Consider the following 42,829-nt stretch of genomic DNA (forward strand, 5'->3'; position numbering starts at 1 on the left):
CAGCGCCCGCAGGTTGTGGGTAATGGCGCCAGAGGCGAGGATGCCAATCCCCTGACTGCGCAGTGCCCCCAACACCTCGCCCAGTTGCCACAATTGGGCCGGAGTGAAGCTCGCGGGAATGGAGATCTGCACCAGCGGGAGCTCGCTGTTTGGGTCGATCAGGGAGAGCGGTGACCAGACCCCGTGATCCAGCTCGCGCCGCACCGGGGTAGCGGTCAGTCCGGCCAGTGCCAGCTGGTCGCTCACCCCCTGCAGCAACCACTCGGGGCTGCTGGCAGGCCAGCGCATCCGGTAGAGGGGCTCGGGAAAGCCGTAAAAGTCGTACATCAAGGCCGGTTTGGGCTCGACGTTGATCTGCAGCTCGCGGCTGAACCAGTGGGCGGAGATGACCACCAGCCCCTTGAGCTCACCCAGACGCAGGGTTCGCAGAAAGCGGGTGGCGGGTTGCTCACGCAGCACCAGATCCGGTGCGCCGTGAGAGATAAACCAGACGGGGGCGAGGGACATAAAGCAGACTCCAACAAAGTATCAGGGGGGCGATACCGGAGGGGATATCGCTGTTGGAATCGATTATCCCCCTGCCATTAAAAGTGAACAATCCAGCAAAATAGATAAGAACTATCAACCAATGGTTGATAATTTCACGCCTTCACGACCGGTAAGCAGCAATAGATATCAAGGCTGAGGAGCATCCGGCAGCGGTCGGGCTGCACGAAGCGCCATCCGGGTCGCGGCACTGTGATCCTGCCACTCTCGCCACGCCAATCCCTCGGCGGCCGCCTCCCCTTTCACCGGATGGGAGAAGATCGCCAGCAGACCGGCATTGTCAGGCCAGTAGCGAGCTGGCAGCGTCTGAACCAGCAGCAGGGCTGCGCCCAGCAAGAGCAGAGCCCATCCGGTTTCATGGCTGTTTTTCATCCCTGCCTCCTTCACCCGTGCGCCAATGAACTAACATTTTTGCGCAAGCCGGTGACAAGACGGTGACAGCGGACGGGTGGTCATTTTACAACATCTGAACCTCAACCCGGCCAAACAACCACAGATGGCAACATTTGTATCCCTTCAGCCCGAACCTGTGGCCGTATGCTCTAAAATGTGACTCACAGGAAAACGTTATCCCTGAAAAGAAAACGTTATCTGGTCAAAACGTTGTTTCTGGATCATAAAAAGATTCCAAAAACTGGTGTATATTGCTCGGCGGAAATTCCTTAACCATGAAGATTGACATGAAAAAGACCAAAATTGTCTGCACCATCGGTCCGAAGACCGAATCCAAAGAAATGCTGGCCAAAATGCTGGACGCCGGCATGAACGTCATGCGCCTGAACTTCTCCCACGGTGACTACGCCGAGCACGGCAGCCGCATCAGCAACCTGCGCGCTGTAATGGCCGAGACCGGCAAGCACGCAGCTATCCTGCTGGACACCAAGGGTCCGGAAATCCGTACCATGAAGCTGGAAGGCGGCAACGACGTCGCGCTGGTCGCAGGCCAGACTTTCACCTTCACCACCGACCAGACCGTGGTTGGCAACAAAGACAAAGTGGCCGTGACCTATGCAGGTTTCGCCAACGATCTGCGCGTCGGCAACCGCATCCTGGTTGATGACGGCCTGATCGGTCTGGACGTTATCGAAATCACCGAGCGCGAAGTTATCTGTAAAGTGCTGAACAACGGTGACTTGGGCGAGAACAAAGGCGTTAACCTGCCGGGCGTCTCCATCAAGCTGCCGGCCCTGGCCGAGAAAGACAAGCGCGACCTGATCTTCGGTTGCGAGCAAGGCGTTGATTTCGTTGCTGCTTCTTTCATCCGTAAGAAAGAAGACGTTCTGGAAATCCGTGAGCACCTGAAAGCCCACGGTGGCGAGAACATCCAGATCATCTCCAAGATCGAAAACCAGGAAGGTCTGGACAACTTCGACGAGATCCTGGCTGTTTCCGACGGCATCATGGTTGCTCGTGGCGACATGGGTGTAGAGATCCCGGTTGAAGAAGTTATCTTCGCCCAGAAGATGATCATCGCCAAGTGCAACAAAGCCCGCAAAGTGGTTATCACTGCCACCCAGATGCTGGACTCCATGATCAAGAACCCGCGTCCGACCCGCGCCGAAGCTGGTGACGTGGCCAACGCCATCCTGGACGGTACCGACGCAGTCATGCTGTCCGGTGAATCCGCCAAGGGTAAGTACCCGCTGGAAGCCGTGACCATCATGGCCACCATCTGCGAGCGTACCGATGCCGTGATGCCGTCCAACCTGTCTGCTGCCAACGACAGCAACAAGCTGCGCATCACCGAAGCCGTATGTAAAGGCGCCGTAGAGACCTCCGAGAAGCTGGACGCCCCGCTGATCGTGGTCGCGACCGAAGGCGGCAAGTCTGCCAAGGCCATTCGCAAGTACTTCCCGAAAGCCTGGATCCTGGCTATCACCACCAACAAGAAAACTGCTGCCCAGCTGGTTCTGACCAAGGGTGTGGTTGCTCACGTGGTTGACAGCATCGCCTCTACCGACGATTTCTATCGCATCGGTAAAGAAGCCGCGCTGGAAATCGGCATGGGTCTGAAAGGTGACGTGGTTGTGATGGTCTCCGGTGCTCTGGTACCGAGCGGCACCACCAACACCGCTTCTGTTCACGTTCTTTAATCAGAGCTGAACGAGTTGAAAACGGCGCCTGCGGGCGCCGTTTTTTTTGTCCCTCCCCCCTGCTTACCTGACAAGCCCGGTGTTAGAATCCACGCGAATTTAATCTATGCGGGAAATCTCCCGAATATCGCGTAATAACCCGGAAGTTATATGCCCTCAATACGTTTTAAAAGAGTCTCGGCGACCTTGTTGCCGCTGCTCTGTCTCCTCGCCAGCCTCTGCGTCCCGCAAGCCATGGCGCAAGATGTCCCCTCTCGCAACGCCGTTCAGCGAGCGCTGGATGGTCTGGGTAAATCAGAAACCCTGACCGTCAGTCAGCAAGCGGATCAGAAGTTGCTGACCGAAACCCTCGGCCTGCTCGACAGCATCGACAAGGAAGAGGCGAAGGCCAAGACCCAGGCCCAGCGGATCCGCAACCTGCCCACCGAACTCAGAGAGATCAGCGCCAAACTCGATGCCCTGACCAAGGGCAAGAGTGCCGAGCAGATCAAGAGCGAATACGCCAGCATGAGTCTGGCAGAGCTCGACAGCCGTCAGCCGGAAGTGCTGGCCAACATGCAGGCGGCCCAAGAGGCTCTCGGCGCCATCGGCAGCCAGCTCACCAGCTTGCAGACCCTGCCGGAGCGAGCCCAGGCCAGCATGAGCCGTGCCTACCAGCGCAGTCAGGAGATCCGTACCCGTCTCAACGCCGGTGAAAGCGTCTCCAGCGCCGAGAAGATGAAGCTCGGTGCCGAGCTGGCCCTGCTCGACCTGCAGCTGGCCCACCTGCAAAAGGAGCTGGATAACCGTACCAGCATGCAGGATCTGGCGATCAAGCAGCGCGACTACCAGAGTGCCCGTCTCGCCAGCGAAGAGCAGAAACTGCAGCTGTTGCAGGATCAGAGCAGCGCCAAGCGCCTCGGCGACACAGAAAAAACCGCCGAGCAGACCGGTGAACTGGTGGCGACCGAAGACAGCCCGCTGGTGCAAAAAGAGCAGGAGCTCAACCACCAGCTCAGCCAGCAGCTGATCGGTGCCACCACCAGCCTCAACTCGCTGGTACAAAAAAACCTGCAAGCCAAGAGCTGGCTGGAGCGCGGCATCCAGACCGAGCGCAACCTCAATGAACAGGTGCAGATGCTCAAGGGCAATCTGCTGCTGTCGCGCATCCTCTATCAGCTCTACCAGCAGCTGGAGGCGGCCCCCACCATCGCCGTCAAAAACCTGGAAGAGCAGATCGCCGATCTCCATCTGGCCCAGTTTGAACTGAGCCAGCAGCGTGACCAGCTGTTCCAGAAGAACCTCTATCTGGACAATCTGATCGCCGGCAGCAAGGAGCCGGTCAGCGAGGAGGACAAGGAGAGCCTTGCCAAGCTGCTCGATACCCGTATCAATCTGCTCGATCAGCTCAACCGCCAACTCGACAGCCAGCTCACCAACGCTATCAGCCTGCAGCTGACCCAGCAGCAGCTGGCGCGGGTCTATGCCTCTATCGAATTTACCCTGCAGCAACACATCTTCTGGGTAAGCAGCAACAAGCCCATCGACAGCAAGTGGTTTATCAGCTGGCCCGCCCAGGCCTACAAACAGGCCTCCGACTGGGTATTGAAACCAGACTGGAAACGCTGGCGCGAAGAGCTGCTGGGGATCTCCCTGCTCGCCTTCCCGCTGCTGCTGATCGGCGGCCTGCTGGTCTGGAAACGTCCGGCGCTGGTTGAGCGCGAGAAGAAGATCACCAAGGACCTTGGCCGTTTCCGTCAGGACAGCCAGTGGCACACCCCGCGCGCCCTGCTCTATACCGTGCTGCAACGCCTGCCGGGCAGCATGTTCATTCTGGCTGGCGGCCTGCTGCTCACCTACTGCGGTCTGCTCAGTCCCAAGCTGATGTTCCAGATCACCCTGAACCTCGCCCTCGGTTATCTGGTGTTCAGCGTCTATCTGGCGGTGATGCGCCCGGGCGGCATCGCCGAAACCCACTTCCGGATCCCGAAAGCGGAGCTGCAGGCCAAGCGCAACAGCATGCGCTACATCTGGTTGCCACTGCTGCCGCTCATCATGCTCGCGACCAAGGCGGTAGTTGAACCCTCCACCCTGGGCAACGACGTGATCGGCCAGGCCATGACCCTGACCCTGCTGGGGCTGGCCGCCTATCTGGTGTTCCCCATCTCCCGCGCCCGTATCAAGGGCGAGGCAAGCATGCAGAAGTCGCTGATCGCCATCGCTCTGGCGCTGGCGCCGGTGGCGCTGATCGTGCTGGCGGTGCTCGGTTACTACTACACCGCGCTGAAGCTGACCGGTCGCCTGATCGAATCCTTCTACCTCATCATCATCTGGAGCCTGGTCTACCGCACCGCCCTGCGTGGTCTGGAGCTGGCGGCCCGTCGTCTGGCCTACCGCCGTGCGGTGGCCAAGCGTGAGCACAAATCTTCGGAAGATGCGGAAGGTGGCGAGTCCATCGAAGAGCAGCCCATGGATCTGGAGGATGTCAGCCAGCAGTCCCTGCGTCTGACCCGTACCGTGCTGATGCTGATCTTCGGCGTCGCCTTCTACTGGCTCTGGTCCGATCTGGTCGCGGTCTTCTCCTACCTCGACAGCATGGTGCTGTGGCACCGCAGTGAAGGCACCGGCGCCAACGCCGTGCTGTTCCCCATCAGCCTGAGTGACGTGCTGATCGGCTTCCTGCTGCTCGGCGGTGCCTGGTCACTGGCGCGCAACCTGCCGGGCTTGCTGGAGGTGCTGGTGCTCTCCAAGCTCAACCTGGCTCAGGGTACCGCCTACGCCATCACCACCATGCTCAACTACGTGCTGATCGGCTTTGGCTCCCTCACCGCTCTCTCGATGATGGGTGTTCAGTGGGACAAGCTGCAGTGGGTAGCGGGTGGTCTGTCAGTCGGTATCGGTTTCGGCATGAAGGAGATCCTCTCCAACTTCGTCTCCGGCATCATCATCCTGTTCGAGCGTCCGGTGCGGATCGGTGACACCGTCACCATCGGCTCCTTCTCCGGTACCGTCTCGCGGATCCGCATTCGCGCCACCACCCTGACCGACTTCGACCGCAAAGAGGTGATCATCCCCAACCAGCAGCTGATGACAGAACGGCTCATCAACTGGTCGCTGAGTGACACCGTCACCCGGGTGATCGTGCGGGTGGGCGTGGCGTATGGCTCGGATCTCGAGCTGACCCGCACCCTGCTCAAACAGGCCGCCGACGAAAACAGCCGCGTGCTGAAAGATCCGGCCCCCATCGTCTACTTCCTCACCTTTGGCGCCAGCACGCTGGATCACGAGCTGCGCTTCTTCGTGAGCGAACTGGGAGACCGCAACCCGGCGGTGGACGAGTTGAACCGCAAAATCGACCAGCTGTTCCGCGAGAACGGCATCGAGATCGCCTTCAACCAGATGGATGTCTACATCAAAAACATGCAGGGCGAAGAGCAGAAGGTGGAGTCCAACTCCGCCGCCCTGCCGCCGCCCGCAGAAGATGGCAAGCAGCCAGCTTGATAGCGAACTGCATTGATCTGATGACAACAGCCGCTCACCCAGGTGAGCGGCTTTTTTATGCCAGTTTATGGCGATAGAGACAGTTATCCATTGCCAACATGGCTGGCCGCCGCACAACAGGCAGCCACCACCCTTGATAAAATATAAAGAGAAATAAAAGTCTAAAAACAAACACTTGCCCTACACCACTACTTACCGCATGGATGAACCCTGCCCCCTTCTCCCCTCACCGCGCCCCCCATACCGCGTTCGCTCCGGCTCCCGGATTTTTATAACTTTTTTTAATTTTATTTGAGTGTCCTCTTCATCCTGACCATTGCAAAGTGGCGCCATTCCAGCGCCGGGCACAGTGACCACCGTCCGGCTGACACCGACTTGCTCATTTGATAATTGAAAGGATCCGAGAGATGAAACACTCCTTGATGGTAATGGGGTTGGCCACCTGTCTGGCATTGAGCGGCTGCCAGAATATGGATACCAAGAAAGTCCTGATAGGTGCAGCTGCGCTGGGGGCCATCGGCGCCGCTGGCTATTACGCCGGGAAAAAGCACAGCGATAACAAACACGAGCATGATGGCCAGCATGACGATAGCGATGACCAGCATATGGCCACCAGCAAGATGCCCCGTTACTGCTCTGGGGAAGCAGCCAGCAAATTCCATGTCTCCCCGCGCGATATCACCACCGAGTCGGCAGAAGAGAGCGGCCACAGATACAAGGTCTATGGCCAGTACGAGACCGATGATGATCTGGTCGACTTTACCTGCACCTTCAATCACGACGGTCGCTTCCTCTCGGTCGTTCGCAGCTGATTGACCATCGGGTATAGCCAATTCACTACTGGCACCCCATACAGGACACACAAGATGAAACAGCAACGCAGCATGATCGCCAGCCTCATTGCGCTGGCCTTGCTTGGCCTCGCGCCATGCGCCGGTGCCACCAGCGGCCACTCCGGGGTGGATCTGGCCAGCATGGATAACAGCGTGCGCGCGGCGGACGATCTGTTTCGCCACGTCAACGGCAACTGGCTGGCCCAGACCCAAATACCGGATGACATGCCGGGGCAGACCATCGGCAATCTGCTGGCGGACAAGTCGCTGGAGGATCGCAAGGTGTTGCTGGAGGAGCTGCTCAAGCGCCCGCAACAGGCCGGAACCCCTCGCCAGCAGATCGCCGATCTCTACGCCAGCTATCTGGATCAGGCCGGGCGGGATGCCAAAGGGCTGACGCCCATTCAGCCACTGCGCGATGAGATCATGGCCATCCATGATGGCGCCTCGCTAGCCACCTACTTTGCCCGGGTTAACAAGTTGGGGGGCGGCGCTCCCTTTGGTATCGGGTTCATGGCCGACAAGAAGCAGCCTGACAGCTACGGGATCTACCTGCAGCAATCCGGCCTCGGTCTGCCGGATCGGGACTACTACCTGAAAGCAGATGCCGCCAGCAAGGCTCTGCGGGCCAGCTACGAGCAGTTCATTACCGCCCTGCTCAACCATGCCGGCGTCGAGGGGGCAAGCGAACAGGCCCATCGCATTCTGGCGCTGGAGACCCGCCTCGCCAGCCTGCAGTGGGACAGAGTCAAGCGGCGGGATGACAACCTCACCTACAACAAACTGCCCATCGCCCGCCTCAGTCAGTTGCTGCCCACCCTGGATTGGCAACGCTACCTGGCAGAGGCCGGTATCGCCGGGGAAACCGAGATCATCGTCAGTGAGCCGGACTATCTGGAGAAGCTGGCCGCCGTGATGCAGGAGACCAGCATCGCGCAGTGGCAATCCTACTGCCTGTTCCATCTGCTACGTACTTATGCGCCCTATCTCGACAGCCAGAGCAATGCCCTGCACTTCGCTTTCTACGGCACGACCCTGAGCGGCATCCCCCGGCAGCGGGAGCCCTGGAAGCAGGCTATGGAGGTGCTGGACGACTATCTGGGTCAGGCGGTGGGCAAACTCTACGTGGAGCGCTACTTCCCGGCCGAAGCCAAGGCACAGATGGCGAGCATGGTGCGCAATCTGATCGCCGCCTATCGCCAGGAGATCGGTGGGCTCGACTGGATGTCTGCTCCGACCAAACAGCAGGCGCTGGCGAAACTGGAGCAGGTACGGGTCAAGATCGGCTATCCCGACCAGTGGCAGGATTACAGCGCAATCGAGATCCGTCCCGATGATCTGGTCGGCAATGCCCAGCGCGCGGCCACGGTGCGTTACAACGAGCACCTTGCCCGCCTCCATCAACCGGTGGATCGGGAGGAGTGGTTCGACAATCCGCAGACGGTGAATGCCTACTACAACCCGAACAACAACGAGATCGTCTTTCCGGCCGCCATCCTGCAACCGCCCTACTTCGATCTGAAGGCGGATGATGCGGTCAACTATGGCGCTATCGGCGCGGTCATCGGTCACGAGCTGAGCCATGGTTTCGATGATCAGGGGGCCAAATTCGATGGCAACGGTGCCTTGCACAACTGGTGGGCTCCGGCCGATCTCAAGGAGTTCACCGCCAGAGCGCAAAAACTGGCGAAACAGTACGACCGTTTCGAGCCCATCAAGGGGGAGCATGTCAACGGCCAGCTGACCCTTGGCGAGAACATCGGCGATCTCGGTGGCCTGACCATCGCCCACAAGGCGTACCAGCTCGCCCTGGGCAACCGCCTGCCAGCGGTGCTCGATGGCTTCACCGCCGAGCAGCGATTCTTTATCGGCTGGGCGCAGGTGTGGAAAGGGAAGTACCGGCCCGAGCTCGCTGCCGTTCTGCTCAAGACAGATCCCCACTCGCCGCTGGAGTACCGGGTCAATGGCGTCGTCGCCAATATGCCGGCCTTCTATCGCGCCTTTGCCATCAAGCCGGGAGACAAGCTCTATCTGCCACCTTCCGAGCGCGTGAAGATTTGGTGACCACCAGCAGGGGCCCTGGCCCGAAAAGCTCCAGCAGATGGACCACCTCCACCTGAGCTGAAGATGACCGACACAGGGAGTGTCTGTTTTACCCTGCCTGGTTTTTCCCGACCCACATGTGCCTGACCATGTGGGTTTTTTTGACCCTTTTGCTCTGCCCCTTCTCCTCAGCCTGCCCAGCTTTCACCCGATACGGCCACGGCAAACAACTCCACCGTTTTTTCGCCTTTGCCATTGGCTGAAAAACCGGCGGCGGAACCGCTATAAATCGGTTTACCACCAAACAGGTCTGACCTATGGTAAAGCATGTAAAAGATGCATCGTGGAGCCGCTTTTCCTATGAATGACCGAGAACTGCAACAGATCCTGTTTCGCTCCTTCGATGTGATCCCGCTGCCTATTCTGGTGTCCGAATCCATTGCCCGTCACGATGGCTGCTCACCCGACATGATCCCGCAGCGGCGCCACCGCTTCCTGAATAAAGCCTTTATTGAGCAGCTGGGCTACAACCTTGATGATCTGCCGGACATGGCCTCCTGGTTTCAGGTCGCCTACCCGGATGAAGGGTATCGCCGCACCATCATCGACTCCTGGCACTCCCAGGTGGAACAGAGCTTGTCGCAAGGGCTGGAGGTCGCCGAAATGCCTGCGCTGATCCGCTGCAAGAGCGGTCAGTCGCGCTGGTTTATCGTCACTGCCCAGCTGGGTGCCGATGCCATCCCGGATGGCCATATCGTCACCTTTCGCGATATCCACGACCTGCAGTGCATGGTGGAAGAGGTGAGCCGCCTCTCCTGCACCGATCCGCTCACCGAACTGACCAACCGGCGTGGCGCCCAGCAACAGTTGCAAGCCCTTTGGTTGCAGGGTGAGCCCCTCTCGGTGGTGTTGGGAGATATCGACCATTTCAAGCAGGTCAATGACCGCTACGGCCACCCTGCTGGCGATGCCGCGCTCTGCGCTGTCGCCCACGCCATGGCTGGCCAGCTGTTGCCGGGGGAGAGTCTGGCCCGTTGGGGCGGAGAGGAGTTCCTGCTGATCCTGCCTGGTTGCGATATTGAACAGGCAGCACGGCGCGCCGAACAGCTGCGCCAGCATGTCAGTATCACCCGCTTGCCATGGCAGGGGACGCAGCTATCGCTCACCATCAGTCTGGGGTGTGCCAGCATGAAGGGGCAGGAGAGCATCGACTATCTGCTGATGATGGCCGACCGGGCCCTTTATCAGGCCAAGGATCAGGGCCGTAACCGGGTTGTCATCTCGACGGAATAGAGTGATCACCAGAAAGGGAAGCCGACTCGCGGCCATAAAAAAACCGAAGCACAAGGCTTCGGTTTTTTACTACGCAACTGGCGTGAGCCAGCCGGGCATTACTTCTTGATACGGATAACCGGGGTCTCGCCCACAGTCACGGCACCAGTCATTTTGATCAGCTCTTTGATCTCGTCCATGTTGGAGATGACAACCGGAGTCAGGGTAGACTTGGCTTTCGCTTCCAGAACGGCCAGATCGAACTCGATGATGGTGTCGCCACGCTTGACCTGCTGGCCTTCCTGAGCGATACGCTTGAAGCCTTCGCCTTTCAGTTCAACGGTGTCGATACCGAAGTGAACGAACAGCTCGATACCGGAGTCGGATTCCAGAGAGAACGCATGGTTGGTCTCGAAAATCTTGCCGATGGTACCATCGCACGGAGCAACCATCTTGTTGCCAGCCGGCTTGATGGCGATACCGTCACCAACGATCTTCTCGGCGAAGACAACGTCAGGCACATCTTCGATCGGCACGATTTCGCCAGACAGCGGAGCAAAGATTTCGATGCCACCGGTGTCAGAGCTATCGTCGGAAACCAGTTTCTTCAGTTTGTCGAACAGACCCATATAAAGCTCCTAGAGATGATTTGTCGCTGTTTGCAGCCGATCTTAGCAGACTGCCTTCTGCTTAATAAAGTTATCTACGCATGCTTCGATTTCAGCGGCGGTGGCAAAGCTCAGTGCTTGATCAGCCATTGCCTTCACATCTTCGAAGTTGGTGTTGCGGATAAGCTTCTTGATACGCGGTACAGAGATGGCGCTCATGGAGAACTCATCCAGACCCATACCCAGCAGCAGCAGGGTAGCGCGCTCGTCACCAGCCAGTTCACCACACATACCGGTCCACTTGCCTTCGGCGTGGGACGCATCGATAACCATCTTGATCAGGGTCAGGACGGAGGGTGACAGCGGGTTGTACATGGCGGAGATCATCTCGTTACCACGATCGACAGCCAGGGTGTACTGGGTCAGGTCGTTGGTACCGATACTGAAGAAATCCACTTCCTTGGCCAGATGATGAGCCATCACGGCAGCGGCCGGGGTCTCGATCATGATACCCACTTCGATGGATTCATCAAAGGCTTTGCCTTCGGCACGCAATTCGGCTTTCAGCGTCTCTACGGTAGCTTTCAGGCTACGGAACTCTTCGACAGAGATGATCATCGGGAACATGATGCGCAATTTGCCGAAGGCAGAGGCGCGCAGAATGGCCCGCAGCTGAGCGTGCATGATGTCTTCGCGGTCGAAGAAAATACGCACAGCACGCCAGCCCAGGAAGGGGTTCATCTCTTTCGGGAAATTCATGTAGGGCAGCTCTTTGTCGCCGCCAATGTCCATGGTGCGCACGATGATCGGCTGATCCGGCATCGCTTCGGCCACTTCTTTGTAGGCTTTGAACTGCTCTTCTTCGGTCGGCAGCGCGTCACGGTCCATGAACAGGAACTCGGTACGGTACAGACCCACGCCTTCGGCGCCATTGCGGATGGCACCTTCGGTATCCTTGACGGTACCGATGTTGGCGCACACTTCGACCTGGTGACCATCCAGCGTGATGGCAGGCAGATCTTTCAGCTTGGCCAGCTCATCTTTCTCGGCCTGGAACTGAGCCTGGAACTTCTTGGCTTCGGTCAGCTGTTCAGCGGTCGGATTGATGATGATCTGGTTGTTGATCGCATCCAGCACCAGCATGTCACCGTTCTTGACGCGCTCGGTGATGTCGTTGGTGCCTACCACGGCCGGCAGCTCCAGGGAGCGGGCCATGATGGAGGTGTGAGAGGTACGGCCACCGATGTCGGTGACGAAACCCAGCACATATTTCAGGTTGATCTGAGCAGTTTCAGACGGGGTCAGGTCTTTGGCGACCAGGATCACCTCTTCGTCGATGGTGCTCAGGTTGACAACGGCGATGCCCAGTACGTTCTTGACCAGACGGGTACCGATGTCACGGAAGTCGGTAGCGCGTTCGCGCAGATAAGGGTCATCCAGCTCGGCCATCATCTTGGCGTACTGTTCGATCACCTCATAGATGGCTTTGTCAGCGGAAGCCTTGTTCTCTTTGATGAAGGATTTGATATCCCCTTCCAGCTCCTCATCTTCGAGCAGCATGATGTGGCCTTCGAAGATGGCCTCTTTTTCCTCACCGAAGGTGCGACCGGCCATCTCTTTGATGGCTTCCAGCTGGGTAGCTGACTTGGTACGAGCTTCGAGGAAACGGTTGATCTCGGCATCAATCTGGTCAGCAGAGATTTTGCCCTGATTGATAACGATTTCATCTTCTTTCAGAAGAAGCGCCTTACCGAATGCGATACCGGGGGACGCAAGAATGCCAGATATCATAATCCTTCCTATTAAAACGACTGTGGGGGAGGAATCTAAAGCTGGATTACTCCAGCTCGTCCATCAGGGCAACCAGCTTCTCAACAGCTTGCTGAGCATCCGGGCCATCAGCCTGGATAGTTACGTTGGTACCCTTGGTCAGGCCCAGGGTCTGCAGCTTGAACAGGCTCTTGGCGCTAGCGGACTTGCCACCGGAGACCACAGTGATCTCGCTTTGGAATTCTTTGGCTTCTTTCACGAACTGAGCTGCCGGACGGGTGTGCAGGCCGTTTTCAGCAGTAATAACAACAGACTTCTCGTACATGGTTTCACCCCATATTATTGATATTTTTTGGTGGATTGGTCGTTTTTGAAGCAACCTGACCCACCGTGTCAGTATGGATATGTTGTAAAGTAACGAAAGCAGACCCGCAATGGTTTAATCCAGGTCAAGTTTCTGTGCAGTAATCGGCGCGCTGGTTGGCAATTTTCCGTTATTGGGCTACAAGCCGCATCAGGACTGGCTTGAAATTATTTTATAACGAAAAATAACACTTTGTTACTTTGTGATACCGAGCCAGCAAACACCGCGTGACGCCGCACAGAATATGAGATTTAGAGCGGAATGTCTGCTTTTTTTCTCACTCCGGAACTTGTTATTTTACCCCAAAAAATAAGGATCAAGTGACACTAACAGGGGTTGAGTCTAGCCCATAAAGAAGCGGCGCTCCTGGGAGCGCCGCTGTTTTGAAAGATTCCGATCAGTTACTGCTGCAGCTCCTGCTCGCTGAACACCCCGGCAAACAGGGCGCTGGAGAGGTAGCGCTCCGCCGCGCTCGGCAGGATGACGACAATCGTTTTTCCTTCGAACTCCGGCAGCTCGGCCAGACGGCTGGCAGCTACCACTGCAGCCCCGGAGCTGATACCGGCCAGGATCCCCTCCTCCTCCATCAGGCGGCGGGCCATCTCGATGGCCTCATCGCTGGTCACCTGCTCAACCCGGTCAATCAGGGAGAGGTCGAGGTTGCCCGGAATGAAACCGGCGCCGATACCCTGGATCTTGTGGGGGCCCGGTTTAATCTCTTCACCGGCCAGCTTCTGGCTGATGACCGGCGACTCGGCCGGTTCGACCGCGACAGAGACCACCGCCTTGCCCTGAGTCTGCTTCAGATAACGGGAAACACCGGTAATGGTGCCGCCGGTACCGACCCCGGCCACGAACACATCCACCTCGCCGTCAGTGGCATCCCAAATCTCGGGGCCGGTGGTCTTTTCGTGGATCTCCGGGTTGGCCGGGTTTTCAAACTGTTGCAACAGCACATACTTGCCCGGCTCGGATGCGAGGATCTCGTTGGCCTTGGCAATGGCCCCTTTCATGCCGAGCGGCCCTTCGGTCAACACCAGATTGGCGCCGAGCGCCTTGAGCAGCTTGCGGCGCTCCAGGCTCATGGTGGCCGGCATGGTCAGGGTAATGGGATAGCCGCGAGCAGCGGCGACAAAGGCCAGAGCAATACCCGTGTTGCCGCTGGTGGGCTCGATGATCTCCTTACCCTTGGTCAGGATGCCGCGCTTCTCGGCATCCCAGATCAGGTTGGCACCGATACGGCACTTGACGCTGAAGCTGGGGTTGCGGCTCTCGATCTTGGCCAGCACGCGGCCTTTGGTAACACGGTTGAGACGAACCAGCGGGGTGTGACCGATAGTCTGGCTGTTGTCCTCATAAATTTTGCTCATGGTGCTATCCCTGTGTTTGTTACGACGATGAAACAAGATTACCCTGTGGTTTCTGAATGAGAAGTGACTATTCGTTATAACCATATGGTATTACAACATATAGAGCTTATTCTCTCTGGCCCCTGACTACGGGCGCCAATCGTCAAAGGAACCGACGTTATGGGATTTTCAGGAAGCAGCCAGTATCTCGCCTCCGATGCATTGAAGATGGCGGTCAATGCCGCCATCACCCTCGAAAAACCGCTGCTGATCAAAGGGGAGCCGGGCACCGGCAAGACTGTGCTGGCAGAAGCGGTCGCCGACCATCTCGGCACCGATCTCATTGCCTGGCATATCAAGTCCACCACCAAAGCCCAGCAGGGGCTCTACGAATATGATGCGGTGGCCCGGCTGCGCGACTCTCAGCTAGGCGACCCTAAAGTGGCCGATATCAGCCACTACATTCGCCAGGGCAAGCTGTGGCAGGCTTTCAGCGCCGAGCAGCGACCCGTGCTGCTGATCGACGAGATCGACAAGGCCGACATCGAATTCCCCAACGATCTGCTGCTGGAGCTGGATCGGATGGAGTTCGACGTCTACGAGACCGGCGAACGAGTCAAGGCGCGCCAGCGGCCGGTGGTTATCATTACCTCCAACAACGAAAAAGAGCTGCCGGACGCCTTCCTGCGCCGCTGCTTCTTCCACTACATCCGCTTCCCCGACAAGGCCGAGATGCAGGCCATCGTCAAACTCCACTACCCCGACCTCAAGGAGAGCCTGCTTGGCGAGGCGATGGATCTCTTCTTCGAGCTGCGCGAGGTAGAGGGGCTGCGCAAGAAGCCCTCCACCTCGGAACTGCTGGACTGGATCCGCCTGCTACTGGCCGACGATATCGCCCCCGAGGCGATGCGTGCCCGCGAGCCCGGCAAGCTGGTGCCTGCACTATATGGCGCCCTGCTCAAGACCGAGCAGGATCTGCATCTATTCGAGAAGCTCGCCTTTCTGGCCCGGCGCGGCAGCTGACCCATGCTGATCGACTTTTTTACCCACCTGCGCCGCCACAAGCTCCCCTGCAGCCTGCGCGAGCTGCTGGACTTGCACGCCGCGCTGGCAGCCCGGCTGGTCGCTATCGATATGGACGAGTTCTACCAACTCTCCCGCTGCCTGCTGGTAAAAGACGAGGCCCACTACGATCGCTTCGATCGCGCCTTCGCCGAATACTACGAGGGGCTGGAAGCCATCCCCCTGCTGCCGGAGAGCCTGCCCGAGGAGTGGCTGCGCAAGGAGTTCGAGCGACTGCTGAGCCAAGAGGAGAAGGCGCTGCTCAAATCCCTCGGCGGACTAGACAAGCTGCTGGAGACCCTTAACCAGCGATTAAGCGAGCAGAAAGAGCGCCATGCCGGTGGCAACAAGTGGGTAGGCACCGGTGGCAGCAGCCCGTTTGGCCACGGCGGTTTTCACCCCGAGGGCATTCGTATGGGCGGAGAGGGTCAGCATGGCAAGGCGGTCAAGGTGTGGGAGGCCCGACACTATCGCAACTTCAGCGACGACTCGCCGCTCGGCCAGCGCGCCATCCAGTTGGCGCTGCGCAAGCTCAGGCGTTGGGTGCGCAAAGGCAATCCCGACGAGCTGGATCTCGACGACACAATAAAAAGCTCTGCCCGCCAGGGTTGGCTCGATGTGAAGCTGCGGCCCGAGCGCCACAACGGGGTGAAACTGTTGGTTTTCTTCGATGTGGGAGGCTCCATGGATGCCCACGTGGCCGAGGTGCAGCGCCTCTTCTCCGCCCTGCGCCACGAGTTCAAGCATCTGGAGTACTTCTATTTTCACAACTGCCTCTACGACTTCGTCTGGAAGGATAACGAGCGCCGCTTTGAGGAGCGGTTCGATACCCTGCGGCTGCTGCGCACCTACGGCAGCGACTATCGGGTGATCCTGGTGGGGGATGCCACCATGGGCCCCTACGAGATCACCTGGCCGGGCGGCAGTGTCGAGCAGTGGAACGAGGAGTCGGGTCAGGTGTGGCTCACCCGCTTGCAGCAACACTTTCCCAAACTGGTGTGGATCAACCCCACCCCGCGGCGGGAGTGGCTCTGGCACCCCTCGATAAAATTGATGAATGACGTGGTTGGCGGGCGGATGCATCCGCTGACCCTGGCGGGTCTCGCTGCGGCGATCGACCAGCTTTAACCCTCTCTACCCTATAAACCGACAAGCCGGGAACGCACCCGGCGAGGAGCAAAGATGACCTCTATCGTGATCAGTGGCTCAGGCCTCTATAACCCACCCTTTGCCGTCAGCAATGAAGAGCTGGTGGCCGCCTTCAACCAGTATGTGGATCTCTACAACGAGGAGAACGCCTCCGCCATCGACGCCGGCCAGCTTCCCGCCAAGCAGCACTCCAGCTGCGAGTTCATCGAGAAGGCATCCGGCATCAAGAGCCGTTATCTGGTGAGCCGCGAGGGGGTGCTCAACCCAGACATCATGCAACCGCTGCTGGCGGAGCGGCCCGATGAGATGCCCTCCATCATGGTGGAGATGGCAGTAGCCGCCGCCGAGCAGGCGCTGATCGCCGCCGGCCGCGAGCCGAGCGAGATCGATCTGGTCATCGTGGCCGCCTCCAACATGCCACGCCCCTATCCGGCACTGGCCATCGAGCTGCAGCACTATCTGGGGGCGAGCGGCATGGCCTTTGATATGAACGTGGCCTGCTCGTCTGCCACCTTCGGCATCAAGACAGCCGCCGACATGCTGGCGGCAGGCAGCGCCAAACTGGCGCTGGTAGTCAATCCGGAGATCTGCTCGGGGCACCTCAATTTTCGCGATCGGGATAGCCACTTTATCTTCGGCGATGCCTGCACCGCGGTGCTGCTGGAGCGGGAGGCCGATTGCAAGGTGGCCAATCCGTGGCAACTGGTGGCCAGCAAGCTGGTGACCCAATACTCCAACAACATCCGCAACAACTTCGGCTTTCTGAACCGGCTGAGCCCGCGCACCCGCTACGGCGACGACAAGCTGTTCCGCCAGCAGGGGCGCAAGGTGTTCAAGGAGGTGTTGCCGCTGGTGTGCGACCAGATTGCCAACCAGCTCGATGAGCAGGGCTGGCCCGCCGAGAGCCTGAACCGGCTCTGGCTCCATCAGGCCAACCTCACCATGAACCAGTTCATCGGTCGCAAGCTGCTGGGCCACGATGCCAGCCAGCAGGAGGCGCCGGTCATTCTTGATAGCTATGGTAATACCAGCTCGGCGGGTTCCATCATCGCGTTTCATCTGTACAATCGCGACCTTCCTGCGGGGGCTCGCGGCGTACTGTGCTCCTTTGGCGCTGGCTACTCCATCGGTAGCCTGCTGCTGCGGCGCCTGTAATGGCGGGCCTCCCGCCGACATAACAATAACCAGCAACATGGGTGGGAATATGCAGAGGATCACGGGGCGCTGCGCCCTGCACTACGGGGTAACCCTGTCACTATTTTGTCTCTATGGCTGGCAGGTTTGCCCGTTTCTCGAGAGTCTCACCCTGCCCCAACTGCTGGGGCCAACCCTGGTGACGTTCGCCATCATGTTCGCCGTGCGCAATTGGCTGCTCTCAAGGCGGCCCCTGCCGCGCAACGGGCTGGACGGGTTCGGACTGGAGGTGGGTTTCTATCTGCTGGGGGCACTGCTGCTCTCGGGCTACAACGCACTGGCTCACGACTTTCCGCTGGAGAGTCACCTCAAGGTGCTGCTGGGGATGACTACCCTCGGCTTTCTGGTGGCGGCCGACCTGACCCTGGAGCGGGATTGGAATCGGGCCAGAGCACGGCAAGCCGAGCAGAGCCTGGCGCTGAGCCACCCGCTGGCCATGCCGCTGCCACGCAAGTTCACCCTCTTTACCCTGGCGACCCTCACCCTGCTGGGGGGCGTCTTCTTCTTGCTCTTCAACAAGGACCTGGAGTGGCTGGTGACGGTGGAGCGCAGCCTGCCGAGGGTCGATGCCCAGCACTACATCCTGTGGGAGATCGCCTTCGTAATGACGGTGACCTTCTGTTATCTCGCCCTCATTATTCACGGTTATGGTCGCAATCTCGGCCTATCCCTGCGCCAGCAGACCAGCACAATGGCCAGAGTACAGTGCGGTGACTTCGACGCCCGGGTGCCGGTCACCCGGGATGACGAATTCGGCCTGATTGCAGCCAGCACCAATCAGATGATCGGCGAGCTGAAATCTCGCAGCGACGAGCTCAACCTGACCCGTGACGTGGCCATCCTTGGCCTCGCCTCGCTGGCTGAGACCCGGGACAACGAGACTGGCGCCCATATCATCCGCACCCAGCACTATGTAAAGGCGCTTGCGCAATACCTCAGTCGCAGCGATTGGGATCGCTATCCGCTCGATGACGCCACCATCGACCTGCTGTTCAAGTCGGCTCCCCTGCACGATGTGGGCAAGGTGGGCATTCCCGACGCCATCCTGCTCAAACCGGACAAGCTGACCGACGAGGAGTTCGCCATCATGAAGCGCCACCCACAGATCGGCGCCGATGCACTGGCGAGTGCCGAGGCGCAGCTGGGCTCCAACTCCTTCTTGCGGCTGGCCCGGGAGATCTCCCTCACCCACCACGAAAAGTGGGATGGCAGCGGCTATCCCGCAGGGCTGGCGGGTGAGGCGATTCCCCTCTCCGGGCGTTTGATGGCGGTAGCGGATGTCTACGATGCCCTCATCTCGAAACGGGTCTACAAACCTGCTTTCAGCCATGAGGAAGCGAAGGAGATCATCGTGAAGGGGAGCAGCAGCCATTTTGATCCCGGCATCGTCGCGGCGTTTCTCGCCTGTGAGGCGCAGTTCAGGGAGATTGCCGCGCAGTTTCAGGATCACCACTGAGCAAGTACATCCCGACCAGCTTGCCCTGATGGCTGACAGGGCAACCGGCGTCATAAATTGTACACAAACAGGTCCAGCCATTGCCGGTTCAGCGCCATGCTGACGGCATTTGCCACGCCGCGCCTATATTGATATTTCCCTTTATTTACAGCTGTTTTTTGTCATTTTGTGATCCGGATTCGTGCCAATGACGCAACCGGGATCACAAGATGGCAGGAAAAGGCCGCAATTTGCCCTTCGGCGCCAATGATGGCTTCCAATGAAAGCGAGGTTTGCTATCATCCGGAGACATTTTTCATCTGTCGCCGGCTACAAAAGAATACCCTCATGTACACACAGTTCTTCGGCCTCTCGGAACACCCGTTTTCCATCTCGCCCAATCCCAAGTACCTCTATATGAGCGAGCGCCACGGCGAAGCCCTTGCTCATCTCAACTATGGATTGCAGGATGGCGGCGGCTTTGTGCTGCTGACCGGCGAAGTGGGCACCGGCAAAACCACCGTCTCCCGCTGCCTGCTGCAACAGCTGCCCGCCGAGACCGAGATCGCCTATATCCTCAATCCCTCTCTGACCGAACGGGATCTGCTGGCCGCCATCTGCGACGAGTTTCAACTCCCCTATCCCGAAGATGCCGGGATCAAGCGGCTGTTCGACCTTATTCGCGATCACCTGCTGGCCAACCTGGCGGCAGGCAAGCGCAGCGTGGTACTGGTGGATGAGGCGCAGCACCTGCTGCCCGGCGTACTGGAGCAGCTGCGTCTGCTCACCAACCTCGAAACCGACGAACGAAAACTGCTGCAGGTGGTGCTGATCGGTCAGCCCGAGCTGCAACAGATGCTGCGCCAACCCCTGCTGCGCCAGCTGGCCCAGCGCATTACCGCCCGCTATCACCTGCTGCCGCTCTCCCACAGCGATGTGGATGCCTACGTCCGCTTCCGGCTGCAAGTTGCAGGCTGCGTACAACCCATCTTCACCCCGCGCGCCATCAAGACGCTTCATCGCCTGAGTGGCGGCATCCCCCGTTTCATCAACCTCATCTGCGACCGCGCTCTGATCGCCGCTTTCGCCCGTGGCAGCTACAAGATTGTCCACAGCGATATCAGCCAGGCAGCCTTCGAGGTCAATGGCGTTCGGGACGAAGGAAGCTGGGCCTCCGGTCTGATGGTGACGCTGGCGGGCGCCCTGCTGGTGGCCACAGGCTGGTGGGGTTGGCAATTTTTCGGCGTGTTCCCCACCCGTCCGGTAGTCAAGGTCGAGGTGCCGGTCACCATCGACGAGACCGCCGAGCAGCAGGAGCAGCTGACCGAGGCGATCAATCAGGCCATCGACCCCGACAGCGCCATGCAGAATCTCTATCGGGTCTGGGGTTATGAACCGGAACCGTTCGACGCAACCTGTGACAACGCGCCCCGTGCCGGTCTGCGCTGTCAGGAGGGAGAGGCAAGCCTCGACGAGCTGCGCGCCCTGCAGTATCCCGCCATGATCACGCTCACTGACCAGACTGGCGGCCTCTACTACGCGACTCTGGTCAATCTGGGGCCGAACAAGGCCAGCCTGATGATCGGCGACCAGAACTGGCAGGTGGATCGCCAGTGGCTCAGCGACAACTGGGGCGGCAGCTACACCCTGCTCTGGCGCATGCCGAAAGGGGGCGTCAGCCTGATCGCCAGCAATGCCGGTCAGACCCAGATCCAGTGGCTCGACAACGCCCTGAGCCGTGCGCTGCAGCAACCCGAGCGCAAGGTGCGCCGTTTCGATGGCGAGCTCAAGAACAAGCTACAGCAGTTCCAGCGAGATCAGGGGCTCACCCCTGATGGCATCGCGGGCAGCAACACCCTGCTGCGTCTCAACGCCCTCTCCGGTGAACCCATGCCCAGACTGGAGGAGGCCTCCTGATGTCTACCCTGCTCAAGGCGCTGCGCCGTGCGCAGCAACCGCAACTCTCCGCCCATATTCCGGCCATGGGCTTGCCCATGCCCCGGGAAGAGGAGCGCAGCCCACGCCGCATCGGCTGGCTGCTGGCTCCCCTTGCCCTGTTGCTGGGGGCGGGCGCCAACTATGGCTGGCATCTGATCCACCTGCGCCCCATCGAGGAGAAGGTGGAGGTGAAAGAGGTGATCACTCCGCCCTTCGTGCGGGTCGAACCCAAGGCGATGGTGACCCGTCCACTGCCCCCGCCCCTGCCGGAGCCGGTGGCCCAACCCAGAGCAGTGGCCAAAAACGAAGGGACCAGTCAGGGGAATACCCCCGCGCTGAGTCTGGCCGAGCAGCTGATGAAAGCCCTCAATGAAACCCCATTGCAGGAGACGCCACACACCGCCAGCCAGAACGTGCAACCAGCCCAGTTGATGGCGCTGGGCTCGGCACCCCAGTCGGTGCGCCAGCAGGTACCGCAATTGAGCTATGGCTCTCATGTGTTCTCCTCCAACCCCGCCAAGCGGGCCGTAGTGTTCAATGGCCGGGAATACCGGGAGGGGAGCGAAATCGCCCCGGGGGTCGTGCTCGCTACCATCGACCAGCAATACATAGTGCTGCAGGTCGCCGGACAGAGCGTTACTCTCAAGGCGCTGCAGGATTGGCGAGGATGAGTACGCACCGTACCCTGATGTTTGCTGGCAAGCAGGATGCACCTCACCTGAGTGACACTTTTGTGAGCGTTCAAAGGTTTACGGTGTGATGAAATATCCATTTTTACGGTTTGGCGCGCCCCGACCCGTTGTGTCGCAGCCACTGGCCGTACACAATACGCAGCCGCCCCAGAGCCTGGAATTTGTTGATTAATATGACGCTACGATTCAGGGATGACATCTTGACCATGCTGCTGGCCCAGTGCCGGCGGCTTCCCATGACCAGAGTCACCCAGGTGGCCTTTCTGGCGCTGCTGATCATGCTGGCCCAGCAGAGCGCCGCCCTCACCTGGCGTCTGCTCACCCTGGCAAGCCCGCAAACCAGCCAACCGTGGCAACCCTCCGCCGTGGCGGTCAACGGCCAGAGCAACCCGCGCCTTGAACTGGGCGAGGTAAGCCGACTGGCGCTGTTTGGCAAGGCGCTCCCCAAGGCACAGGCCAAAGCCGCCGTGGCCGCCAATGCGCCGCGTACCCAGCTCAATGCCCAGCTCAACGGAGTGTTGGCAAGCTCGGATCCCGCCAAATCCATCGCCATCATCGCCATGTCCGGCATCCAGAACTCCTATGGGGTCGGTGACATGATTGACGGCACCCAGGCACGGATCCGGCAGGTCTATCCGGATCGGGTGATCATAGAGCGGGATGGCCGCGACGAGACCCTGATGCTGGATGGCGAGGAGTATGGCAAACCGCTGCCGCAGACCAACGCCGCCCCCCTTGGCTCCCTGCGCAGCGAGCTGATGGCCGATCCGGGCAAGATCACCGATTACCTCAATATTTCACCGGTTCAGGTGGATGGCCGCATGACCGGCTATCGCCTCAACCCGGGCAGCAATCCTGAGTTTTTCAACCAGAGCGGGCTGCAGGCCAATGACCTGGCCATCAGCATCAACGGGCTGGATTTACGGGACAACATGCAAGCCATGCAGGCGATGCAGCAGATGGCTGGCGCTACCGAATTGACAGTGACCGTCGAGCGACAGGGCGAACAGTTCGACATCTATGTGCGCTTGTCAGAATAATGATTTGGAGTCGTACCAATAATGACCACTAAAGGGAAAAGCTGGCGTCTGGCCACTATCGCAGCGGCACTGATGATGGCGGGCTCAGCCTGGGCCACCGAATACTCTGCCAGTTTCAAGAACGCCGATATTGAAGAGTTCATCAATACGGTGGGCAAGAACCTCAATAAAACCATCATCATAGAGCCCTCGGTGCGCGGCAAGATCAACGTGCGCAGCTACGACCTGCTCAATGAGGAGCAGTACTACCAGTTCTTCCTGAGCGTGCTCGACGTCTACGGCTTTGCCGTGGTGCCGATGGACAACGGGGTGCTCAAGGTGCTGCGCTCGCGGGATGCCAAGACCTCCGCCATTCCGGTGGTGGATGGCAGCAACCCGGGCATGGGCGACGAGATGGTGACCCGGGTCGTTCCGGTGCGCAACGTCTCGGTCCGTGAACTGGCGCCGTTGCTGCGCCAGCTCAACGACAACGCCGGTGGTGGCAACGTGGTGCACTACGAGCCCTCCAACGTGCTGCTCATTACAGGGCGCGCCGCCGTGGTCAACCGCCTGGTGGAAGTGGTGAACCGGGTCGACCGCGCAGGCGATCAGGATGTAGACATCATCAAGCTCAAGTTTGCCTCGGCGGGGGAAATGGTGCGGCTGGTGACCAACCTCAACAAGGATGGCAACCCCCAGGGCGGCACCGCCTCCCTGCTGCTCTCCCCCAAGGTGGTGGCCGACGAGCGCACCAACTCTGTAGTGGTGAGTGGTGAGCCGAAAGCGCGCGCCCGCATCATCCAGATGGTGCGCCAGCTCGACCGCGACCTGCAGAGCCAGGGCAACACCCGGGTCTTCTACCTCAAATATGGCAAGGCCAAAGATATGGTCGAGGTGCTCAAGGGGGTCAGCTCCAGCATCGAGGCCGACAAGAAGGGCGGCGGCGCAACCACAGGTGGCGCCAGCATCGGCGGTGGCAAGCTGGCCATCTCAGCCGACGAGACCACCAATGCGCTGGTCATCACCGCCCAGCCGGACGTGATGTCCGAACTGGAGCAGGTGGTGGCCAAGCTCGATATCCGCCGCGCCCAGGTGCTGGTGGAGGCGATCATCGTTGAGATGCAGGATGGCGACGGCCTCAGCCTTGGCGTCCAGTGGGGCAATGCCAACGGCGGTGGCACCCAGTTCACCAACTCAGGTCTGCCCCTCGGCAGCGCCATTGCGGCGGGCAAGGATTACCAGAATGGCAAGACCGACACCGCTGCCGGTCTGCTGAAAGAGTTCAACGGCATGGCCGCCGGTTTCTATCACGGCGACTGGGCCATGCTGGCCACGGCGCTGGCCTCCAATACCAAGAACGATATTCTCTCCACCCCGAGTATCGTCACCATGGACAACAAGGAAGCCTCCTTCAACGTCGGTCAGGAGGTCCCGGTCCAGAGCGGTTCGCAAAGCTCCACCACCAGCGATCAGGTGTTCAACACCATCGAGCGCAAGACGGTGGGCACCAAGCTGGTGGTAACCCCGCAGATCAACGAAGGGGATTCGGTGCTGCTCAATATCGAGCAGGAGGTCTCCAGCGTCGCCCAGACCCAGGCGACCGGTACTGCCAACCTTGGCCCCACTTTCGATACCCGTACCGTCAAGAATGCGGTGCTGGTCAAAAGCGGCGAAACCGTGGTGCTGGGCGGTTTGATGGACGAACAGACCAAGGAGCAGGTCTCCAAAGTGCCGCTGCTTGGCGATATTCCGGTGCTGGGTTATCTGTTCCGCTCTACCTCCAACACCACCTCCAAGCGCAACCTGATGGTCTTTATCCGGCCGACCATCTTGCGTGATGCCGACGTCTATACCGGTGTCTCCAGCAACAAATACAGCCTGTTCCGCGCCGAGCAGCTCAATGCCGCTTCACAGGAGGGGTATCTCACCTCCCCCGCCCGTCAGGTATTGCCTGCCTATGGCCAGGATGTGATGGTGTCGCCCGAGCTGCAAAAAGAGATCCAGAAGCAGATCAACGAGATGCGGAGCAGACAGCAAAGCACTGTCGAGACCACCACCCCGTTTGTGCAGAGTAAGCCCTGATGAGTGCCTACCATCTGGATGGAAGCGTCGGGCCTGCGCCACTGCCCGAGCTCCCCTTTGTCTTTGCCCGCAACTTCGGGGTGATCCTGATTGAGCGGGACGGCGCCCCCGTGCTGCAGTGCCGCCCCGGCGTCACCCCGCAGGCCCTGCTGGAAGTGCGGCGGGTCGCGGGTTGCAGCTTCGCGGTGGAGCAGCTCGACAACGAGGCCTTCGAAGAGCTGCTAATGGCCCACTACCAGCGCGACTCCTCCGAGGCGCGCCAGCTGATGGAAGATCTCGGCAACGAGATGGACTTCTTCGCCCTGGCCGAAGAGCTGCCCCAGAGCGAAGATCTGCTGGATGCCGATGACGACGCCCCCATCATTCGCCTCATCAACGCCATGTTGAGCGAGGCGATCAAGGAGGAGGCCTCCGATATCCATATCGAGACCTTCGAGCGGGCGCTGGTGATCCGTTTTCGCATCGATGGAGTGCTGCGGGAGATCCTGCGCCCCCATCGCAAGCTGGCCTCGCTACTGGTCTCGCGGATCAAGGTGATGTCGCGGATGGATATCGCCGAGAAGCGGGTGCCGCAGGATGGCCGTATCTCGTTGCGTATCGGCGGTCGCGCCGTCGACGTGCGGGTCTCCACCATGCCGTCCAGCTACGGCGAGCGGGTGGTACTGCGTCTGCTCGACAAGAACAACGTGCGCCTCGAGCTCAAGCAGCTGGGGATGACCGCGGCCAACCGCACCATCATCAGCGAGCTTATTCGCAAGCCCCACGGCATTATTCTGGTCACCGGCCCGACCGGTTCCGGTAAATCCACCACCCTCTATGCGGCACTGTCTGAAATCAACTCGCGGGATCGCAACATTCTGACGGTGGAAGACCCTATCGAATATGACCTCGAAGGGGTGGGCCAGACCCAGGTCAACACCAAGGTGGACATGACCTTCGCCCGCGGCCTGCGCGCCATCTTGCGCCAGGATCCGGATGTGGTGATGGTGGGGGAAATTCGAGATCTGGAAACCGCCCAGATTGCGGTGCAGGCCTCGCTGACCGGTCACCTGGTGATGTCGACCCTGCACACCAACACCGCCATCGGCGCCATCACCCGGATGCGGGACATGGGGATCGAGCCCTTCCTGCTCTCCTCGTCGCTCTTGGCGGTGCTGGCCCAGCGGCTGGTGCGCACCCTCTGCCCCGATTGCCGCGCCCCGCGCCCCATCACCGAGCAGGAGCGCATCGCCATGGGCATCGAGCTGGCTCCCGATCAGCAGGTGTGGCGTCCGGTCGGCTGCGAGCTGTGCAACCACACCGGCTACCGTGGCCGGACCGGTATCCACGAGCTGGTGGTGATCGATGAAGCGGTGCGTGAAGCCATTCACAGTGCCAGCGGCGAGCTCGCCATCGAGCGGCTGATCCGCGGCCACACCCCAAGCATCCGCCGTGATGGCATCGACAAGGTGCTCAAGGGGCAGACCAGCCTCGAAGAGGTGCTGCGCGTGACCCGGGAAGATTGAGATGGCGGCATTCGAATACAAGGCCCTCGACAACAAGGGGCGCAGCAAGAGCGGCGTGATGGAGGGCGACTCGGCTCGTCAGGTGCGCCAGCTGCTGCGCGAACAGGGGCTCACTCCCCTCGAGGTGAACGAGACCACCGAGAAGGCGAAACGGGAAGCGACCCGCTTCGCCCTGTTTCGTCGTGGTGCCAGCACTGCCGAGCTGGCCCTGATCACTCGCCAGCTGGCGACCCTGGTGGGGGCCGGTCTCACCATCGAAGAGGCGCTCAAAGCGGTGGCCGAGCAGTGCGAAAAGGCCCACTTGCGCTCTCTGGTGGCGACCGTGCGCAGCAAGGTGGTGGAAGGCTATTCGCTGGCCGACTCGCTGGGGGCTTTTCCCCATGTGTTCGACCAGCTGTTTCGCTCCATGGTGGCGGCCGGTGAAAAGTCGGGTCATCTGGAGAAGGTGCTCAACCGCCTCGCCGACTACACCGAGCAGCGCCAGCATATGCGTACCAAGCTGCTGCAGGCGATGATCTACCCCATCGTGCTCACCTGCGTCGCTATCGGGGTTATTTCGATCCTGCTTACCGCCGTGGTGCCCAAGGTGGTTGCCCAGTTTGAACACATGGGTCAACAGTTGCCGGGCACCACCCGCTTTCTCATCGGCACCAGCGAACTGATGCAGGCCTACGGCCTCTGGTTCCTGCTGCTGATCTTCCTTGGCAGCTTTGTCTGGCGCTGGTGGCTCACCGATGAAAAGCGTCGCCGACGCTGGCATCAGGTGCTGCTCGGCCTGCCGGTGATTGGCCGGGTCAGCCGCGGTCTCAACACCGCCCGCTTCGCCCGAACTCTAAGCATCCTCAATGCCAGTGCGGTGCCGCTGCTGGAGGGGATGAAAATCTCCGGCGAAGTGCTCTCCAACGACTTTGCCAGAATGCGCATTCTCGAGGCTGCCGAACGGGTGCGCGAGGGGACCAGTCTGCGCAAGTCGCTGACCGAGACCAAGATTTTCCCGCCCATGATGCTGCACATGATCGCCTCCGGCGAACAGAGCGGCGAGCTCGACAGCATGCTGGAGCGGGCGGCAGACAACCAGGATCGGGAGTTTGAATCCCAGGTCAACATCGCCCTCGGGGTGTTCGAACCCATGCTGGTGGTCTCCATGGCCGGGGTGGTGCTGTTTATCGTGATGTCGATCCTGCAGCCGATCCTCGAGCTCAACAACATGGTGAATATGTAAGTTTCCGGCGTTCGGCGACCCGTTGGCGGCCCGTCGAACCCACCCAGTGATCACTCTCTGATGGGCCATTCCATCTCATTCGTTACGGAGCAACTCATGAACAAACGTCGTCAATCCGGTTTTACCCTGCTGGAAGTCATGGTGGTCATCGTGATCCTCGGCATTCTGGCCAGTCTGGTGGTGCCCAACCTGATGGGCAACAAGGAGAAGGCTGACCAGCAGAAAGCGGTCTCCGATATCGTGGCGCTGGAAAACGCCCTCGACATGTACAAGCTGGACAACAACCGCTACCCGACCACCGAACAGGGTCTGGACGCGCTGGTGACCAAGCCCTCCATCGATCCGGCGCCGCGCAGCTACCGCGATGGCGGCTACATCAAGCGCCTGCCGCAAGATCCCTGGGGCAACCCGTACCAGCTGCTGAGCCCGGGCCAGTTCGGCAAGATCGACATCTTCTCCATGGGTCTGGATGGCGAAGCCGGTACCGATGATGACATCGGCAACTGGAACCTGAAGGATTTCCAATAAGTGATATGTCGCCAGCGCATTCACTCCGCCTTGCTGGAGCAGCCTGAATGAAGGCTGCGCCATCTGCTCGTCGCCAATCCGGCTTTACTCTGCTGGAAGTGTTGCTGGTCGCCATGCTGATGGGGCTGGTGGCTACCGCCGTCACCCTCAGCATGGGAGGCGCCAGAGGAGATCGGGAGCTGGACAAGCAGGCGCGCCGCCTGATGGCGACCCTGCAGCTGGCGCAGGAGTATGCGGTGATGGATGGTCGGCTGGTGGGCATTCGTATCGAGGATAACGGCTGGCAGTTTATGCAGCGTCAGGCCAAGGATCGCAAGTGGCTGGCCCTGACTGGCGACAAGCAACTTGGGCCGGTACAACTGGCCGAGAACATGACGCTGGCACTGGAGCTGGAAGGCTTTGGCTGGCAGCCCGATCCCGACGAGAAAACCGAACAGAAGCGCGACGAGAAGGAGCGCACGCCACAGTTACTTATTTTCCCGGGCGGCGAGCTGAGCCCGTTCGTGCTCACCTTCACCCAGCAGGATGAGGATGCCCACTACACCCGCATCGTCAAGGGGGACGAGTTCGGCCGCCTCACCCTGCTCACCGGCGATGAAGATGAAGAGGTGAGCGAATGAACGCTCGCGGCATGACGTTGTTTGAGAAAGGAGTCATGGTGGCGCTACTGCTGTGCCAACCTCACCCTCAACAGGTGGCACGATGAACGCCCGGGGCATGACCTTACTCGAAGTCATGGTCGCACTGGCCGTCTTTGCCATCGCGGGTCTCGCGGTAATGAAAACCGCCAGCGAACACCTCTCGGCCCTCAACTATCTGGAGCAGAAGACCCTCGCCACCTGGGTGGTGGAGAACCAGTTGGTGCAACAGAAGCTCGAGAACAAGTGGCCCGGCGACAGCTGGGTGGAAGGGGATGAGCAGATGGCGGGCAGCACCTGGTACTGGCGCTATCGCGGCGTTGCCACCGCCGACAACAACTTCCGGGCGCTCGATATGGAAGTGCGCACCGAGGCCAAGGCCGAGAACCCGGTCGCCATGATGCGGACCTATATCAGCCGATGACCCAGCACGTTGCCCGCACGCCTCGCCCCGTCCGTCACGCCGGTTTCACCCTGCTCGAAATGCTGGTGGCGATCGCCATCTTCGCGACTCTCAGCATGGGCGCTTATCAGGTGCTGCAAGGGGTGCTCACCAGCGACGAGGTAGCCAAGCGCAAGGAGGCCCGCCTCAACGAACTGCAGCTCGCCTTCACCCTGCTGGAGCGAGATATCACCCAGATGGTGCCGCGCAGCGGTCGCATCGAGGGGGAGAACAACAAGGTGCTGCTGGCGGCTTCCCGGTTCGGCCAGCAGAGCGATGACTGGGGCATGGCCTTTATGCGCAGCGGCTGGCTCAACCCGGACGGCATGCTGCCCCGCTCCCATCTGCAGCGGGTCGGCTGGCGCCTCAAGGATCAGAAGTTGGAGCGCCTGAGCTATCTCTATCCAGATCCGGTGATCGGCACCGAGCCGCACATCCAGCCGGTGCTGGCGGGAGTCACGGCGTTTCGCCTCTACTTCTTCGACAAAGGCAACTGGAAAGAGGAGTGGAGCCAGCGCAGCGTGCTGCCCCACGGGCTGGCAGTGGAGCTGGATCTGGAAGATTACGGCACCATTCGCCGTCAATTCCTGATTGGCGCCGGCGGCCAGCGCGCCGAAGAGAACAGCCAGAGCAGCAACCCCGACCAAGGTGGCAACAACAACAACAACAACAACAACAACAACGGGAACAACGGCAATACCAATGGCGGTAATGGTGACAGCCAGAACGGAGGGGGCGCCAATGCGGGCTAATCTCGCCGCTCCCGGTCGCCAGCGCGGCATGGCGCTGCTGGTGGTGCTGCTGATCCTCTCGGTGATGGTGATCATCGCCAGCAATATGAGCGGCCGCCTGCAGCTTGAGCTGCGCCGCACCGCCAACATCACCACCGGCAAACAGGCGTGGTGGTATGCCCTCTCGGCGGAAGCGCTGGTGAGCAAGGTGCTGACGCAGGATTTCAAGGACAACCCCGAGGTGGTCAACCTCAGCCAGAACTGGGCCCGCAAGAACACTGTATTTCCGGTGGACGATGGCCAGCTCAAGGGCGAGGTGACCGACCTGCAATCCTGCTTCAACCTCAACAGCCTGAGCGTGGCCTCCAAGGCGGGAAGCGGCGAGGAGCTGGCGCAGCAGCCCTATCCGGTGCAGGTGTTTCGCGAACTGCTCAAGCAGCTGGCGATGGATGATTACGAGGCAGCCCAGCTCACCGACGCCATCCGTGACTGGACCGACAAGGATACGGTGCTGGTCTCCAGCCTTGGCGCAGAGGACGCCTATTACGAGGGGCTCAAGCCCCCCTATCTGACCGCCAACCAGTGGATGCTGGGCAAGGACGAGCTGAGGGCGGTGCGCGGGGTGACGGCCAGGGTCTATGCCAAACTGGCACCCTATGTCTGCACCCTGCCAAGCGACAAGTTGAAGATCAATATCAATACCCTTGCCCCCCAGCGTCCCGAGCTGCTGGTCGCCCTCTATCTGGGCACTATCGGGCTGGATGACGCCAAGCGAGTGCTGAACGAGCGGCCACAGAAGGGGTGGAAAGAGAGCAAGCTGATGACAGACATGCTCGCTCCGGTCGATTCGGTGAAAGGACTCAAAGATGCGCTGGTGGTCAAGAGCGACTTCTTCGAAGCCCGAGTCGTGGCAGAGGTCGGCGACAACCGGGCCTGGCTCGAAACCCTGTTCCAGCGGGGCAAGGACAATAAACTGGTGATGCTGCGCCGCCTCAGTAGCGGCGCCGAATAAACAGCGCACCTGCAGGCCATCGCCCGCGGGTACGAGAGATGTTGGATGCAGCCTGCGGGCTGCGCACCGGTTGCCAGGGCGCACAACGCCCTTTGCAAACCGGTATCGCAGGAGAGAGATGCGTGAGCGAAAGTCTGGTCATCCGACTGGGGACCAATAAACAACAACCCGTGGCCTGGCTGGTCTGGTCGAGTCAGGAGCAAGAGATCATCGCCTCCGGCACCCTGCCCTCGGCCGATGCCCTGGGCGAGCTGCAGGAGCGGGCCGGTGGCCGCCCCGTGGTCACCCTGGTGCCGGGCAGCGATCTGATCTTCCGGCGCGTCACCCTGCCGGGTCGCTACAACCGCCAGTCAGCGGCGGCTCTCCCCTACCTGTTGGAGGAGCAGATCGCCTCCGACGTGGACGAGCTCCATCTGGTGGTGCTGGCCCACGAAGGGCAGCAGGTCGATCTGATGGCGGTGGATCGGCAGAAGATGGCCGAGTGGCTCGGCTGGCTCGATGCCGCAGGCCTCAAGAGCCTGCAACTGCTGCCCGATGTGCTGGCGCTGCCACAGGCCGCTGATGGCTGGTCTGCGCTGCAACTCGGCAATGAGTGGCTGGTACGCCAAGGCCCCTGTCAGGGGATCGTCGCCGACGAGCTACTGCTGGCCATCTTGCTGGCAACCGAAGCCGAGCCGGTCACCATCCACAGCCACACCCCGGTGCCCGCCATTGCCGCCGCCAACTGGCAGGCAGCGGAGCCCGAGCTCCCCATGCTGCTGCTGGCCAAAGGGGCGCTCACCTGCCGGGCCAACCTGCTGACCGGCCCCTACCGGCCCCAGACCGAATATGCCCGCTACTGGTTGCAGTGGCGCAAGGTGGCCATCACCGCCGGCCTGTTGCTGCTGGTGGCCCTCGGCCAGCGCGGGGTGCAGCTCTATCAGCTCACCGAGCAGGACAAGGCGCTGAAAGCGGAGATCCGCGCCGTCTATACCCGCATCTTCCCGGGTGAGAGCCGCATCGTGAACGTGCGCAGCCAGATGACCCAGCATCTGCAACAGATGGGACAAGCCCCGCAAAACGGCGTACTGCTGATGCTCACCGAGCTGGCCCCCACCTTTGCCGAAGTCCCCGGCCTCAAGCCGCAGGTGATGCGCTTTGATGCCAGTCGCCGCGAGCTGAGGCTGCAGGTGACCGCTCCCGGCTTTGCCGAGATCGAGCGGTTCCGCGAGCTGGCTGGCAAGCAATTCGAGGTACAGCAAGGCGAGGTGCGCAGCACCGAGGGCAAGGTAGAGGGCGCACTGGTGCTCAAGGGTAAATCATCATGATGGAAAAACTGCAGAGCTGGTGGCACGGCATCACAGCACGGGAACAGCGGCTGGTGGTCGCAGGCGGCGTTCTGCTGCTGGTTGGTCTCTTCTACTGGAGCGTCTGGCAGCCCATCGCCAACCGCATCGCGGAGCGGGAGCGGCAGGTGCAGAACCAGCAGCAGACCCTCGCCTGGCTCAAGGAGAAAGGTGAAGAGGTGCTGGCCATGCAGGGGGGATCGGGTCGCCATATCGACACCAGCGGCACCCTGGAAGGGGTGGTCAACCGCACCGCCTTCAACCACAAGATCAAGATTGCCCGGCTGCAACCCCAGGCGCAGGAGCTGCAAGTGTGGATTGACACAGTCCAGTTCGATGACTTGCTGCTCTGGCTCTCCACGCTGGTGGAGCAGCACGGCATTCAGGTTCAAATCATCGAGATCGCCCGCGAGGATCTGGCCCCGGGTCTGGTCAAGGTCAGACGTTTGCAATTGAGTCGTCCACAATGAAAAAACGCATCCTGATTGCCAGCCTGTTTCTGGCCGCCTATCTGCTCTTCCTGCTGGCCACCCTGCCCGCGGCACTGGTGGCTCGCCATCTGCCGCTGCCTGCCAACGTTGCCAACCTGCTGAAACTGGAAGGGGTGAGCGGCACCCTCTGGAGTGGCCAGATTGCCCGACTGCAATATGCCAGCGAATCGGTGAACCAACTGCGCTGGGATCTCAACGGCTGGTCGCTGCTGCGCTTCGCCCCCGAAGTAGCCATACGCTTTGGCGATCGCAACGGCCTCAATGGTCAGGGAGTGGTCGGCTGGAATGGCGCCGCCTTCGGCCGGGATCTAACCTTCAACGCCCCCGCCCCCTGGTTGCTGAGCCGGGTGCCGATGCGCCTGCCGATCCCGATCACCGTCAGCGGCCAGCTGCAGCTTAAAGTGGAGCAGTTTGCCCAGGGCAACCCCTGGTGTGACAACCTCTACGGCAACCTCGACTGGTACAACGCCAGTGCCGATACCCCGGCGGGCAAGCTGGATCTGGCCGACCCCGAGCTGAAGCTCACCTGCCTCGACTCCAAACTGGTGGCCGAACTCAAGCAGGGCTCGGATGCGGTGCAGACCATGGGTCGCCTCGAGCTGCAACCTAATGGCCAATACCTGTTCCAGGGCACCCTTAAACCGGGCCCGGCACTGCCACCGCAGATGCAGCAAGGGCTCCCCTTCCTCGGACAGCCCGACAGTCAGGGCCGCTTCCCCCTGCGCTATCAGGGGCGGATCTAACCCTGCTGCGACAAGGCCCCGGAGTATTTCCGGGGCCTTTATCCGCTAATAACCTGCTCCTGTTACCAATATTTGCTTATCTCTCGGCGCAACGCTTCGGCGGTTGCCTGACCGCTTTCCGATGCCAGTGCCCGTCCGGCGATAAAGGTCTTGGCCCGGATCCCTTCAAACAGATGGATATCTTCCGGCACGATACCACCGGTGATCGACAGCTCCAGCCCCAGTTCGGAGAGTGCCCGCATCTTGCTCAAATCGGCCTGGGTCCAGCTGACCCCGGCCAGCTCGGCATCCCGCGAACGGTGATAGATAGCCTGGGTGATCCCCATATCGGCCCACTGTTTGGCATCATCCAGCGTCCAGTTGCCATAAATCTCGATCTGGATCTCCCCGCCGAACTCATCCGCGACTTTCTTGCAGGCAGCAATGGTGGCGACGTGCGCGGCAGCCGATACTGTGATCCAGTCAGCCCCTGCCGAGAAAGCCATACGGGCCAGAATGGCGCCACCATCGGTGGTCTTCATATCGCATACGATGATGTGATCAGGATGACGCTCGCGCATGGTGCGTACCGCAGACATGCCTTCCGCAAAGGCGAGAATCGTGCCGACCTCGATGACCTCGACATAACCGGCGACGCGATCGGCAATATCCACGGCGGTAGCAAGATCGGTAGAATCCAGAGCAATCTGTAACATGGGTTTGGTCATACTATATTTCCTCAATTTAAAACCTTGGCAGGATTGATTGGTCCATTGATTTAAAGTCGATAAAGGGCCGTAACCTGACGTCACTAACATAAATAGATGGGCAATTTAAATAACGGATTGACTAATTAGCGCTGGCCGTAATAGGCATTCTCACCATGTTTTCTGAAATAGTGTTTGTCAGACAACTCCTGCGCAATATGGATGGCCGGATTCAACGCTCTGGTTGCCAGCGCCATGGTGGCTACTTCCTCCAGCACCAGCGCATTGTGCACCGCATCCAGTGCACTCTTACCCCAGCAGAAGGGGGCATGACCAGTGATGACCACGCCTGGCAAGGCCTGCGGATCCAGATCCCGACGCTGAAACTCTTCGACGATGACATTGCCGGTATTTTTTTCATAATCAACGCGGATTTCATCTTCAGTCAGCGGACGAGTACAGGGAATATCCCCATAAAAATAATCGGCGTGTGTGGTGCCCAATGCCGGAATATCCATGCCTGCTTGTGCCCAAATAGTTCCATGACGGGAATGAGTGTGCACAATTCCGGAAATACCCTTGAATGCCTTATATAAAACCAGATGGGTTGCGGTATCACTGGATGGGGATAAATGCCCCTCGACGATCTGGCCTTCCAAATCAACGACCACGATATCGTCAACGGTCATATTGTCGTAAGAGACCCCCGATGGCTTGATGGCCACCACGCCTAGGCTGCGATCAATCTGGGATACATTGCCCCAAGTCAGGGTAACCAGACCGTATCGGGGCAACAGCAGGTTGGCCTCCAATACCGCCTCTTTCAATGAGTTGTACATTTCGTTCTCCTGGGCCCCTTACGGGGCCGCGTTGGGTGCCTCAGACCACTTGCGCCAGCGCCTGATCAATGACGTTGAATACATCTGCCGTGCTCTGGCACGCTCGCAGCTTGTCGAGGTTGATCCCGCTCTCGCTGTTTTCATCCTCCAGCACCTGAGTCACCTCCATAAGTCCCTCCATGTGTTCATCCGAGGTACTGCCCGCCAGCGTCACCAGCACGTCCACCGGCTCCTCTTCCCCTTCAAATTTCACCGGCGTAGTCAGGGTGACCAGTGCAAACGCCGTGCGATTGACTCCATCCTCCGGCCTTGCATGGGGCATCGCGAATTGGGGGGCAATCACGATATAGGGCCCCATCTTTTCAATGCTGCCGATGATCGCATCGTGGTAACGCGGCTCCACGGCACCGGAGCGGATCAGCATGTCGGTGCCCAGCTTGATGGCGTTGCACCAGTCGCTGGCGGCCGCGTTGAGCAATACAGAGTTGTTTTCCATCAGAGATTGTTTGAATTTCATCTTGTTCTCCTTGCCCGCGGCCACATGCAGCGAGACTCATCGGCTTAATTTGCAAAGTTGTTCTTGATGATGCCCAGCAGTTCATCACCAAACGAATTGGGGTTGAGCATGTTCTGCACGCCCAGCACGAACTTGCCCTCACCGGGGCTCATCTCGCCGGCCAGATGCTTGGAAGAGACGATGATGTCGGTGGTCTGCAGCTTGGTTTTGTAATCGGCCACGGCGCAGGAGTCCATGACATGGGGCACGCCACGCTGTTCGAGAAACTTGCCGATCTTCATCTTCATCATCATGGATGAGCCCTGACCGTTGCCGCATACCGCCAGGATCCGCACTGCATGTCCCCCTTTGGCACTCTCGGCTGGCGAGGCTGGCAGATCGGCCGCGTCTTCTGCCACGGCAGCACTCGGGACAGCCATATCCTCTTCCATCCGCAGGGTGCGGGAAGCGAAGTACATATAAAGCCCGGCGCCAGCCAGTAACACCACGAAGAACAGGGAAGATAACGAGAGGCCCTGCATGATCACCGGGAATACCAGCGCCCAGTCAGCCATCCCCATCCAGCCATTGAAGCTGGTGCCATTGACCGCGAACAAGTGGATAGCCCAAGCAGAACCAAACACCTCGATGATCCCCATGACGAAGCAGATCTTCATCACCGCTCGCCAGCCGCCAAAGTGGTTGGCGAACACCCCTATGGTGGCGTTGGAGAAGAACATGGGAATGAAGCCCGGGATAATCATGATGGGCGCCTGGAATGCCAGCAGGGCAAGCACAGCAAGGAACTGACCGATAGCCCCCCACATGAAGCCAAAGACCATGGCATTCGGCGAGTAGGCGTAGATAGCGGCGCAATCGATTGCCAGGACGGCGTTGGGAATGACCCGTTCGGAGATCCCCTTGAAGGCCTCGGAGAGCTCGGCAACGAACATCCGCACCCCCACCACGATGACCTGAATGGCGACCGCAAACTTGAGACCGGTTTCGAGAATGTAGATGGACCAGTGAGTCTGACCCGCCATCTGTTGCAGATTATCGAGGCCAAACGAGAGCAGGATGATACCGAAGAAGATGGTCATCACGATGGCGGTCGCCGTGATGCTGTCGTGGAAGATGTGCAGCCACTTTGGCAGCTTCAGGTGATCGACGCTCTCTTCTTTATTGCCCAGTTTCGGAGCCACCTTGGTGGCAATCCAAGAAGCGACCTGTTGCTGGTGGCCGATGGAGAACCCCGCCCCGCCTGTCACTTCCTGAGTCGGCTTGAACATGATGTTGGAGGAGATCCCCCAATAGAGCGCCATGATGACGGCGGAATAGAGGATGGTTTCCCACATCGAGGCCCCCATCACCATATAGAAGACCGCGATCAGACCTACCTGCTGAAACATGATGTGGCCAGTCAGCATGATGGTGCGGATCCCGGTATAACGCCGCAGCAACACCAGCAGAATATTGAGGGCGAGGGCCAGCAATACCGCATATCCGACCCAGGAGTAGTTCTCTCCCATGGTTTCCATGGTCGCCATCATGGTGGTGTAGGGATCAATCACTGAACCGGTGAGGTGATGATATTCCGCAATCTTGTCCACCACCGGCTTGAAGCCGGCCACCAGCGTACTGGCGCCCACCTGCACCAGCATGAAACCGACGATGGTCTTCACCGTCCCCTTGACGACCGTCGTGCCATCCTGCTTGAGCAACAGGTAGCCAATACAGGTCACCAGCCCCAACAGCAGGGGTGCCTTGGTCATCACCTGACTGTAAAAGATGTAAAAAGCGTTGTAGAGGGTTTCCATATTTATGCTCCGTCCAGATGAGGACAACTCATGGCTATTGGATTGGTGCGGACATCTCACCATTCATATGGGCATTGCTTTACCTGACGCCCCGCGAGCAGATTCAACTGCCACTACTCACTATCAAACTTAAAATAATCATACATAATCACATCGTGATTTATTGTGATGAAGATCGAGGTCGAGAGAATCTCTTTTTTCCACCATCTGGATGTAAAATTTCGGTTAAAAGGGTACTCAAAGCTGCATGAAAGGATTCAAAGAATCCCTATAAATAGACAAAAAACAAATAAACACAATAAATACAATCACTTAAAAATGTACTCATCTCTTGATTGTGATATGCCGCAATTAATCTCACATAACAATCACCACAATCATTGATAATCACAATGGTGGGTAATATAGTCATAACCAATCAAAGCAAATCACTGACTCGCAACCATGCAAGTCATGTCATCACCCGATGAATCACCACTGTGTGAACCATCCAAATCAGAAAGGTATGTGAGATGAGCAAGATTGAAGAAATCACCCGTGAATCGTGGATCCTCAGCACCTTCCCCGAGTGGGGCACCTGGCTGAATGAAGAGATTGAGCAGGAAGAGGTCAAACCGAATACCTTCACCATGTGGTGGCTGGGTTGCACCGGTATCTGGCTGAAGTCTGCCGGCAATACCAACATCTCCATCGACTTCTGGTGCGGCACGGGCAAGCGAACCCATGGTAATCCCTACATGAACAAGCAGCACCAGATGATGCGGATGGGGGGCGTGCGCAAGCTGCAACCCAACCTGAGAACCTCACCTTTCGTGCTCGATCCTTTCGGGATTAAAGATATCGATGCAGTGCTCGCTACCCACGATCATGCCGACCATATCGACGTCAATGTGGCGGCTGCCGTGCTGCAAAACTGTGGTGAGCATGTGAAGTTCATCGGCCCGAAAGCCTGTGTCGACCTCTGGTTGCGCTGGGGGGTGCCTGCCGAGCGTTGCGTGGTGGCCCGCGTAGGTGACGAGATCCCGGTGGGCGATATCGTGATCCAGGTACTCGATGCCTTTGACCGTACCGCGCTGGTCACCCTGCCGGCGGGGGTCTCCTCCACCGACAAGAGCATTCTGGATGGCATGGATGATCGGGCAGTGAACTATCTGGTCAAGACATCCGGGGGCAACCTCTACCACTCGGGTGATTCTCACTACTCCAACTACTACGCCAAGCATGGCAATGACTACCAGATCGATGTGGCGCTGCTCTCTTATGGCGAGAACCCCCGCGGCGTGACCGACAAGATGACCTCATCAGACATCTTGCGGGCCGGGGAGTCCCTCAACACCAAGGTGGTGATCCCGTTCCACCACGATATCTGGGCCAACTTCCAAAGCGATCCCCGCGAGATCGAAGTGCTCTGGAACATGAAAAAAGATCGCCTCGGCTATCGCTTCAGCCCCTTCTTCTGGCAAGTCGGTGGCAAATACACCTTCCCGACCGACCAGAGCAAGCTGCACTACCAGCACCCGCGCGGGTTCGATGACATCTTCATCGACGAGCCGGAGCTGCCTTACAAATCTTTCCTGTAAGCACGCCCTGTCAGACGTCGGGTAATACGAGGGAGGGTGATGGAGATGGGCCAGCAAGGCGTCATCTCAATCACCCCCTCTATTGCCCCCACCTCACCGGATAACAAGAAGATCAGACGATGCGCTATCACGCCCTGGCCCTCGATCTCGATGGCACCACCCTGACCAGTGCTCACACCATCATGCCGGCCGTCAAAGAGGCCATCATGAGGATCAAGGAGCAGGCCACCGTCATGCTGGTCACCGGCAGACACCACACTGCCGCCCACCCCTATCACCACGAATTGGGACTGACTACTCCCATCATCTGCTGCAACGGCACCTACGTTTACGACTACGACCAACGTGCCGTACTGGCGGAGAACGCCATTCCCCATCAGCTGGCACAACGCTTTATCGCGCTGGCAAAGGAGCACCGGCTCAACCTCGTCATGTATGTCACTGACCGCATGGTCTACTCCGCTCATCAGCCGGTGCGCTACGTGGCGGCCCTGCAGCAGTGGGCCAGCGGCTTTGCGCCGCCGATCCAGCCGCAGGTAGCCAGCGTTGACTCGTTTGAAGAGGTGCTGGCCAACAGCAGCCATGTCTGGAAATTCGTGGCCGAGGGAGAGATCGCCGCCATTCAGGCCTTCTCACATCACCCCTGGGTACGCGAACACTTCAGTGGCGAGCAGTCATGGGCCAATCGGGTCGATTTTGCCCGCCGCGGCAACAGCAAGGGAGCGCGACTGCAGGATTATCTGGACCAGCAAGGGATCAGTCCGGCACGACTGGTCGCCATCGGCGACAACCACAACGACACCTCCATGCTCTGCCTCGCAGGGATGGGCATCGCCATGGCCAATGCCGAGCAGGAGGTCAAACAGATGGCCAACCGGGTCACCTGCGAGAGCAACGACGAGGGCGGGATCCTCGAGGTATTGAACCGCTATTTCCCTATCTGAATGCAGGAGCTTGTATGCACCACTTTGACCATGCCTTACGCCTCGGCCTTTATGAAAAAGCGATGCCCTCTGCACTGGAGTGGCAAGAGAAAATTTTGTCGGCCAAGGAGCTTGGCTTTGATTTCATCGAGATATCCATTGATGAATCAGATGAAAAACTGCAACGGCTCGACTGGTCAGATAGCGAAATCTATCGGCTCAGACGCCTGTGCGAGCAGCACAGCTTGCCGTTGCACTCCATGTGCCTGAGCGCCCATCGCCGCTTTCCGTTTGGTTCGCAGGATCCAGCCATCCGCGCGCAGGCGGCCATCATCATGGAAAAAGCGATCAATCTGGCGTACAAGCTTGGCATTCGCTGCATCCAGCTGGCGGGCTACGACGTCTACTACGAACCGCAAAGCGACGAGACCCACCGCCACTTCATCGAAGGAATGCTGGCAGCCGCCAAGATGGCGGAACGGGCAGGCATCATGCTGGGTGTGGAGATCATGGATACCCCCTATCTCAACTCCCTCAGCAAATTCGAGGTGCTGAAAAAGCAGATCCCCTCCCCCTACTTCATGGCCTATCCGGATGTCGGCAATATCACCGGCTGGAACTATGACACCTGCACCGAGTTTCAATTGAGTGCAGACCATATCGTGCAGATCCACCTCAAAGATACCCGCAAGGTAACGGCCAATGGCAGCGGGCAGTTCCGTGATCTGGTCATTGGCGAAGGAGAGGTCGACTTTGCCGCCATTTTCCATACTCTGGCAAAAATCGGTTACAACGGCCCCCTGGTGCTGGAGATGTGGGCCAAGGATGAAGCGTGGGCCAGCAACCTGAAAACGGCCAAAGCGCGACTGGTCGAACACGCTCGGCAAGCCGGTCTGGCGCTTGCCTGAACGCCCGTTATCAGAAGAGTAAACAAGGTTGCTGTCATCGACACCTATGCGCGATATAATCACCACCCAATCAGATTCAATCATCATCAGGCATGATATGACAGAAGCACATCGCCATAACGCCATTTTGGAACTGCTCAATCAGAAACGTCATCTGTCGGTCAACAGCATAATGCAAGCCTTTGATATTTCTCCGGCCACTGCGCGCCGCGATATCAACAAGCTCAATGACTCCGGCAAGCTGCGCAAGGTGCGCAACGGGGCCGAAGCCCTGATGCAGGCCAGAAAGGCCCACTGGTCTCCTCTCGACAGCAATGAAAGCCTCAATCACAGCGAAAAGGTGCGCATCGCCCAGGCGGCAGCAGCCCTGATCAAACCGGGGGAAAGCGCGGTCATCAACTGTGGCTCCACCGCCTTCGTGCTGGGTCAGGAGATCTGCGGACAGGATGTTCAAGTCATCACCAACTACTTCCCGCTCGCCAACTACCTGATCGAGAATGACCATGACGGCGTGGTGATCATCGGCGGTCAATACAACAAGTCGCAATCCATCACCCTGGCACCGCAGGACGAGATCTCCTCCCTCTATGCCGGGCACTGGATGTTTACCAGCGGCAAGGGCGTGACCGCCGATGGTCTCTACAAGATGGATATGCTGACCGCCATGGCGGAGCAGAAGATGCTCAACCACGTCGGCCGACTGGTGGTACTGGCTGACAGCAGCAAGGTGGGACAACGGGCAGGCATGCTGTTTTGCGCCGCCAGCAAGATCGACATTCTGATCACCGGCAAGGATGCGGATAAAGAGGTTATCGAGCAGATCAAAGCCAAAAATGTGCAGGTCATTCTGGTCTAGGACATAAAGTGCCGCGGCGCTTTGTCGGCGCCTTCATTCAAGGCCATTTTCGGCCAGAAACCGCAGATACAAAAAAGCCCAAGCGGGTGACCGCTTGGGCTTTCTCTTTGAATATGGCGGAGGAGGTGGGATTTGAACCCACGGATGGTCGCCCATCGCCGGTTTTCAAGACCGGTGCATTCAGCCGCTCTGCCACCCCTCCGAACGGCGTGCATACTACGCTAAGCCCTTGTTCATATGCAATACATATTTCCTGTGGGATAGTGTGCGGGAGCAAAATGGCAGGTGGCTTGAAATTGTTCCTCGTCATCCCTATTTGTTCTACATACAATGCGTAAACATGCAGTAACAAACAGCGATCACGAGGCGGCTGCTCGCCGTCTCACCCGGACATCAAGAGGACACCCAAGATGGATACCCGTTCTATCTACACTGGCACCCAAAGTGCCGTACGCGATACCAACAAGGTGCTGCGTAACACCTATATGCTGCTCTCCCTCACTCTGGGCTTCTCTGCCGTGGTGGCGGGGGTCGCTACCGTGATGAACATGCCGCCGCTGCACTGGGCCGTGTTCCTGATCGGTGTCTACGGTCTGATGTTCCTGACCGAGAAGAATCGCAACAACGGCATGGGGCTGGTCTTCACCTTCGCCCTGACCGGTCTGCTGGGCTATAGCCTGGGCCCCATCATCAACATGTACATGAACAATGGTGGTGGCGAGATCGTGATGACTGCCCTTGGCGGCACCGCGCTCACCTTCTTCGGCCTGTCGGCCTATGCCCTGACCACCAAGCGTGACCTCTCTTTCATCGGCGGTATGCTGTTCGTCGGTTTCTGGGTACTGCTGGTGGCCATGATTGCCAACATCTTCCTGCAGATGAGCGCCCTGAGCCTGGCTCTGTCCGCCATGTTCATGCTCTTCTCCTCCGGGGCCATCCTGCTGACCACCCAGCAGATCGTGCGCGGCGGCGAGACCAACTACATCTCCGCCACCGTCACCCTGTATGTCTCCATCTACAACATTTTCCTGAGCCTGCTGAGCCTGCTTGGCGGCAACCGCAACTAATCAAAAACCCCGCTTCGGCGGGGTTTTTATTGGCGCCGATTTTTGTCAGGATAAGTTGTAAATCAAGGATATGAAGCGAAGTGGCCCTGAT

Annotated in this window: 37 protein-coding genes, 1 tRNA gene and 1 pseudogene; 28 read left to right on the forward strand and 11 right to left on the reverse strand. The window is 59.2% G+C overall.

The genetic code is table 11. The features are described from left to right. The coding region (locus AB5Z09_RS05525; protein WP_368194812.1) for a class III extradiol ring-cleavage dioxygenase at positions 1-507 on the reverse strand (507 nt) is incomplete at its 3' end. A gap of 168 nt (positions 508-675) precedes the next feature. Next, complete coding sequence (locus AB5Z09_RS05530; RefSeq protein ID WP_040065862.1) at positions 676-918, reverse strand: hypothetical protein; 243 nt, start codon at positions 916-918, stop codon at positions 676-678. Positions 919-1,226: 308 nt separating this feature from the next. On the opposite strand from AB5Z09_RS05530, the gene pykF reads away from it, so the two are divergent. The 5 genes from pykF (at position 1,227) to AB5Z09_RS05555 (ending at position 10,288) form a co-directional block, all read left to right on the forward strand. After that, positions 1,227-2,639, forward strand: a complete 1,413-nt coding sequence (gene pykF, locus AB5Z09_RS05535; RefSeq protein ID WP_031227651.1) for a pyruvate kinase PykF — start codon at positions 1,227-1,229, stop codon at positions 2,637-2,639. A gap of 150 nt (positions 2,640-2,789) precedes the next feature. Next, complete coding sequence (gene mscK, locus AB5Z09_RS05540; RefSeq protein WP_139462893.1) at positions 2,790-6,119, forward strand: mechanosensitive channel MscK; 3,330 nt, start codon at positions 2,790-2,792, stop codon at positions 6,117-6,119. 407 nt (positions 6,120-6,526) lie between these two features. Continuing rightward, positions 6,527-6,931 (forward strand): hypothetical protein, encoded by a 405-nt coding sequence (locus AB5Z09_RS05545; RefSeq protein ID WP_139493571.1) that lies wholly within the window; start codon positions 6,527-6,529, stop codon positions 6,929-6,931. A 54-nt stretch (positions 6,932-6,985) separates the two neighbouring features. After that, the gene (locus AB5Z09_RS05550; protein WP_368194813.1) at positions 6,986-9,016 is read left to right on the forward strand and encodes a M13 family metallopeptidase; all 2,031 of its coding nucleotides are present in this window, start codon (positions 6,986-6,988) and stop codon (positions 9,014-9,016) included. A 339-nt stretch (positions 9,017-9,355) separates the two neighbouring features. Beyond that, on the forward strand, positions 9,356-10,288 hold the full coding sequence (locus tag AB5Z09_RS05555; RefSeq protein WP_019446787.1) for a sensor domain-containing diguanylate cyclase: 933 nt from the start codon (positions 9,356-9,358) through the stop codon (positions 10,286-10,288). Positions 10,289-10,386: 98 nt separating this feature from the next. Here the strand turns inward: AB5Z09_RS05555 and crr are convergent, their stop codons facing one another. From crr to cysK, 4 genes are all read right to left on the reverse strand, one after another. Continuing rightward, positions 10,387-10,896 (reverse strand): PTS glucose transporter subunit IIA, encoded by a 510-nt coding sequence (crr, locus tag AB5Z09_RS05560; protein WP_005338264.1) that lies wholly within the window; start codon positions 10,894-10,896, stop codon positions 10,387-10,389. Between the two features lie 42 nt (positions 10,897-10,938). Continuing rightward, positions 10,939-12,666 carry a phosphoenolpyruvate-protein phosphotransferase PtsI gene (ptsI, locus tag AB5Z09_RS05565; RefSeq protein ID WP_019446785.1) on the reverse strand — a complete coding sequence of 576 codons (1,728 nt, stop codon included), beginning with the start codon at positions 12,664-12,666 and terminating at the stop codon, positions 10,939-10,941. 46 nt (positions 12,667-12,712) lie between these two features. Continuing rightward, a complete protein-coding gene (locus AB5Z09_RS05570) occupies positions 12,713-12,970 on the reverse strand; it encodes an HPr family phosphocarrier protein (protein WP_005338266.1) in 258 nt (85 codons plus the stop codon). Between the two features lie 440 nt (positions 12,971-13,410). Beyond that, positions 13,411-14,379 carry a cysteine synthase A gene (gene cysK, locus AB5Z09_RS05575; RefSeq protein ID WP_368194814.1) on the reverse strand — a complete coding sequence of 323 codons (969 nt, stop codon included), beginning with the start codon at positions 14,377-14,379 and terminating at the stop codon, positions 13,411-13,413. 159 nt (positions 14,380-14,538) lie between these two features. Here cysK and AB5Z09_RS05580 point away from each other — a divergent pair, with 159 nt between their 5' ends. From AB5Z09_RS05580 to exeN, 18 genes and pseudogenes are all read left to right on the forward strand, one after another. Beyond that, positions 14,539-15,381: an AAA family ATPase gene (locus AB5Z09_RS05580; protein WP_368194815.1), complete on the forward strand. Its 843-nt coding sequence runs from the start codon at positions 14,539-14,541 to the stop codon at positions 15,379-15,381. Positions 15,382-15,384: 3 nt separating this feature from the next. After that, entirely contained in the window at positions 15,385-16,548 is a 1,164-nt protein-coding gene (locus AB5Z09_RS05585; RefSeq protein WP_368194816.1) for a VWA domain-containing protein, read from the forward strand. Between the two features lie 54 nt (positions 16,549-16,602). After that, positions 16,603-17,724, forward strand: coding sequence for a beta-ketoacyl-ACP synthase III (locus tag AB5Z09_RS05590; protein ID WP_368194817.1), 1,122 nt, complete (start codon positions 16,603-16,605; stop codon positions 17,722-17,724). Between the two features lie 49 nt (positions 17,725-17,773). Continuing rightward, the gene (locus AB5Z09_RS05595; protein ID WP_368194818.1) at positions 17,774-19,219 is read left to right on the forward strand and encodes an HD domain-containing phosphohydrolase; all 1,446 of its coding nucleotides are present in this window, start codon (positions 17,774-17,776) and stop codon (positions 19,217-19,219) included. A 327-nt stretch (positions 19,220-19,546) separates the two neighbouring features. Continuing rightward, a complete protein-coding gene (locus AB5Z09_RS05600) occupies positions 19,547-21,115 on the forward strand; it encodes an ExeA family protein (RefSeq protein ID WP_368194819.1) in 1,569 nt (522 codons plus the stop codon). Then, the gene (gene exeB / locus AB5Z09_RS05605) at positions 21,115-21,807 is read left to right on the forward strand and encodes a GspB family T2SS assembly factor variant ExeB (RefSeq protein WP_368194820.1); all 693 of its coding nucleotides are present in this window, start codon (positions 21,115-21,117) and stop codon (positions 21,805-21,807) included. Before AB5Z09_RS05600 ends, exeB begins: the two co-directional genes overlap by 1 nt. Positions 21,808-22,034: 227 nt before the next feature. Continuing rightward, positions 22,035-22,868, forward strand: a complete 834-nt coding sequence (exeC, locus tag AB5Z09_RS05610) for a GspC family type II secretion system variant ExeC (RefSeq protein WP_139411263.1) — start codon at positions 22,035-22,037, stop codon at positions 22,866-22,868. Positions 22,869-22,889: 21 nt separating this feature from the next. Further along, on the forward strand, positions 22,890-24,929 hold the full coding sequence (gene exeD, locus AB5Z09_RS05615; RefSeq protein ID WP_021229084.1) for a GspD family T2SS secretin variant ExeD: 2,040 nt from the start codon (positions 22,890-22,892) through the stop codon (positions 24,927-24,929). Beyond that, positions 24,929-26,434, forward strand: coding sequence for a GspE family T2SS ATPase variant ExeE (gene exeE / locus AB5Z09_RS05620; RefSeq protein WP_368194821.1), 1,506 nt, complete (start codon positions 24,929-24,931; stop codon positions 26,432-26,434). Before exeD ends, exeE begins: the two co-directional genes overlap by 1 nt. A gap of 1 nt (position 26,435) precedes the next feature. Next, positions 26,436-27,656 (forward strand): GspF family T2SS innner membrane protein variant ExeF, encoded by a 1,221-nt coding sequence (gene exeF, locus AB5Z09_RS05625; RefSeq protein ID WP_005338296.1) that lies wholly within the window; start codon positions 26,436-26,438, stop codon positions 27,654-27,656. A 96-nt stretch (positions 27,657-27,752) separates the two neighbouring features. Next, positions 27,753-28,184 (forward strand): GspG family T2SS major pseudopilin variant ExeG, encoded by a 432-nt coding sequence (gene exeG, locus AB5Z09_RS05630; RefSeq protein WP_005338297.1) that lies wholly within the window; start codon positions 27,753-27,755, stop codon positions 28,182-28,184. A gap of 47 nt (positions 28,185-28,231) precedes the next feature. Then, positions 28,232-28,804 (forward strand): GspH family T2SS minor pseudopilin variant ExeH, encoded by a 573-nt coding sequence (gene exeH / locus AB5Z09_RS05635; RefSeq protein ID WP_368194822.1) that lies wholly within the window; start codon positions 28,232-28,234, stop codon positions 28,802-28,804. A gap of 82 nt (positions 28,805-28,886) precedes the next feature. Further along, positions 28,887-29,246 carry a GspI family T2SS minor pseudopilin variant ExeI gene (exeI, locus tag AB5Z09_RS05640; RefSeq protein ID WP_005338301.1) on the forward strand — a complete coding sequence of 120 codons (360 nt, stop codon included), beginning with the start codon at positions 28,887-28,889 and terminating at the stop codon, positions 29,244-29,246. Continuing rightward, positions 29,243-29,890 (forward strand): annotated as a pseudogene (gene gspJ / locus AB5Z09_RS05645) (type II secretion system minor pseudopilin GspJ); the annotation flags it as partial. The gene exeI and the pseudogene gspJ, both read left to right, overlap by 4 nt. A gap of 115 nt (positions 29,891-30,005) precedes the next feature. After that, a complete protein-coding gene (gene exeK / locus AB5Z09_RS05650) occupies positions 30,006-31,007 on the forward strand; it encodes a GspK family T2SS minor pseudopilin variant ExeK (RefSeq protein ID WP_139436152.1) in 1,002 nt (333 codons plus the stop codon). A gap of 122 nt (positions 31,008-31,129) precedes the next feature. Beyond that, entirely contained in the window at positions 31,130-32,314 is a 1,185-nt protein-coding gene (gene exeL, locus AB5Z09_RS05655) for a GspL family type II secretion system protein ExeL (RefSeq protein ID WP_368194823.1), read from the forward strand. Beyond that, complete coding sequence (gene exeM / locus AB5Z09_RS05660; RefSeq protein WP_151286681.1) at positions 32,311-32,802, forward strand: GspM family type II secretion system protein ExeM; 492 nt, start codon at positions 32,311-32,313, stop codon at positions 32,800-32,802. Before exeL ends, exeM begins: the two co-directional genes overlap by 4 nt. Next, on the forward strand, positions 32,799-33,566 hold the full coding sequence (exeN, locus tag AB5Z09_RS05665; RefSeq protein ID WP_139429291.1) for a GspN family type II secretion system protein ExeN: 768 nt from the start codon (positions 32,799-32,801) through the stop codon (positions 33,564-33,566). The genes exeM and exeN overlap by 4 nt, the downstream gene beginning before the upstream one ends. Positions 33,567-33,628: 62 nt before the next feature. Here the strand turns inward: exeN and AB5Z09_RS05670 are convergent, their stop codons facing one another. The 4 genes from AB5Z09_RS05670 to AB5Z09_RS05685 form a co-directional block, all read right to left on the reverse strand. Further along, entirely contained in the window at positions 33,629-34,273 is a 645-nt protein-coding gene (locus AB5Z09_RS05670; protein ID WP_064338471.1) for a 3-keto-L-gulonate-6-phosphate decarboxylase UlaD, read from the reverse strand. Positions 34,274-34,398: 125 nt separating this feature from the next. After that, positions 34,399-35,091, reverse strand: coding sequence for an L-ribulose-5-phosphate 4-epimerase (locus AB5Z09_RS05675; RefSeq protein ID WP_368194824.1), 693 nt, complete (start codon positions 35,089-35,091; stop codon positions 34,399-34,401). Positions 35,092-35,131: 40 nt separating this feature from the next. Next, complete coding sequence (locus AB5Z09_RS05680) at positions 35,132-35,608, reverse strand: PTS sugar transporter subunit IIA (protein ID WP_335874504.1); 477 nt, start codon at positions 35,606-35,608, stop codon at positions 35,132-35,134. 44 nt (positions 35,609-35,652) lie between these two features. Further along, positions 35,653-37,404, reverse strand: a complete 1,752-nt coding sequence (locus tag AB5Z09_RS05685; protein ID WP_368194825.1) for a PTS ascorbate-specific subunit IIBC — start codon at positions 37,402-37,404, stop codon at positions 35,653-35,655. A gap of 512 nt (positions 37,405-37,916) precedes the next feature. Between AB5Z09_RS05685 and ulaG the strand changes: the two genes are divergently transcribed. The 4 genes from ulaG (at position 37,917) to ulaR (ending at position 41,671) form a co-directional block, all read left to right on the forward strand. Continuing rightward, positions 37,917-38,984: an L-ascorbate 6-phosphate lactonase gene (gene ulaG, locus AB5Z09_RS05690; protein ID WP_236562143.1), complete on the forward strand. Its 1,068-nt coding sequence runs from the start codon at positions 37,917-37,919 to the stop codon at positions 38,982-38,984. A 119-nt stretch (positions 38,985-39,103) separates the two neighbouring features. Next, the gene (locus AB5Z09_RS05695; RefSeq protein ID WP_368194826.1) at positions 39,104-39,928 is read left to right on the forward strand and encodes a Cof-type HAD-IIB family hydrolase; all 825 of its coding nucleotides are present in this window, start codon (positions 39,104-39,106) and stop codon (positions 39,926-39,928) included. Positions 39,929-39,942: 14 nt separating this feature from the next. After that, positions 39,943-40,815 carry an L-ribulose-5-phosphate 3-epimerase gene (locus AB5Z09_RS05700; RefSeq protein ID WP_368194827.1) on the forward strand — a complete coding sequence of 291 codons (873 nt, stop codon included), beginning with the start codon at positions 39,943-39,945 and terminating at the stop codon, positions 40,813-40,815. A gap of 97 nt (positions 40,816-40,912) precedes the next feature. Further along, entirely contained in the window at positions 40,913-41,671 is a 759-nt protein-coding gene (gene ulaR, locus AB5Z09_RS05705; protein ID WP_021229102.1) for an HTH-type transcriptional regulator UlaR, read from the forward strand. 114 nt (positions 41,672-41,785) lie between these two features. Here ulaR and AB5Z09_RS05710 read toward each other — a convergent pair. Beyond that, positions 41,786-41,873: transfer RNA gene (locus AB5Z09_RS05710), tRNA-Ser, on the reverse strand. 208 nt (positions 41,874-42,081) lie between these two features. On the opposite strand from AB5Z09_RS05710, the gene AB5Z09_RS05715 reads away from it, so the two are divergent. Then, on the forward strand, positions 42,082-42,738 hold the full coding sequence (locus tag AB5Z09_RS05715) for a Bax inhibitor-1/YccA family protein (protein WP_005338308.1): 657 nt from the start codon (positions 42,082-42,084) through the stop codon (positions 42,736-42,738). The last annotated feature ends 91 nt before the right edge of the window (positions 42,739-42,829 follow it).

Source organism: Aeromonas sp. R2-2, from assembly GCF_040908355.1.
GTDB lineage: Bacteria > Pseudomonadota > Gammaproteobacteria > Enterobacterales > Aeromonadaceae > Aeromonas > Aeromonas veronii.

Excerpts from the sequence above, each read along its gene's own strand:
- ulaR (WP_021229102.1), top strand. The coding sequence starts at position 40,913 with ATGACAGAAGCACATCGCCATAACGCCATTTTGGAACTGCTCAATCAG.
- exeI (WP_005338301.1), top strand. The coding sequence starts at position 28,887 with ATGAACGCCCGGGGCATGACCTTACTCGAAGTCATGGTCGCACTGGCC.
- AB5Z09_RS05675 (WP_368194824.1), bottom strand. The coding sequence starts at position 35,091 with ATGTACAACTCATTGAAAGAGGCGGTATTGGAGGCCAACCTGCTGTTG.
- exeK (WP_139436152.1), top strand. The coding sequence starts at position 30,006 with ATGCGGGCTAATCTCGCCGCTCCCGGTCGCCAGCGCGGCATGGCGCTG.
- AB5Z09_RS05695 (WP_368194826.1), top strand. The coding sequence starts at position 39,104 with ATGCGCTATCACGCCCTGGCCCTCGATCTCGATGGCACCACCCTGACC.
- AB5Z09_RS05685 (WP_368194825.1), bottom strand. The coding sequence starts at position 37,404 with ATGGAAACCCTCTACAACGCTTTTTACATCTTTTACAGTCAGGTGATG.
- exeG (WP_005338297.1), top strand. The coding sequence starts at position 27,753 with ATGAACAAACGTCGTCAATCCGGTTTTACCCTGCTGGAAGTCATGGTG.
- crr (WP_005338264.1), bottom strand. The coding sequence starts at position 10,896 with ATGGGTCTGTTCGACAAACTGAAGAAACTGGTTTCCGACGATAGCTCT.
- cysK (WP_368194814.1), bottom strand. The coding sequence starts at position 14,379 with ATGAGCAAAATTTATGAGGACAACAGCCAGACTATCGGTCACACCCCG.
- exeF (WP_005338296.1), top strand. The coding sequence starts at position 26,436 with ATGGCGGCATTCGAATACAAGGCCCTCGACAACAAGGGGCGCAGCAAG.
- exeE (WP_368194821.1), top strand. The coding sequence starts at position 24,929 with ATGAGTGCCTACCATCTGGATGGAAGCGTCGGGCCTGCGCCACTGCCC.
- ulaG (WP_236562143.1), top strand. The coding sequence starts at position 37,917 with ATGAGCAAGATTGAAGAAATCACCCGTGAATCGTGGATCCTCAGCACC.
- AB5Z09_RS05580 (WP_368194815.1), top strand. The coding sequence starts at position 14,539 with ATGGGATTTTCAGGAAGCAGCCAGTATCTCGCCTCCGATGCATTGAAG.
- exeC (WP_139411263.1), top strand. The coding sequence starts at position 22,035 with ATGCTGCTGGCCCAGTGCCGGCGGCTTCCCATGACCAGAGTCACCCAG.
- exeH (WP_368194822.1), top strand. The coding sequence starts at position 28,232 with ATGAAGGCTGCGCCATCTGCTCGTCGCCAATCCGGCTTTACTCTGCTG.
- AB5Z09_RS05545 (WP_139493571.1), top strand. The coding sequence starts at position 6,527 with ATGAAACACTCCTTGATGGTAATGGGGTTGGCCACCTGTCTGGCATTG.
- AB5Z09_RS05550 (WP_368194813.1), top strand. The coding sequence starts at position 6,986 with ATGAAACAGCAACGCAGCATGATCGCCAGCCTCATTGCGCTGGCCTTG.
- AB5Z09_RS05680 (WP_335874504.1), bottom strand. The coding sequence starts at position 35,608 with ATGAAATTCAAACAATCTCTGATGGAAAACAACTCTGTATTGCTCAAC.
- exeN (WP_139429291.1), top strand. The coding sequence starts at position 32,799 with ATGAAAAAACGCATCCTGATTGCCAGCCTGTTTCTGGCCGCCTATCTG.
- AB5Z09_RS05700 (WP_368194827.1), top strand. The coding sequence starts at position 39,943 with ATGCACCACTTTGACCATGCCTTACGCCTCGGCCTTTATGAAAAAGCG.
- AB5Z09_RS05570 (WP_005338266.1), bottom strand. The coding sequence starts at position 12,970 with ATGTACGAGAAGTCTGTTGTTATTACTGCTGAAAACGGCCTGCACACC.
- exeM (WP_151286681.1), top strand. The coding sequence starts at position 32,311 with ATGATGGAAAAACTGCAGAGCTGGTGGCACGGCATCACAGCACGGGAA.
- AB5Z09_RS05555 (WP_019446787.1), top strand. The coding sequence starts at position 9,356 with ATGAATGACCGAGAACTGCAACAGATCCTGTTTCGCTCCTTCGATGTG.
- ptsI (WP_019446785.1), bottom strand. The coding sequence starts at position 12,666 with ATGATATCTGGCATTCTTGCGTCCCCCGGTATCGCATTCGGTAAGGCG.
- exeB (WP_368194820.1), top strand. The coding sequence starts at position 21,115 with ATGTCTACCCTGCTCAAGGCGCTGCGCCGTGCGCAGCAACCGCAACTC.
- AB5Z09_RS05600 (WP_368194819.1), top strand. The coding sequence starts at position 19,547 with ATGTACACACAGTTCTTCGGCCTCTCGGAACACCCGTTTTCCATCTCG.
- pykF (WP_031227651.1), top strand. The coding sequence starts at position 1,227 with ATGAAAAAGACCAAAATTGTCTGCACCATCGGTCCGAAGACCGAATCC.
- AB5Z09_RS05595 (WP_368194818.1), top strand. The coding sequence starts at position 17,774 with ATGCAGAGGATCACGGGGCGCTGCGCCCTGCACTACGGGGTAACCCTG.
- AB5Z09_RS05585 (WP_368194816.1), top strand. The coding sequence starts at position 15,385 with ATGCTGATCGACTTTTTTACCCACCTGCGCCGCCACAAGCTCCCCTGC.
- mscK (WP_139462893.1), top strand. The coding sequence starts at position 2,790 with ATGCCCTCAATACGTTTTAAAAGAGTCTCGGCGACCTTGTTGCCGCTG.
- AB5Z09_RS05590 (WP_368194817.1), top strand. The coding sequence starts at position 16,603 with ATGACCTCTATCGTGATCAGTGGCTCAGGCCTCTATAACCCACCCTTT.
- AB5Z09_RS05670 (WP_064338471.1), bottom strand. The coding sequence starts at position 34,273 with ATGACCAAACCCATGTTACAGATTGCTCTGGATTCTACCGATCTTGCT.
- AB5Z09_RS05530 (WP_040065862.1), bottom strand. The coding sequence starts at position 918 with ATGAAAAACAGCCATGAAACCGGATGGGCTCTGCTCTTGCTGGGCGCA.
- exeD (WP_021229084.1), top strand. The coding sequence starts at position 22,890 with ATGACCACTAAAGGGAAAAGCTGGCGTCTGGCCACTATCGCAGCGGCA.
- AB5Z09_RS05715 (WP_005338308.1), top strand. The coding sequence starts at position 42,082 with ATGGATACCCGTTCTATCTACACTGGCACCCAAAGTGCCGTACGCGAT.